The sequence below is a fragment of the Pseudomonas sp. NY15181 genome, from assembly GCF_048068055.1.
Taxonomy (GTDB): Bacteria; Pseudomonadota; Gammaproteobacteria; order Pseudomonadales; family Pseudomonadaceae; genus Pseudomonas.
The window spans coordinates 57,672-114,962 of sequence record NZ_JBLUPT010000008.1 but is presented as its reverse complement, the minus strand read 5'-3'; the positions used below and the strand labels follow the sequence as shown (position 1 = coordinate 114,962).

Below are 57,291 nucleotides of genomic sequence, written 5' to 3'. Positions count from 1 at the left end.
CAGGGTCATACCGACATAACTCAGCGACAAGGGCTGCGCGCCTTGCGGCAGCAGCGTCAGTTGGCTGTCCATCAGTGACAGGCGACGCGGCGCCAGCAACAGGTCGATCAGCTTGCGCGGGTCGGTGTCGCCGTGGCTGGGCAACCCCTCGGCATGCCACTGGCCCTGCTCGTCTTCCCGCAGGGTGAGCTGCAAGCCCTCCAGCTCCAGGCTTTCGACGCGCGGCTGGCGCGCCATCAGGCTGCCGAAGAGGTCCGGCGTCAGGTGCACGCGCTCCAGGCGCAGCGCATCGTTGCCAGCGCCCAACTGGATATCGCGGACCACGATGACCGGACCGAAGTCCTGCCAGTGGCCTTCGAGCCCACCGATGGTTACCGGCAGGCCGAGCTGTGCACTGGCCTTCTGCGCCAGATCGTCACGGTACTCGGCCACCAGCGGCACCAGTTGCCGCCCCAGGCTGACGTAAAGCGCGAGCAGAACCAGCCCCAGGGCCAGCAGACCCAGGAACACGCGCAGTGACGCAGTGAACAGGCGCCCCATCCGGTCAGGCGCTCTTGGCAGAAGGTAAAACGGTCATCGTGCTGGCTCCCAGCCATGCAGTAGCGAACCCCGTCTGACAGTGTGCGTCAACGAAAGCTCCGCAACCGCCCGTTCCAGAGCGGCATTCTGAAACGTTGGGACCTGCCTCTCAAAGCAGGACAACGTCGTACTGTTCCTGAGAGTACATGGCCTCTACCTGGAACTTGATGGTGCGGCCGATGAAGACTTCCAGATCGGCGACGTTGCCCGACTCCTCGTCGAGCAGGCGATCGACCACCTTCTGGTTGGCCAGCACCAGGTAGGAATCGGCCTGGTACGCGCGGGCCTCGCGAAGGATTTCGCGGAAGATCTCGTAGCAGATGGTTTCGGCGGTCTTCAGCATGCCGCGCCCCTGGCAGCTCGGGCAGGGCTCGCAGAGCACCTGCACCAGGCTTTCACGGGTACGCTTGCGGGTCATCTGCACCAGGCCCAGCTCGGTGATGCCGATGATGTTGGTCTTGGCATGGTCGCGTTCGAGCTGCTTCTCCAGGGTCCGCAGGACCTGGCGGCGGTGCTCCTCGTCTTCCATGTCGATGAAGTCGATGATGATGATCCCGCCCAGGTTGCGCAGGCGCAGCTGGCGGGCGATGGCGGTGGCCGCCTCGAGATTGGTCTTGAAGATGGTTTCTTCGAGGTTGCGATGGCCGACGAAGGCACCGGTGTTCACATCGATGGTGGTCATCGCCTCGGTCGGGTCGATGATCAGGTAGCCGCCGGACTTGAGCAGCACCTTGCGCTCCAGCGCCTTCTGCACCTCGTCCTCGACCCCGTAGAGGTCGAAGATCGGCCGCTCGCCGGGGTAGTGCTCCAGGCGGTCAGCGATTTCCGGCATCAGTTCTTCGACGAACTGCGTGATTTTCTGAAAGTTCTCCCGGGAATCGACGCGGATCTTCTCGATTCGCGGATTGACCAGGTCGCGCAGGGTGCGCAGGGCCAGGGACAGGTCCTCGTAGATCAGGGTCGGCGCACCGACGGTCTGGATCTGTGCGGCGATCTGGTCCCACAAGCGGCGCAGGTAGCGGATATCGGCAAGGATTTCGTCCTCCCCCGCGCCCTCGGCGGCGGTGCGCAGGATGAAACCGCCCTGTTCGACGATGCCTTCGGCCGCGACGCACTTGGCCACCACCTGCTTGAGGCGTTCGCGCTCAACTTCGTCCTCGATCTTCAGGGAAATGCCGACATGGCTGGTACGCGGCATGTAGACCAGGTAACGCGACGGGATCGACAGGTGTGTGGTCAGGCGTGCGCCCTTGGTACCGATGGGGTCCTTGGTGACCTGCACCACCAGGCTCTGGCCCTCGTGAACCAGCGCGCTGATGCTCTCCACGGCGCTGCCTTCGCGGGTGGAGATCTCCGCCGCGTGAATGAAGGCCGCGCGCTCGAGGCCGATGTCGACGAAGGCCGCCTGCATGCCCGGCAGCACGCGCACGACCTTGCCCTTGTAGATGTTGCCGACGATCCCGCGGCGCAGCGTGCGCTCGACATGGACCTCCTGCAGGACGCCGTTCTCCACCACCGCCACGCGCGATTCCATCGGCGTGATATTGATCAGGATCTCTTCGCTCATGCGCCCTTCCTTATCGCGCCCGGAGTCGTGCAGCGCTACTTCGTGATCAAGACTGCCAGCAAGGGATGGAGAAGTCAGCCAGCAATGCCGCAGTTTCGCACAGGGGCAGGCCGACCACGGCGCTGTAGCTGCCCTCCACGCGGCTGACGAAGACCGCCGCGAGCCCCTGGATAGCATAGCCACCGGCCTTGTCATGCGGCTCGCCAGTGTCCCAGTAGCGCTCGGCCTCTTCCATCGTAACGCTACGGAAAGTCACGCGGCTGCCCACCACCTTCGCCTCGCAGCGGTCCCGGTTGGCCACGGCCACCGCGGTCAGCACCTCGTGCTCGCGGCCGGACAGCGCCTGCAGCATGGCCAGCGCCTCGGCGCGATCGGCCGGCTTGCCGAGGATGCGCCCGTCGAGCACGACGGCAGTGTCAGCCCCCAGCACGCAGACGTCGGCCCGCTGAGCCAGGAAATGCAGCCCCGCCAACGCCTTCTCCCGCGCCAGGCGCTCGACATAGGCAAGGGCGGACTCGCCGGCTTGCGGCGTCTCGTCGATGGAAGCGGGCACGATATGGAACGGCAGGCCGATCTGGGTCAGCAGCTCACGGCGGCGCGGCGAGCTGGAAGCGAGGTACAACTGGGACATCAGAGACTCCCGAAGCCGGGCCGGCGCGACTGGCGCCAGCCCCGACGAAACGCCCCGCAGCGGGGCCTCAGTTGATGTTCAGGCGCAGGCGCAGGGCCCGGAGCAGCGTATAGACCCACGGCCAGAGCAGGCCACTGACCAGCGCCGGCAGCAGGAACACCAGGGTCGGCGGACGATTGCCGGTCAGTGCGCTGATCCATAGCTGGACCAGTTGCGCCAGGCCGAACACCACCAGCAGCACCAGGCATTGCTGCCAGATGGGGAACATCCGCAGACGCTGGTGCAGCGACAGCACCAGGAAAATGATCAGGCTGAGGATCAGCGCGTTCTGTCCCAGCAGCGTGCCGTACAGCACGTCTTCGGCGAGCCCCAGCACCCAGGCGCTGAACATGCCGACCTTGTGCGGCAGGTAGAGCACCCAGTAGGTCAGGAACATCGCCAGCCAGAGCGGGCGGCCGATTTCCATGAAGCTGGGCATGGGCGCGACCGAGAGCAGCAGCGCCAGGAGCAGGCTGAGCCAGATCGCCCAGCCGTTTCGCGAGCCTTGGGTGGCCATCAGCGGCGATTCCTTGCTTCGGGGTGAGCCGCAACCGGGGCTGCCGGCGCAGTGCCATTAGTACCCGCCGGATGTACCGGCTGGGCGGCTGTGGCCGCCGGAGCGACAGGATGAGCAGCATCCTGCGCCGGAGCGGCGGCTCCCGGCTGGGCAAGTGCTGCGGACTCGGCGGCCTTGCGGTCGGCCTCGGCCTGGGCTTCGGCGGCATCGGTGGCGCGCTGTTCGGGCGTACGGCTGTCGGTGAACACCAGCAGCACGTAACGGCTGCGGTTCATCTTGGCGGTAGGTACGGCACGGATGGTGGCAAAGGGCCCGCCAGTGTCGTGGAGCACTTCCTTGACGGTGGCCACCGGGTAGCCAGCCGGGAAGCGCTGGCCAAGACCGGAACTGACCAGCAGGTCGCCTTCCTTGATGTCAGCCGTATCGGCGACGTAGCGCAGCTCCAGGCGCTCCGGGTTGCCAGTGCCCACGGCGATGGCGCGCAGGCCATTGCGGTTCACCTGCACCGGAATGCTGTGGGTGGTATCGGTCAGCAGCAGCACGCGCGCGGTGTAAGGCATCACCTCGACCACCTGGCCCATCAGACCGCTGGCGTCGAGCACCGGCTGGCCCTGGAACACGCCGTCCTTCTCGCCCTTGTCGATCAGGATGCGCTGGGTGAAGGGGTTCGGGTCGACGCCGATCAGCTCGCCCACCAGCACCTTGTCGTCGACCAGGGCGGAAGAGTTGAGCAGCTCGCGCAGGCGCACGTTCTGTTCGGTGAGGGTGGCTAGCTTCTGCAGGCGGCGCTGCATCAGCAGCTGCTCGGCCTTCAGGCGCTCGTTCTCGGCCAGCAATTCGCTGCGGCTGGTGAACTGGTCGCGCACGCCTTCCCAGGCACGAACAGGGAAGTCGGCGATGCCATAGAAGGGACTCAGCACGAGGCCCATCTGGCTGCGTACCGGTTTCAGATAATCGAAGCGGGCATCGACCACCATCAAGGCGACCGACAGGACGACGAGCACCAGTAGGCGCGCGCCCAGCGAGGGCCCTTTGGAGAATATCGGTTTGATGACCGGCTCCTAGCTGTGCAAGGTCGGTTGAAGTTTCACCCGCTTGGGCGAAACGTCAACCGACCGCTACAGGACTCCCCACCTTATTCGGTGGAAAGCAGGTCCATCGAATGACGGTCCATCATTTCCAGCGCCTTGCCGCCGCCACGGGCGACGCAGGTCAGCGGGTCTTCGGCGACGATAACCGGCAGGCCGGTTTCCTGGGCCAGCAGCTTGTCCAGGTCGCGCAGCAGCGCGCCACCACCGGTCAGCACCAGGCCGCGCTCGGCGATGTCGGAAGCCAGTTCCGGCGGGGACTGCTCCAGCGCGCTCTTGACCGCCTGGACGATGGTCGCCAGGGATTCCTGCAGCGCTTCGAGCACTTCGTTGGAGTTCAGGGTGAAGCTGCGCGGTACGCCTTCGGCCAGGTTGCGGCCACGGACGTCCACTTCGCGGACTTCGCCGCCCGGGAAGGCGGTGCCGATTTCCTGCTTGATGCGCTCGGCGGTGGATTCGCCGATCAGGCTGCCGTAGTTGCGGCGCACGTAGGTGACGATGGCTTCGTCGAAGCGGTCGCCGCCGACACGGACGGATTCGGCATAGACCACGCCGTTGAGGGAGATCAGGGCGATCTCGGTGGTGCCGCCGCCGATGTCGACGACCATGGAACCACGGGCCTCTTCCACCGGCAGGCCGGCGCCGATGGCCGCGGCCATCGGTTCTTCGATCAGGTACACCTCGCGTGCACCGGCGCCCAAGGCCGATTCACGGATGGCGCGGCGCTCCACCTGGGTGGACTTGCACGGCACGCAGATCAGCACGCGCGGGCTGGGCTGCAGGAAGCTGTTCTCGTGAACCTTGTTGATGAAGTACTGCAGCATCTTCTCGCAGACGCTGAAGTCGGCGATCACGCCGTCCTTCATCGGACGAATGGCGGCAATGTTGCCCGGGGTACGGCCGAGCATGCGCTTGGCTTCGGTACCGACCGCTACCACGCTCTTCTGGCTGCCGTGGCTACGAATGGCGACCACGGACGGTTCGTTCAGGACGATGCCGCGCTCGCGCACATAAATAAGGGTATTGGCAGTGCCCAGGTCGATCGACAGATCACTGGAAAACATGCCACGCAGTTTTTTGAACATTGGAAAGAAACCCGTAGGTGGAGCGTGGGTGAAAAATGCGCGGGTAAAAAAGTGCGGCAAACTCTAACAATGACGGGGTTTTTGGGCAAGGCGGCAATTTATGCTAGATTCCTCGTTTTTCGGACCTGCAGGCCCGTCCCAGCGGCCTTCGACCGTCTGCCGCGGGTTCTGTTCCCTGCCCCTCAAATTCCTTCCGGCCAGGTCCAGTTCGAACCGGGCCGCTCTAGCTGGAGACCCCGATGGCGCTTGAACGCTCCGACGTGGAAAAGATCGCCCACCTCGCCCGCCTGGGCCTGGAGGAAGCCGACATTTCGCGTACCACCGACACCCTGAACAACATCCTCGGCCTGATCGACGCCATGCAGGCGGTAGACACCGACGGCGTGGAGCCCCTGGCCCACCCGCTGGAAGCCACGCAGCGCCTGCGCGCCGACGCAGTCACCGAGGAGAACCGCCGCGACGCCTACCAGGCCATCGCGCCGGCCGTGGAAGACGGCCTTTACCTCGTCCCGAAAGTCATCGAGTAAGCGCTAAGGACACGGACATATGCTGCATCAATTGACCCTCGCCGAAGTCGCTCGCGGACTCGCCGACAAGCAATTCTCCGCCCAGGAACTGGCCACTGCCCTGCTCGCGCGCATCCAGCAGCTCGACCCGCAGCTGAACAGCTTCATCACCGTCACCCCCGAAAGCGCCCTGGCCCAGGCCAAGGCGGCCGACGAGCGGCGCGCCAAAGGCGAGGCCGGTGCCCTGCTCGGCGCGCCGATCGCCCACAAGGACCTGTTCTGCACCCAGGGCGTGCGCACCAGCTGCGGCTCGAAGATCCTCGACGCCTTCGTCTCGCCCTACGACGCCACCGTCGTCGAGCGCCTGGCCAATGCCGGCACCGTGAGCCTAGGCAAGCTGAACATGGACGAGTTCGCCATGGGCTCGGCCAACGAATCCAGCCACTACGGCCCGGTGAAGAACCCCTGGGACACCTCCCGCGTACCGGGCGGTTCCTCCGGTGGCTCCGCCGCCGCCGTGGCCGCGCGCCTGATCCCGGCCGCCACCGGCACCGACACCGGCGGCTCGATCCGCCAGCCGGCCGCGCTGACCAACCTCACCGGCATCAAGCCGACCTACGGTCGTGTATCGCGCTGGGGCATGATCGCCTACGCCTCCAGCCTCGACCAGGGCGGCCCGCTGGCCCGCACCGCCGAGGACTGCGCGCTGATGCTCGGCGCCATGGCCGGCTTCGATCCGAAGGACTCCACCAGCGTCGACCAGCCGGTGGACGACTACCTGGCTGCCCTGGCCAAGCCGCTGACCGGCCTGCGCATCGGCCTGCCGAAGGAGTACTTCGGCGCCGGCCTGGACAGCCGCATCGCCGACGCGGTGATGAAGGTGGTCGAGCAGCTCAAGCAGCTCGGCGCGGTGGTCAAGGAGATCTCCCTGCCGAACATGCAGCACGCGATCCCTGCCTATTATGTGATCGCGCCCGCAGAAGCCAGCTCCAACCTGTCGCGCTTCGACGGCGTTCGCTACGGCTACCGCTGCGAGGACCCGAAGGACCTGCAGGACCTGTACAAGCGCTCCCGCGCCGAAGGTTTCGGCGCTGAAGTGAAGCGCCGCATCATGGTCGGCACCTACGCGCTTTCCGCAGGCTACTACGACGCTTACTACCTGAAGGCTCAGAAAATTCGTCGCCTGATCAAGAACGATTTCGTCAGCGCCTTCGCCGAAGTCGACGTGATCCTCGGCCCGACCACGCCGAACCCGGCCTGGAAACTGGGCGAGAAGAACAACGACCCGGTCGCCCAGTACCTGGAAGACATCTACACCATCACCGCCAACCTCGCCGGCATTCCGGGCCTGTCCATGCCCGCCGGCTTCGTCGACGGCCTGCCGGTGGGTGTCCAGCTGCTCGCGCCGTACTTCCAGGAAGGCCGCCTGCTCAACGTCGCGCACCAGTACCAACTGGTCAGCGACTGGCACAAACAAGCACCGGCCGGGTTCTGAGGAAGGATTACGATATGCAATGGGAAACAGTAATCGGGCTGGAAATCCACGCACAGCTCTCCACCCAATCGAAGATCTTCTCCGGTAGCGCCACCACCTTCGGCGCCGAGCCGAACACCCAGGCCAGCCTGATCGACCTGGCCATGCCCGGGACTCTGCCGGTGCTGAACCAGGAAGCCGTGCGTATGGCCTGCCAGTTCGGCCTGGCGATCAACGCCGAAATCGCCGAGCGCAACGTCTTTGCCCGGAAGAACTACTTCTACCCGGACCTGCCCAAGGGCTACCAGACCAGCCAGATGGACCATCCCATCGTCGGCAAGGGGTTCTTGGACATCACCCTGGAAGACGGCACCGTCAAGCGCGTCGGCATCACCCGTGCGCACCTGGAAGAGGACGCCGGCAAGAGCCTGCACGAAGACTTCCACGGCATGAGCGGCATCGACCTGAACCGCGCGGGCACGCCACTGCTGGAGATCGTCTCCGAGCCGGACATCCGCAGCGCCAAGGAAGCCGTGGCCTACGTCAAGGCCATCCACGCGCTGGTGCGCTACCTGGGCATCTGCGACGGCAACATGGCCGAAGGCTCGCTGCGTTGCGACTGCAACGTCTCGGTGCGCCCGAAGGGCCAGGCCGAGTTCGGCACCCGTGCCGAGATCAAGAACGTGAACTCCTTCCGCTTCATCGAGAAGGCGATCAACCACGAAGTGCAGCGCCAGATCGACCTGATCGAGGACGGCGGCAAGGTCGTCCAGGAAACCCGCCTGTACGACCCGAACAAGGACGAAACGCGCTCCATGCGCAGCAAGGAAGAAGCCAACGACTACCGCTACTTCCCCTGCCCGGACCTGCTGCCGGTGGTGATCGAGCGCAGCTTCCTCGATGAACTGCGCACCCAGCTGCCGGAACTGCCGGACCAGAAGCGCGAGCGCTTCGAGAGCCAGTACGGCCTGTCCGCCTACGACGCCAGCGTGCTGTCCGCCAGCCGCGAGATGGCCGACTACTTCGAAAAGGTCCAGACCACCTGTGGCGACGCCAAGCTCGCCGCCAACTGGGTCATGGGCGAACTGTCCAGTCTGCTGAACAAGGACGGCCTGGAAATCGAGCAGTCGCCGGTTTCCGCCCAGCACCTGGGCGAGATGATCCTGCGCCTGAAGGACGGCACCATCAACGGCAAGGCCGCGAAGACCGTGTTCGCCGCCATGGCTGAAGGTGAAGGCTCGCCCGACGAGATCATCAAGGCCAAGGACCTGGTGCAGAACACCGACTCCGGCGCCGTCGAGAAGCTGCTGGACGACATGCTGGCAGCCAACGCCGAGCAGGTCGAACAGTACCGCGCCAGCGACGAAGCCAAGCGCGGCAAGATGTTCGGCTTCTTCGTCGGCCAGGCCATGAAGGCCGCCAAGGGTAAGGCCAACCCGGCACAAGTGAACGAACTGCTGAAGAAGAAGCTCGAAGGGTAACCGCCCCTTCTTTCCAGAAGAGTGCCAACGTCCGCGTTGGCCCGGCGAACGACCGGCCAAGGATGGCCGGATTGGAAAACTCGGTGCTGCGACAGGCATGTCAGCTTGGAACCCCATCAGCACCGGGTAAATCGTCCCCTGGAAGCTCCTTTATGTGGCGTTCACTCCCTACTCTCTTCCTTCTTGCCGGCCTGGCCCTGATGGCCGGCTGTAGCACTACGTCGTACGACCGCGACTCGGGCGTCTCCGGCCGCGGCTACCGCGCCGAGGGCACCGCCTCCTATTACGGCAAGGCGCACCACGGCAAGCGCACCGCCAGCGGCGAACGCTTCAACCTGAACGCCCTGACCGCTGCACATCGCACCCTGCCCTTCGGCACCCGGGTGAAAGTCACCAACCTGAACAACGGCCGTAGCGTCGTGGTGCGGATCAACGACCGTGGGCCTTTCGGCCGCGGGCGCATCATCGACCTGTCGCGCGCCGCTGCCGAACAACTCAACATGTTGCGCACCGGCACAGCGCCCGTGCGCCTGGAAAGCCTCGACTAGGAGTAGGGATGAGCACCGACAACCGCAAGGCCGGCGAGCAGGTTCGCCGCGAAGTGATGGGCGACTCCTTCGTCGACCGCGCCCTGGGCAATGCCACCGAATTCACCCAGCCGCTGCAGGACTTCGTCAACGAACACGCCTGGGGCGGCGTATGGAACCGCGACGGCCTGCCGCGCAAGACCCGCAGCCTGATCACTCTGGCCGCCCTGACCGCGCTCAAGTGCCCGCAGGAGCTCAAAGGCCACGTACGCGGTGCGCTGAACAACGGCTGCACGGTGGAAGAGATTCGCGAAGCGCTGCTGCACTGCGCCGTCTATGCCGGGGTCCCGGCGGCCATCGATGCCTTCCGCGCCGCGCAGGAAGTGATCGACGCGTGGCAGGCCGATCAGAAGGCCTGACTCGAACGTAGGGCGTATAACGTTCGACGTTATACGCCGCTTAACCGAGGCATTCGGGCGCTCCGAACCTGCCCCGGAGCCGCCGGTAGACATGGCGAAACGGCGTACAACCGCGAACGGTTGTACGCCCTACGAAAATCTCCGGCCCTTACGGATAACTGAATCGCTTCACCAACGTCAGCTCGCCCGGCTGGCGCATGGGAATCAGGAAGGACTCCTGCTTCTCGTTCACCGTCCCCTCCTCCGTGACGATGGTCACCTGCGCCGTGGTCAGCGGCTTGGCCGCGTTCACGTCGCCGGAGCTGTCGTCCTCGCTCCAGCCGCCGCCGTAGTAGTTCACATAGACCAGGTACTGGCCCTTGAGCGGGGTCGGGCTGGCGATGATTTCCGGGCCGTAGCCGGTGGTCACGTCGACGTCCTGAGCCGCGCCGTTGGACAGCGAGCGGTTGCCGTACCAGACGTGCCCGCCATCCGGGGTCACCAGGTGCAGGTCGAGGTCGGTGTTGTCCGAATCCCAGGACAGCAGCACCCGCAGCTTGGCCGGCACCTCGCCACCGCCACCGCCGTGGTAGAACTGCACGTGCTTGCGCTGCTGGCCGTCCGGAGAAATCACCTCCACGCTGTTGGTGCCCGCCGGGAAGGCAAAGGGCCGGTCGAAACCGCCGTTGTCATCGACCTTCAGCGGCATGGCCACGCCGTTCACGACCAGCCGCGCCGGGTCCTTGTTGTCCTTGGGCAGCGAACGGATTTCGCCACGGATGCGCGCCGTCTCGGCCTGGTCCGCGCGGGTACTCACCGACGAAGCCGGGTAGTTCACCGTCTGCCGGAAGTCGGCCTTGTCGCCGTCGCCCGCACGCCAGCCGCCCACCGGCGTATCGAAATGGATCGAGGATTCGGCAGCCTGCGCACCCCATGGAATCAGGCTGGCGAGCAGGGACAGGCGGAGCGCGTGGGCGAGTTTCATGACGATCATTCCAGTATCAGGCGACGGGCCAGGCTTTCCACGTAGCCCTCGTCTTGTCCATTGGGGTGCGCCTGGAAAGCCAGGTGCAGGTATTCATGAGCCAGGTCGAGCCGGTCCTGCTGGGAGTACAGGCCGCGCACGAAGATGCGCTGGCGTTCGCGATCGACGTAGGGTCGGCCGCTGCTCAGGCGGCACACGGCGAAGGACTGCAACTCTTCGTAACCCGGCTCGCCTTCCAGGCGCGGGCGCCAGCTGCGGCGCTGCGCCTGAAGCCAGCGCTCGGCATCCGGCAGGGGTTGGCAAGCGGCGGTCGGGTTGCTCCAGCGGCTGAGGCTGGTGCGCGGGAAGGCGCGGGCGAGGATGGCGTCGTAGCGCAGGCCCTTGGCGGCCTGCTCCCGGGCATCGCGCCAGGACAGCTTGGACTGCCCCGCCTCGTCAGAGTGATAGGTGACGGTGCCACCCGCCAGCACCAGGTCCGCCGTCCACGCGGCGACTTCCCGTGCGGCTTCGCTGGCCGGGCGCGGCGCGACGCGCTGGCGCTGGCTGCTGTCATCGATGCTCAGGCAGTCGCCGCGTGGCGCGCCGTTCTGCAGCAGGTAGGTACGGATGGTCACCGCCAGCGCCTTGGCCGCCTCCGCTGGAGTGGCGGAAGCCTCGCGGTCGAGCACGCGGGCGACGTATTCCTCGCGGGACAGGCGTGCGGTCAGGCGCGGGCCCTGGGCGCCGCGCTCGAGGAACAGGTCGCCATGGCTGTTCACGTCGAGCCGAACACCGTTAGCGAAAAGGACCTTCTGTGGTCCTGCCAGCAGACCTTCGGCGGCAGGCTGGTTACGTGCGTCGTAGAGCTCTTTCAGCGGATAACGGGTGAACAGGCTGACCTCCACGCAACGCCCCGGATCGCGGGGCCAAGGCGCCGGCAGTGCAGCGCCAATGGCAGTGCCGTACTTCGCCAGCACCGTCTTGCTGGTGCCCGGCCCACGCGCCCACAGCGGCGTGCCGTCCACCAGCCAACCGGCAAAGCCGCCTTCACGCTCGCCGCCCTCGTCCCAGCTCCAGGTCTTCACCCGCAGGCGGCCACCCAGCGCGGCCGGGGCGCGGCCGTCGTCGGCGGCAAGGCTGACATCCAGCAGCACTTTCTGCGCCTGCTCCTGGGCCGGCAGGTGCTGGAGTTGATCGAGCAGTTCGGCGACCGGGACTTCGGTCTGCGGCGCCAGATGATCGAGTCGTGCAACCCAGGCCGGCGCATGGCGTGCCTGCCAGTACTGCTGCCAGACCGCGCCGTCGATGCCCAGGCGCTGCGGCTGGAAGTACAGGCCGCAGGACTTCACCAGCGCTGCATCGCGTTCGATACTCTGCCCGGCCGTGCAGCAATAGACCTCTTCCTTGCTCTCGCCACGGCACTGGTAGGCCGGCTCCTGCTGGCCGGTATCGTTCAGCCAGGCGTAGACGAACAACTTCCACAGGCTACCCAGCGGTGCACGCAGGTCAGCCGGCAGTGGCTGGCGATCGAGCACCTGTTGCGGCCCGAGGCGCAGCAGTTCGTCGCCCTGCGCGGTGCGCCAGGCCAGCTGCGCCGGCTGCTCTTGTGCAAGAGCAGGCGCCCCCAAGGCGCAGAGCGGCAACAGCAGGATCAGCCCGGCGAAACGCGCACGCATTTACTGGACCTTGATCTTCGCCAGGGCCGGCTGCTGCTCCAGTGCCTGTTCCTGCGGCGCGTAGAGCCGCTGGTAGCGCGCCGGCGGCAGCACGAAATTGCCCTTCTGCGAGAAGCGGACCAGGTGACGGAAGCGCAGCTCGCCGCCCAGGGTGTCCACCGGTACGCCGTAGAACAGGTCGCCCGGCTCGTTGCGCGCGCGCTCCAGGCTGGTCGCCTCGACGCCGCCCAGGCCGCTGATCTGCAGGCCCCAGGTGGTGCGCTCGACGTCCGCGCCCGGCGGCAACGGCACTTCCAGCATGCCGTAGCGCAGGGCTTGCGCCTGCTCGGTGGTCAGGGTCACCTCGTCCAGGTACAGCTCGTCGCTGGACAGCGGCTTGTCGCCCAGTTCCTCGGCGCTGAAGGCAAAGGCGTCTTCGCCCGGCACCAGGCGCAGCAGGCGGCGCTTGATGGTCACCGGCAACTGGCTGGCCGGCGCCTCGGCGCTGCGGAAGGTGACGGAGGCATTGAGCGGGCGCGACGGCGCGGCAGTCAGGTCGAGCTGCGCCGGAACGCCACTGCCCTGCCACTTCCAGAAGGCCTCGCCGGTCTTGCTCTGGTTTTCCTTCCAGTCGGCCACTGGTTTGGGCAGCTCAGCGGCCGGAGCGGCGGCCACGGCCCGCTGCATCCAGGCCAGGGCCAGGGCGCGTTCGACGGTGGACTGCTGCGGCGCCAGGCTCAGCAGCAGCTCGCGGGCGCGGTTGGCGTCCACGCTGCCGCTGTACAGCTGTACGGCGCGGGCAAAGGGCTGTTCGCTGGTGTTGACCTTCAGGCGCGCGGCGTCCAGCTGCTTGGCGAAACCTTTCGGCAGCGCGACCTTGCTCTGTTCGGCCAGGCTGGCCGTCAGCACGCGGGCAACGGCCAGCCCCAGCTCGGAATCCGGCAGGCCCATGACCAGGCTGTCGTCGATGTCGAAGTCGTTTACGGACTTCGCCGCCTCGCCGTTACCGGCGTTCGCAAGGTCACTGAGCAGGCCGCTGACCAGGGTCTGCACCGGCAGTTGCATGTCGCGGGCGAAGGCCAGGATCAGCGCGCGCTGCAGCAGCGGCGTGGCGCTGGCGCGCGCCGAATACAGCTCCAGTACGCGCTGCCAGTGATCCGGCGGCAGCTGGATTTCCAGCGCACGGCTGGCGTACCAGTCGGCGTAGTAGGCGTACGCGGTGAGGAAGGCATCGTTGTCTTCGCCGCCCCACCAGGTGAAGTAGGCATCCGGGCCGGCCATCTGTACCAGGCGCAGGCGGCTGGTCTGCATGATCAGGCGCAGACGGTCGCGCACGCGCGGCTCGCCACCCGCCAGCATCGGATAGGCGATGCTCAGCGGCAGCAGCTGGCTGGCGGTCTGCTCGACGCCGCCCCAGGGGTAGTCGAGCAGCGAATCGAGATTGCCGCGCAGCAGGGCCTGGGCGCTGTCGTCCAGGCGCAGGCTTACGTCACGGGCATCCGCCGGCAGCTGCAGCGGAGTGTTCTGCGCATTCACCTGCAATGGCTTGGACTGCAGCACCTGCCAGCTGTCGGCCACCAGGCTGAAGTGCACGCCGAGGCTGTCGCGGACCTGGCCGTCCTGGCGCAGCTCCACGCTCCAGTCGCCATCGCTGAGCGGCTGTTGCGGCAGGGCGATGTAGTTGACGCCGCGCTTGAGCTCCAGCGCCTGGGTTTTCTCCCCGCCGTTGGCGCGGATCAGCAGTTCGGCCTTGGTGTCCTGTTCGCCCTGGTTGAAGACGAACAGGCCCAGGTCCGGCGCATCGCCGGTGCGGAAGCGTTTGGGCCCGCTCCACTTCAGGTACAGCGGCTTCTCGGAACGGATGAACTGTTTCTTCTGGCCCACCTGACCTTCGTCATCCATGGCGCGGGCGGTAATGCGCCAGCGGGTCAGGGAGTCCGGCATGCGGAACTTGAACTGGGCCTTGCCGTTGGCATCGGTGACCAGCTCCGGTTCCCAGGCAGCGGTGTCCACTTCCTCGCGGCGCGGACGCTCCAGCACCTTCACCCCACGCTCGCTGCGGTTGGCGCGGCCGGGGGCGCTGGGCGTGCCCGGCAGCGCGACGTCGTAGCTGATGAACGACAGGCTGGCACTGGTGCGCACGTTGTTGCGGCGCGGGTGGTAGAAGAACTGGTCGATGCCCGGGGCGATCTCCGGTTGCAGCGCGTAGATCATCTCGTCCACCACGCTCACGGTGAGGTGGCTGGAGACGGGTTTGCCGGCGTACGCGGTGTCGAGGTTGACGGTAACCGTCTCGCCCGGCTCGTAGCGCTCCTTGTCGGTGCTGACGGCGATCTCCACCTGCGGCACGGCGACCTTGATCCCGGCGTTCTGGAAGCTGTAGTCACCGCTGCGGGTGTAGAGCACGGAGAAGGTCAGGTTCGGCGAAAACTCGGCCTTCACCGGAATGTGCGCACGGTACTGGGTTGGGTTGAGCTTCTCCAGCTTCAGCCAGTCGCCGCCTTTGGACAGCAGCGCGGTGGCCTCGACCTTGTCACGCTCCAGCGACAGCAGCGCGTCGTCCACCGGCTCGGGGAAGGTGATCAGCGCGAGGGCTTCCTCGCCGGCCTTGTACTCGGCCTTGTCGAGGACGATTTCCACGGTGCCCGGCACGGCCTTCACACCGTCGCCGCTGACCGAGTGGCCGGTGCCGCCGAGCAACTGGCCGGCCTTGTCGCGCAGCTCGATGCTGTAGGTGCCGGGCTTGTCGAAGGTGATGGCGAACTTGCCGTCGGCCACCGCGCCGTCGCCAGTGCTGCGGTCTTCCAGGCGCAGCCAGCGGTAGGCGGTCGGCTGGATCTGCGTCTGCTGCTCGGCGGCGTAGCTGAATTCGACCTTGTCACCGGCGGCGCTGAAGCGCTGCGGCGCGCTCACGCGGTAACGCGCGGCGCCGCGCTCGATGAGGATTTCCTTGCTGGTCTTCACCCGGTACGCGGCGCCATCGCTGGCGAACACGGTGAGCATGTAGCGGCTGGGCTTCTCCGCCGCCGGCAGCTCCAGCGCGGCGCGGCCCTGGTCATCGGTGGTGATCTGCGCGCTGGACAGCTCCACGGGGAACTGGCCGAGGTACTGCAGCTCGTTGTCCACCATGGACAGCTGCTGGGCGCGCAGGCTCAGCTCCAGGCGGGCGTTGGCCACCGGTTTGCCGTCCGGGTAGAGCAGGATCAGGTTGCCCTTCACCGGCTCGCCGGTCTTGAAGTCCGGCTTGGCGAGGTCGAGGGAAATCTCGAAGTGCGGCTTGATGTATTCGGCAACGCGGAAGGCGCTGCTGTAGGTCTGATCGCGGTAGTCGAAGCGCAGCTCGTAGCCGCCGGCAACGGCGTTGGCCGGCAGCTGGAAGCGGCCGTTGGTGCCGCTCTTGGCGTCGTACTTGAGGTCGAGGGTCTGCAGCGTGGTGCCGGCGGCGTCGATCACCGACAGGCGCAACGGCGCGCTCTGCGGCGACTGCGATTCGCGGGAGTTCTTGAACTCGCGGCCGACGATCTTCAGCGATACCCAGTCGCCCGGACGGTACAGCGGGCGATCAGTAAAGGCGTAGAGCTTGGTGTCGTAGATTTCGCTGTCGTAATAGAAGTTCTCGGAGACGAAGACGCCGCCCTCCTCGTCCTCGCCGATCACGAAGGAACGCTCGGGGCTGACGTGCTGCAGGCGCAGCAGGCCATCGGCATCGCTGCTACCGCTGCTCATCACGCCCAGACCGTCGGTCCACAGCACCTTGGCGCCGCCCACCGGCGTGCCTTCATGCTTGCGGGCGGTCCAGACCAGCAGCTCATTGCCGGCGATCTTGCTCACGGCGACGCTGTTGGAGACGAACACCACGGTGGTCGCACGGTATTTGCCGACCAGCGCCTCGACCAGATAGAGGCCGGGTTTCAGCTTGCCCAGCGGCACGTAGACGTTGCCCGGGGCGACGTTGATGAACTCGCTGGAGGAGCCCATCAGGGTCACGTCCTTCGGCGGCTGGATAGGCTTGGCGTCCCACAGCGGGTAGCGGAACTGGCTGACCATCGGCAGACCCGGGATCGGCGCGTACTGCGGCTGCGCGTCATACGGCGTCGGCGCGGCGATGGCGTTGCCCATCTTCAGCTCGGGCACCACGGCGGTGACCTGCTGGCGCGACTCGTAGGAGAAGGTCCGCTGCATCACCCGACGCGACTTGCGGTACCAGTTGTCCCACAGGTAGGCCAGGGTGTTGGACAGGCCTTCGCCCTTGAACTGCCCTTCGGACAGCACCCGGTGCAGGTTCTTCTGGCGCTTGAGGAAGTCCAGCGGCTGGTCGATGCGGTAGACGCGGATGTCCGCGCCGCCGTAGGGCTCCATGCGATAACGGCGGTAGTCGCGGCCCGGCGCTTCCAGGCGCACCTTGGCCACTTCGTCGGAGGCGAAGCTCGAGTCGGCGAGCAGGAAGAACGACTCGCCGGCCATGGGCGTGTAGCCGCTCGCCGGGACCTCGTCGTCCGCCTGCACGAGTACGGGTGCGGCGGCGAACAGACCGACGCAGGCCAGGGCAGCGGCAACGCCGCGCAGCGCGTTCATCGGGTCAGGAAGGACAAGCGATAGACGCCGATAAAGTTGGGATTGGATTCGTCGGGTATCCATCGGGTGTCCTTCCATGTCATGAGTTGTTGCAGGCTGACCGAACGCATGCCGTTGTCGGTCGCCGTACGAGTGCCGGTGTGATAAGCGATGTCGCGGCCCATCCAGATCATCAGATGCTGGTCATCGCCCTGGTCGAAGAACATCAGGTCGCCCGGGCGCGCCTGGTTGAGGTCGCGGCCGACGAACTGGCTGTTGTACTGAATGAGTTTGATCGCGTTGACGTAGGGGCCGGTCTTGCCGCCGCCCTGCTGCCAGGTCTGCGCCAGGCTGCGCTGCTCGTCGCTGAGCTGCAGCTCCGGCGGCAGGTAGCGGTTGGACATGCCGTTGGCGCGCAGCCACTTGGCGTCGTGCACCTTCAGCGCTTCGTTGGCGGCGAAGCGCACCAGCCCCGCGCAGTCCTGCTGGTACCAGCGCGGGTTCGGGCCGCGGCGCAGCTGCTCCTCGGCAATGCGCACGAACCAGGCGCGGAACACCTGGGTCTGCTGCGCATCCAGCGCCGGCTCCGTTGCGTGCGCCAGCGTGGCGAAAAGCAGACCGGCCAGCAGCATGTGGGGTTTGCGGATCACAGCGCCTTCCAGTCCAGCGGCAGCCACTGCCATTCGCCGCTGGGCTCGCTGCCGGCCGGCAGCGTCAGGGCGTAGGAGCCGTTGCCGGCGAGAGTCTTCAGCCGCGGCAGGAGCAGTGTGTCGGCGGCGTTGCGGAACACCGGCTCGATGTCCTGCGGCAGGCTGTCGAGGGTTTCGCGCTGGAGCAGTTCGGACAGCGTCTTGGGTGCGAGGTACGCGGGCACCACGGCGTCCTTGGGCAGCACATCGGCCAGCGGCGGGAAGCGCTTGGCCAGGGTGTTGCGGGCCTTGTCCAGCAGCTTGTCGTCGATGGAGAACAGCAGGGTGTTGCCATCACGCAGCAGGCTGACGCGGAAGAAGCCGTTGCCACTGACCTGGTCGGGATTCTCCGCCTCGCTGGCCGGGTACTGACCGAAGCGCGAGCTGACCTGGCGCTGCCACAGACGGCCTTCGCCCTCGGCGCGACTCTCCACCTCGAAGGCGCCGCCCTCCACATTGGCTTCGTAGGCACCGATCATGCTGCCGAACAGCTTGCCCAGCTGCTCGTCCAGCTCGGGGCCGGCGGGTGCGTCGAGCTTCACCGCGAGCAGCGGCGAGTGCAGGCGCGAGTCCGGGTACCAGCACAGGCCGGCGGCACCAGAGAGGTGCTCGGAGAAGGACGCCGCCATCTTCTGCTCGGCGCCCAGCTTCACCAGCATGCTGTCGTACAGGCCCGGCGTCACCGGCAGCGCCACGCAGGCGCTGGCGCCCATGGGCATGGCCTGCCACACGGGGCTGAAGTCCAGGTCAGGCTGGCGCGCCACTTCATTCAACGCCAGGTAGCTGTGCCAGCCATCCTTGCCCTGCTCGAAACGTACGCCGGCGAAAGTCGGGATGAAGCGCTGGTAGCCCATGGCGAGCACGCTGGCACCCAGGGTGATGCGCTGCTTCAGCTCACCGCGCGGCTCCAGGGCGAAGTCCTTGGCGAACAGCGGCTCGCCTTCGAGCAGGGTGCCCAGGTCCTTGGCGGTGGCGGCGTCCGGCTCGCCCAATCCGCCCTCATTGGCGGCGGGGAAAAGCATCTTCGGATTCGACAGCACCAGCATTTGGTCGCCGCGGGAAACGAACAGCACGCCCTTCTCGGCACCGTAGCGCAGGCTGTAGACCGGCGTGGCAGCCCCCTTCACCTGGATTTCCGACACCTTCCTGAGCTGGGTATCGTCAGCGGCGACCTTCGCCAGCGGCTCCAGGATCTTGGCCAGGCCACCACGGCGCAGGACCACCATGAAGTCGCGCAGGCGGCCGTCGGCGCCACGCCAGAGGGCGACCTGGGCCGGCTGGTCGAGCAGTTCCTCGATTACGCTGTCCTTCAGGGTCAGGTCGTGTTCGTAGACGATGCGCCGCAGCGTCCCGGTCAGGCCCAGGCGGTCGGCGTTGTTCTCGTAGTAGAAGACGAAGTCCTCGGTGAGCACGTCGCGCAGCAGCGGCACTTCCAGCACCGCCTTGGGCAACTGACTGAGCGAGGCGCTCTCGATCAGCGCGTCGGGGCGCGTGACGTCGCGGACCACTTCCGGGCTTTCCGGTGCTTCCAGGGTGCCGACCGGCGCGGAGTGGAAAGCCGGAATCAGGCCGAAGGCCAGGGCCAGGCCGCCGGCGACCAGCACGGCAGCGACCACGCCGATGGCGATCAGCGGCCCACGGCGCGGGGCCTGTTCTGCCGGTGGCGTAGGAGTGCTGTCTTGGCTGCTGGAGGGCGTATTGTCGCTCATGGATCGCTTGTCCCGTGTCATCCCTGCGAGGGGCGAATTCAGTAGTTGAAGGTCTTCACCAGCACCAGATCACCGATGGTGCGCATGGGCACCACGAAGGTCTCGCGCTTCTCGTTGACGGTATTTTCGTTGAACACCAGGTTGATCTCGGCGGTGATCACGTCCTGCTCGTGGTTGCCTTCCTGGAAGTTGTAACCCTGGCTGGCGCTGTAGTTGCCCCAGTAGTTCACGTAGACCAGGTAGGTGCCGTGCAGCGGCGCGGCCATGGTGAACATTTCCGGACCGGGGCCGTCGACGCCGTCCGGGTCGAGGCCACCGCCGTTGCTCAGGCGCGGGTGGGCCCAGAAGGCATGTTGGCCGTCGGGCGTGACGATATGCAGGTCGAGTTCGGCCTTGGGATCGTTCCAGCCCAGCGCCAGGCGGATGCGCGGCGGAATGCGGCTGTTGTTGGCCTCGTAGAACTGGAGGCGCTTGAGGGATTTGCCCTGGTCGCTGCTGACCGCGACGCTGTTGCTGCCCGCGCCGAAGTTGTAGGGGCGGACGAACTTGCCTTCGGCATCGGTATAGAGGGGTAACGGGTTGCCGTTGACCACCAGGCGCTGGGCGCGGTCCACACCGGCGACTTCGCGCAGGTGGCCTTCGATCAGGCTGCGACCGCGCGCACCGCCACGGTCGATGGGCGGGGTCGGATAGGCAACGCGGGGCACGCTGGGATCATCGGTCAGGCCGGAGTAGCGCCAGCCGGCGGTCGGGCTGTTCAGCTCGGCGCTCGGCTCGGCAGCGACCACCGCCGCCAGCAGACAGGCTGGAAGACAGGAAGCGGCACACAGGGTCCGGCGCGTGAGATGCATGAACAATCCTTGATCGTGCAAATGGATGCCAAATGTAACTGTTCTTGTACAGCGAAGAAATGAACTTCAGAGCGTCTTGTGGAGCAACCGAGTCTTTCAGCAATGTCTTACAAAAATCTACGCGTATATCGTACTTCGCCAGCCTGCGAATACGCCTCGTCGCGCCTACATCCAGCCGCCCCATTGCAGCAGGAAGATGCCGATATTGGTGGTTACCGCTGCCGCCAGGGTAGTGATCACGATGATCGAGGCGGCCAGCTCATGGTTGCCGTTCGCCGCGCGTGCCATCACGAAGCTGGCGGCCGCCGTCGGGCTGGCGAAGTAGAGGAAGAGCACGCCCAGCTCCGCACCGCGAAACCCGAAGCACCAGGCGCCGAAGGTGCAGATCAGCGGCAGCCAGACCATCTTCATCAGGCTGGCGCTCAAGGCAATGCCACCACTTTCCCGCAGTGACGCCAGCGACAGGGTCCCGCCGATGCAGATCAGCGCCAGCGGCAGGGTCATCTGCGCAAAGTAGCCGGCCGAGGTCAGCAACCAGGCCGGCAGCGCGATCTGCAGCCAGGAGAACGGCAGAGCTGCCAGTACGCCGAGGATCAGCGGATTGCGCAGCACGCTCTTGAAGATGCTCCAGGGGTCGGACTTCATGCTCGGGCTGTAGATCGCCAGCACCACCGACGAGAGCGTGTTGTAGCAGAGGATCACCAGGGCGGCGAGGACGGAGCCCAGCGCCAGGCCGTGTTCGCCATAGAGGCTGGTGGCCAGCGCCAGGCCGATGATGCCGTTGTTACCGCGAAACGAACCCTGGGTATAGATGCCGCGGTCCGCGAAAGGCACTCGCCAGATCGACCAACCCCAGGCGAGCAGGAAGCCCGCCAGCGTTGCCGCGCAGAAGTACAGCAACAGCGCCGGACGCGCCGCGCTGTGCAGGTCGGAGTGGTAGATGCCGAGAAACAGCATCGCCGGCATGGTGGCGTTGAACACCAGCGCCGAAGCGGTCTGGATGAACTCCGGATTGATCGCCCCCATGCGGCGCAGCAGCACTCCGAGGAACAGCATGGCGAAGACCGGAGCGGTGATGCCGAAGGTCTGGAGCAGGAGTGCGAGCATGCGGCGGAACGTTCAGGACGGTGGGAAGGGTAATCATAGCAAGCTAAGTACCGATCCCGCCGCGGCAAATCAGGCCTCGGCTGCCTCTTCACGCGCCGGCGCCGGCAACTCCAGCGGTCTGGGAGCCTCGCCATCGGCCAGGCGGGTCAGCTTGCCGTCCACGGTGGCGCCATTTTCCATGCTCAGCTGGCGGTACTGGATGTTGCCCATCACTCGCGCATTGGAGTGCAGTTCCAGCAGATGCTCGACATAGAGGTCACCGATGATGGTGCCGTCGATCAGTGCATCGTAACTGCTCACGTTGCCCTCGATCCGCCCTTCCGCGCTCAGCGCCAGCAGGCTCGCCGCGCCCGGCTTGTGGCTCACATTGCCCTTCACGGTACCGAGGATCTTCAGGCCGTCTTCGAACTGCAGGTCCCCTACCAGCGAGACGTTACCCGACAGCAGGCTGGAGAACCTGTCCACCGACACCTGCGGCGCCTTCTTCTTGTTGCTGAACATCTGTCCTCCTACGACGGACTACTTGCCAGGTTTCTGCTGGCGGAAGAAGGCCAGCTCAGTCTTGAGTTTCTTGATTTCGGCGGACATCGCGTCAATCCGGCGCATCAGCTGCTCGCGATTGGCCTGGTCCTCCTCGCCTTGCAGGCGCCGCTCTTCCAGAGCCGAGGTCAGATTGGCGTTCTCGGCTTCCAGTGCCTCGATGCGCTGGCGCATCTGCCCGTCATCGTGCGAGCGCAGCAGGTAGTTCCCCGCCAGCACCGCAGACAGGGCAACGCACAGCAGCAGGACGACCCAACCCACTCGGGCCTTGCTGCGAGGAACATGGGGCTGGTGCTCGGCACGCAACAGGTCGCGGGTGCTGGGCGCCCTAGTCCGAGGCCATGCCATCGCTGTCGATCTCCATGCCGCCCAGCGAGAGGAAGTTCTGCGGGTCGACGAATTCGCCGTGGTAGAGCACCTCGAAATGCAGGTGCGGCCCGGTGGAGCGGCCGGTGGATCCCACCTTGGCGATCTCCTGCCCCGGCAGTACCACGTCACCCACCTTCACCAGCAGCTTCGAGGCATGGGCATAGCGGGTCACCAGGCCATTGCCATGGTCGATTTCGACACGGTTGCCGTAGGAGGGATTGCGGTCGGCGACTATCACGCGCCCACCGGCGGCGGCGTGAATCGGGCTGCCCGTGGGTGCCGAGAAGTCCTGACCGGAATGGAAGGCCAGGCGGCGATTGAAGGGGTCGACACGGTTGCCGAAGGGCGAACCCAGGCGCGCCTCCTCCATCGGCCGGCGGGCGGGGATGGCCATGAAATCGGCACTGCGCCGGGCAACCTGGTCCATCAGTTGATCGAAGACGCGGCGCAGGCAGCGGGCGGAGCGCTCGTTCTGCTCGATGTCGGCCGACGGCAGCGGTTCGGCGCAGGGACGCGGCGGCAGCAGGATGCCACCTTCCCCCTTGACCGGCTGCCGGGCCGCAGGCGCCTTGGCCTGCGGGGCCAAAGCGGGGTCGAGCTTCGACAGTTTGCGAGCGATCTCTTCATGGCTGTCGACGGCCTGCAGCAGGTAGGCGGCGTCCTTTTCCAGCACCTGCAGGCGGCCGGACAATTGGCCGATGCGCTCGGTAGCGAAGCGCTCCTCCGGCTCCCCGGCACTATTCCCGGCCTGGGCGATTGGCAATGACGGTGCGACTGGCTCGACATGGGCGCGCCCCACCCAGATACCGCCGGCAAAAGCCGCAACAGCCACCACCAGCGACACGCAGACGGCGCCCAGCAGGAGCCGGCGCGGGTCGACCAGGCGCAGGTCCGAGCGGGTCAGGGCCTGCCGTGACGGGGAAAGGGACTTCATGACGGTACCGTTGAGCTGCCGTGAAGCCGGGCAGTGCCCGGCCGGGGCGCACAGGGTACCTGTTCCTGAAAATTTCGCAGCGACTAAACACTGGGAAATGTAAGAAATTAAGAAGAATTCATCCCGTTTGAGATGACTTTCAGATGTTTCCTACTAACCACCTCACACTATTCCAGGGAATCAATCTGCCATCAGGCCGGCAATACCGCCTCCATTTCCCGCAACCGGCGATCCTCCAGACGCAACTGCCGGGGGTGGAATCGCTTGAGGCTGCCACGGTGGCCGATGCTGATCAGGGTGACGCCCGGCAACTGCTCCAGCAGCACCTGGTAGAGCGCCGCTTCGTCGGCTTCGTCCAGGGCCGAGGTGGCCTCGTCGAGGAACAGCCAGCGCGGGGCGTAGAGCAAGGCGCGGGCGATGGCCAGGCGTTGCTGCTCGCCGGGCGACAGCACGCGCTGCCAGTGATCGGCTTCGTCCAGGCGTGGCGACAGCGCGTCCAGGCGGCACAGGTGCAATACCTCTTTCATCCGCTCGGCGTCGTGGCTTTTGCCCGGCTCCGGATAGCACAGCGCCTCGGCCAGGGTGCCGATCGGCAGGTAGGGTTTCTGCGGGACGAACAGGCAGCGCGCCTCGGGCATCTGCACCACGCCACTGCCGTAGCGCCACAGGCCGCTCATCGCACGCAGCAGGGTGCTCTTGCCGCCACCGGAGGGGCCGCCGATCAGCACATGCTCGCCGGGGGTCAGGGTCAGGCTGGCGGGCTCGAGCAACTCGCGGCCGCTGCCAAGGCTCAGGCTGAGGCTCTGCAGCTGCAGCGTGTCACCGGTCTTGCGCACGTCGATATTGGCCGACTCATGGGCCGTCTCGACCATGGCGCCACGGAAGCTCAGCAGACGGTCGCAGGTGGCGCGCCAGGTGGCGAGGCTGGCATAGGCATCGATGAACCAGCTCAGGCCGTCCTGCACATTGCCGAAGGCCGAGTTGATCTGCATGAGCTCGCCGAGCTGGATCTGCCCGGAGAAATAGCGCGGCGCGGCGACGATGAAGGGGAAGACGGTGGCGATCTGCGCGTAGCCTGAGCTGAAGAAAGTCAGGCGCTTCTGCACTTTCATCAGCTCCCAGAAGTTGCCCCAGACGTTGCGGAAGCGCGTCATCAGCCGCTCGTTCTCGTTGGCCTCGCCGTTGTACAGGGCGATGCTCTCGGCGTTCTCGCGCACCCGCACCAGGCCGAAACGCAGGTCCGCCTCGAAGCGCTGCTGGCGGTTGTTCAGGCCGATCAGGCGACGGGCGATCAGGTGGGTCAGCCAGCTGCCGACCGCCGCGTAGAGCAGCGCGGCCCAGAACATGTAGCCGGGGATGGTGATGCCGAACAGTTCGACGCTGCCGGACACACCCCAGAGGATCACCGAGAAGGACACCAGGCTGACCAGGTTGCGGATCAGGCCCAGGCCGAGGGTCAGGGTGGTGTCGGTGAAGCTGTTGAGGTCTTCGGAAAGGCGCTGGTCAGGGTTGTCGGTGTGGCCACGCTGTTCCAGGCGGTAGTAGTTCTTGTCACCCAGCCAGGCGGCGAAGTGTTTTTCCGTCAGCCAGCGGCGCCAGCGGATGGTGAGCATCTGGGTCAGGTACAGGCGATAGACCGCCGTGAGGATGAACACCGCCGCGATGCCGGAGAACATCAGCATCAGGTGGATGAAGCTGTTCAGGTCCTTGTTCTGCAGGGCGTTGTAGAAGTCGCGGTACCAGCTGTTGAGCCAGACGCTGAGGGCCACGCCGACCAGCGACAGGGCGATCACCACGATCAGCAGCAGCCAGGCCGTTCCCTTCTCTTCGCTGCGCCAGTAGGGCGCGGTGAGTTGCCAGACTCGGTGGAAGAAGTGGCTGCGAACGGCGTCGTTCGCCGCGCGGTATTCGGCGCTGTCGGTCATGGAATCAAGCTCGCACGGCTGAAAATAAAAGGAGCGCTCAGTTGGCGCTCCTCGTGTTATCGATTACTTAACGCCTCACCGGGCGCTTCTGCAGCTTACGCTGCAAGGTTCGCCGGTGCATACCCAGGGCACGGGCGGTCGCGGAGATGTTGCCATCGTGTTCGGCAAGCACGCGCTGGATATGTTCCCACTGCAGGCGATCCACCGACATGGGGTTTTCCGGCACCAGGGTATCCAGGTTGGCGTGTTCGGACAGCAGACCGGTCAGCACGTCGTCGGCGTCGGCCGGCTTGCACAGGTAGTTGGTGGCGCCGCGCTTGATGGCCTCCACCGCGGTGGCGATGCTGGAGTAGCCGGTGAGGATCACCACCCGCATCTCGGGGTCCAGCTCCAGCAGCTTGGGCAGCAGCACCAGGCCGGAATCACCGTCCATCTTCAGGTCGAGCACGGCGTAGTCGGGCAGGTCCTCCTTGGCCAGGGCCAGGCCTTCTTCGGCGGAGCTGGCGACCGATACCCGCAGCCCGCGGCGGGTCATGGCGCGGGCCATGACGCGGGTAAAGGTGGCGTCGTCGTCCACCAGCAACAGGTGGGGCTGCTCTTCGCCTTCGAACTGGATCTCTTCGCTCATGGGACTTCCTCGCAGACGTGGCCCTCAAGCCACGCCATAGCTTCTTGGCAGACGCAACTCAGTCAGAGTGCCGCCATCTTCATGGTTGTACAACTTCACCGTACCGCCCGCCCGCGTCACGCTGGCCTGGCTGAGGAACAGGCCCAGGCCGAAACCCTTGCCCTTGGTGGTGAAGAAAGGCTTGCCGAGCTGTTCGGCAATGGCCAACGGAACGCCCGGCCCCTGGTCGCGGATGCTCAGACAGATTTCCCCGGCATCCCAGTCCAGACGGACGTCCAGGTCATCGGGGCAGGCGTCGGTGGCGTTGTTCAGCAGGTTGAGCAGCGCCTGGCTCAGGTCGGTGGGCGGGACCATGCGCGGCGCCTTGCCCTTGCCGAGGGTCTGGTAGCGATAGCTGGCTTCCGGTCGCATCAGGTGCCAGCGGTGCAGCACCGAATCCACCCATTCGTCGGCGCCCTGCTCGATCACCGCCTGCCGGCGATCGGCCTCGGCGGCGCGCACCAGGTGCTGCAGGGTGTCCTTGCAGAGCTTCACCTGCTCCTGCAGCAGGGCGAGATCTTCCTGCAACATCGGCTGGTCGGCATTGGTCTGGCGCAATTCCTTGAGCAATACGCTCATGGTCGCCAGCGGCGTGCCCAGTTCATGGGCGGCGCCGGCGGCCTGGGTGGCCACGGCGAGCAGTTGCTGGTCGCGCATGCCTTCCTCGCGGCGCTGGGCCTGCAATTGCTCCTGCCGGCGCAGCGATTCGGACATGCGCGCAACGAAGAAGGTGATCAGCGCGGCGGCCAGGGCGAAGCTCAGCCACATGCCATAGACCAGCAGGTTGTCACGTTGCCCGGCGGCCATTTCCAGCGGGTGGAACCACACCAGCAGCACGGTGTAGCTGGCCAGCGCCAGGCCGGCGAGAACGATGGTGTAGAGCCAGGGCAGGGTCGCCGCGGCGATGGTCAGCGGCACCAGGTAATAAGAGACGAAGGGGTTGCTGGAGCCGCCGGAGAAGTACAGCAGCACGCTATGGATGATCAGGTCGCAGGCCAGCTGGACGGCGTATTCCAGCTCGGTCACCGGCCAGGGGCCGCGCAGGCGCAGCGCGGTGCCCAGGCAGAGCACCAGGGAGATGCCGAGGGTCACGCTCAGTGCCAGCCATGGCAGCTGGATCAACTGGGCCTTGTAGGCGAGTCCGACGGAACCTGCCTGGGCGGCAAGCACGAGAATACGGATAAGCGTCAGATGCAGGAGGTTCTGACGACTGGCGGAAAGCTGGAAAACCGGTGTGCGCATGGTGAATTCCGGAATTTGCGCGAGTATAGCCAAGAGCCCCCTCCAACTTATGCGGCATAGCGCCACAGCATACTCCAGCGCGGCCTGCCTCGATCGCCCGATCGAAACAATTGGTGACATCCGTCATTAACCCGAACAGGAACGAATCCTCGTCAAAGGGTCTGACAGTCCTCGCCACAGCTTCTACTAGGCTGTGGCCGGGACATTTTCTGGAGCAAGGAGTCATCCATGTCTGTACTGAAGAAACCCTTCACCGCCATCGCCGCCGCCATCGCCCTGTGTGCCACCAGCCTGGGTGCGCTGGCAGACGAACCTCGCTACAACCAGGTTTCGCTGCGCGCCGAAGTCAGCCAGGAAGTCGCCCACGACCTGATGCACGTGACCCTGTTCACCGAAGGGCAAGCCAACGATCCCGCCAAGCTGGCCGGCGAGACCACCACCGCGCTGAACGCTGCCCTGGAGCAAGCACGCAAGGTCAAGGGCGTGACCGTCAGCCTGGGTAGCCGCAACAGCTACCCGGTGTATGACGACAAGGGCCAGAAGATCACCGCCTGGCGCGAGCGCGCGGAAGTCCGCCTGGAGAGCGCCGACTTCGCCGCCCTCTCGCAGCTCACCGCCGATCTGCTGGGCAAGCTGAAGATGGGCAGCATGAACTTCAGCATCGCCGACGCTACCCGGGTGAAGAATGAAGATGCGCTGATGAAGGACGCCGTGGGCGCCTTCAAGGCCCGCGCCCAGGTGCTCACCGACGCGCTCGGCGGCAAGGGCTACAAGCTGGTCAGCCTGAACCTGAACACCTCCGGCACGCCGCGCCCGATGCCGGTGATGCGCATGGCGGCGATGAAAGCCGACAGCTACGGCGGCGCTCCGGCGCAGGAAATCGAAGCCGGTACCAGCCAGGTCGTGGTCAGCGCCGACGGCACGATCGAAGTGCAGATGCCCTGACCTGAACCGTTACCGCGGCGCCACTTCGGAGGCCCTGCGGTAACGGCACTCCCCCTCTTCTCGCGCGGCGCCTCCGGGAACCGGTGCGCCGCGACCTGACCACACGGTTCCCATTGTCGAAATTGCGACATTCCCTTGCACTCGCGTCACAACTTCTACACTCATCCCCGTCAGTAGCTTGCGCACGGCATGTGCCGTGCATAGTTTCACGCAACGCAGCCCACAAGGCTGTGCCTCGATGACAACCAGAATAACCAGAGGTCCGTATGCGTAAGAACGCCGTCATCCGCTCCATGATTGCCGCTGGGTTGATCGCCAGCGCTCCGCTGTTCGCTCAGGCCGCCAACAACCTGGTCTACTGCTCCGAAGGCAGTCCGGCGGGCTTCGACCCGGGCCAGTACACCACCGGCACCGACTTCGACGCCTCGGCGGAAACCATGTTCAACCGGCTGACCCAGTTCGAGCGCGGCGGCACCCAGGTCATCCCCGGCCTGGCGGAGAAGTGGGACATCTCCGAAGACGGCAAGACTTACACCTTCCACCTGCGCTCGGGCGTGAAGTTCCACACCACCGACTACTTCAAGCCGACCCGTGAGTTCAACGCTGACGACGTGCTGTTCACCTTCAACCGCATGCTCGACAAGAACCACCCGTACCGGAAGGCCTACCCGACCGAATTCCCCTACTTCACCGACATGGGCATGGACGCGAACATCGCCAAGGTGGAGAAGGTCGACGACAAGACGGTCAAGTTCACCCTCAACGAGGTCGACGCCGCGTTCATCCAGGACCTGGCGATGAGCTTCGCCTCCATCCAGTCCGCCGAGTACGCCGACCAGTTGCTCAAGCAGGGCAAGGCCAGCGACATCAACCAGAAGCCGGTCGGTACCGGACCCTTCGTGTTCAGTCGCTACCAGAAGGACGCGATGATCCGCTTCAAGGCCAACCCGGACTACTGGAACAAGGGCGAGGTGAAGATCGACAACCTGATCTTCGCCATCAACACCGACGCCTCGGTGCGCATGCAGAAGCTCAAGGCCAACGAGTGCCAGATCACCCTCTTCCCGCGCCCGGCCGACCTGGAAGCGCTGAAGAAGGACCCGAACCTGAACATGCCGTCGCAGCCGGGCTTCAACCTCGGCTACATCGCCTACAACGTGCTGCACAAGCCGCTGGACAAGCTGGAAGTGCGTGAAGCGCTGGACATGGCGGTGAACAAGAAGGCGATCATCGACGCCGTCTACCAGGGCGCCGGCCAGCTCGCTGTGAACGGCATGCCGCCAACCCAGTGGTCCTACGACGACAGCATCAAGGACGCCGGCTACAACCCGGAAAAAGCCAAGGAACTGCTGAAGAAGGCCGGCGTGCCCGAAGGCACCGAGATCACCCTGTGGGCCATGCCGGTGCAGCGCCCCTACAACCCCAACGCCAAGCTGATGGCCGAGATGCTGCAATCCGACTGGGCCAAGGTCGGTATCAAGGCGAAGATCGTCACCTACGAGTGGGGCGAGTACATCAAGCGCGCCAAGGGTGGCGAGCATGACGCCATGCTGATCGGCTGGAGCGGTGACAACGGTGACCCGGACAACTGGCTGGGCACTCTCTACGGCTGCGACGCCGTGGATGGCAACAACTTCTCCAAATGGTGCGACAAGCCCTACGACCAGCTGATCAAGGAAGCCAAGCGCACTCCGGATCAGGCCAAGCGCACCGAGCTGTACAAGCAGGCCCAGCACATCCTCAAGGAGCAGGTGCCGATCACCCCGATCGCCCACTCCACCGTGTACCAGCCGATGCGCAAGACAGTGCAGGACTTCAAGATCAGTCCGTTCGCGCTGAACTCGTTCTACGGCGTCAGCGTCGGGAAGTAAGGCCAGCGGCCGCCGGGTCCTCCGGCGGCCTCTTCTCCGGCAACCCGCCGTGCGCACCGCGCTCGCCCGCCTGACCCTCGTCAGCCTGCTCAGTTGCGCGCCGGCCTTCGGCCAGTCCCTGGTGGTCTGTACCGAGGCCAGCCCGGAAGGCTTCGACATCACCCAGTACACCGCCGCCACCACTGCCGACGCATCCGCGGAGACGGTGTTCGAACGCCTGGTGCAATTCGCCCCCGGCAGCACCCGAGTGGTGCCCGCGCTGGCGGAAAGCTGGGCAATCAGCGATGACGGACTGCAATACACCTTCACCCTGCGCCAGGGCGTGAAATTCCACAGCACCGACTACTTCACGCCGACCCGCGAGTTCAACGCCGACGACGTGCTCTGGAGCCTCAAGCGCCAGCTCGACCCGCAACACCCGTGGCACAAACTGGCTCCGCGCGGCTTCCCCTACGCCGAGGCGATGGGCCTGCCCGGGCTGATCGGCGCAGTGGAAAAGCTCGACGACTACCACGTGCGCTTCACCCTGAAGCACCCGGAGGCGCCCTTCCTCGCCGACTTGGCGATGGGCTTCGCCTCGATCTGTTCCGCCGAATACGGCGATCTGCTGCTCGCGGCGCAGAAGGCCGAGCAGTTGAACAACCTGCCTGTCGGCACCGGGCCGTTCGTCTTCCAGCGCTACCAGAAGGACGCCCAGGTCCGCTTCAACGCCAACCCGGACTACTGGGCCGGCAAGCCGAAGATCGACCGCCTGCTGCTGGCGATCACTCCCGATCCGAACGTGCGCATCCAGAAGGTCAAGGCCGGCGACTGCCAGATCGCCGTCTACCCCAAGCCCACGGACATTCCCGCGCTGCGCCAGGAGCCGAACCTGAAAGTGGAGGAGCTGGACTCCCTGCTGGTGGCCTACGTGGCGCTCAATACCCGGCACAAGCCGCTGGACGACGTGCGCGTTCGCCAGGCGATCAACCTCGCCTTCGACCGCAACGCCTACCTCAAGGCCCAGTTCGGCGAAGGCGCCGCGACCCCGGCGGTCGCGCCCTATCCACCAACGCTCTGGGGCTCCGACCCACAACTCAAGGGCTGGCCGCACGACCCGGCGCGGGCGAAACAGCTGCTGGAGGAGGCCGGCATCCGGCCTGGCCTGAAGCTGTCGATCTGGACCCGCCCCGGCGGCGGGCCGACCAACCCCAACCCCGGTATTGGCGCGCAGATGCTGCAGGATGACCTGGAGAAGATCGGCATCCGCGCCGACATCCGCGTGTTCGAATGGGGCGAACTGATCAAGCGCGCCAAGCAGGGCGAGCACGACCTGATCTTCATGGGCTGGGTCGGCGACAACGGTGACCCGGACAACTTCCTCACGCCGAACCTGTCCTGCGATGCCGCCAGGAGCGGCGAGAACCAGGCCGGCTGGTGCAACGCCGAATTCGACGAGCTGCTGCGCCAGGCCCGCGCCAGTACCGACCAGGACGTCCGCGCCGGCCTGTACCGCCAGGCGCTGGCGATCTTCCAGCGCGAGGCGCCGTGGATCGCCCTGGCCTATCCCAAGCAGTTCGCCGTCGTACGCCTCGGCGTCAAGGGCTTCACCCTCAGCCCCTTGGGCTCGAACAACTTCTCGCGGGTCGAGCTGAGCCCCTGAGTGTTATCTGTAGGAACAACTGTCTTCTGGGCTCCCGCGTCCGCGGGAGTGACGGAGTTATGCGCTGCCCTACACACTCATCATCCCCGCGAACGCGGGGACCCAGAAACAACGTAGGAGCGCTCAGCCTTCCAAACCGAACGGATCGTCCACCGAATGGCTCGGCCGGGTGAACCAGCGCGGACCTTCCGCCGTCATGTAGAAATGATCCTCCAGACGAATACCGAACTCGCCCGGCACGCAGATCATCGGCTCGTTGCTGAAGCACATGCCGACGTCCAGCGGCGTGCTGTCGCCACGGACCAGATACGGACCTTCGTGGATATCCAGACCGATTCCGTGACCGGTGCGGTGCGGTAGTCCTGGCAGCGCGTAGTCCGGTCCGAGACCTCCGACCTCCAGGCAACGCCGCGCAGCGGCATCCACCTGCTCGCAAGGCGAGCCGAGCACGGCAGCATCGAACGCCGCCTGTTGCGCGGCCTTCTCCAGGTTCCACAGCTCGCGCTGACGCGCACTGGGCGTGCCGAACACGTAGCTGCGGGTGATATCCGAGTTGTAGCCGTAGAGCTGGCAGCCGGTGTCGATCAGCACCATGTCACCGTCGCGCAACGGGCGCGGCTGGCGTACGCCATGAGGGAAAGCGCTGTCCTCGCCGAACAGCACGATGCAGAAGGTCGAACCCGGCGCGCCCACCTTCCTGTGCGCGGCCTCGATGAAGCGCGTCACTTCGGTGGTGGTGATGCCTTCACGCAGGATGCTGGCGGCGGCCTTGTGCACCTCCAGGGTCATGTCCTTGGCCCGCTGCATCAGCGCCAGCTCGGCCGGCGACTTGCAGCGTCGGCACTGTTCGATCAGCGCCCCCGCGTCGACCAGCTGCACCGCTCCCACGGCCTGGCGCAGCCGCTCATACATGCCGAATGGCAGGCTGTGGCAAAGACCCACCCGCGCCCCCGCATGAATCTCGCTCTCCGCCAGCATCGCCATCAGCAACGTGAAGGGGCTTTCGTGTTCCGCCCAGACGCTGATGCTGCCGGGCAGCACCTGCAGATCGCGCACAGTACCTTCTTCGAAAGCGGGAGCGATGTAATGCACGTCACCCCGCGCCGGCACCAAAGCGCCAACCAGCCGCTCGCTCGGACTCCACTTCAGCCCGGTGAAATAGAACAGCGAGCTGCCCGCATCGACGAACACCGCCGCCATTCCCTGGGCCTGCATGAGTTGCTGCAGGCGTTCGATGCGCTGGCGATATTCCTCCAGCGCGATCGGCTCGGCGCCAGCGGTCATCACCTGCAACTTGCCCAGTGCCTGATCGGGGCTGACGCCCCCTACACCCAGTGTCATGCGACTCTCCCTGCGGGAACGGAAATGACGGAAATTTAAGCAGCACTGAAATTTCGGGTCAAAGACTTTTCAGCCGCGAAGGCTTTCAACCCGATTTTCCTCCCCTTCATGGCGCAATGCTTTCAGAGGGCGATGACGCTGGTATGCTGCCGGCGTCCCACAAGAGCCTTACCAATGTCCGCAGATCGTATCGGAGAACGCCTGCGCCGTTATCGGCGCGCGGCGAAGAAGACCCTGAACCAGGTGGCCGCCGAATCGGGCCTCACCGCCAGCTTCCTGTCCCAGGCCGAGCGCAATCTTACCGGCGTCTCGCTGTCATCCCTGGCGAGCATCGCCAAGGCCCTCGACGTGCCGCTCAACGCGCTGTTCGACTCGCCGCAGCAGATACCGCCGGACTCGCACCAGGGCGAGCGCGTGCGCTACACCATCGAAGGCCAGCCGCTGAGCTACGAGCGGCTGTCCAGCAGCTTCCCCGGCAACCAGCTGAACGCGGTGAAAGTGACGGTCCCGGTGGGCTACGAATCGGAACTGATCACCCACGACGGCTCGGAATTCGCCTACGTCCTCAGCGGGCGCATCACCTACGTGATCGACGGCCACACCTACCCGCTCGGCCCGGGCGACTCCGTGCATTTCGACTCTGGCAAACGCCACTGCCTGCGCAACGCCGGCGACAGCATCGCCGAAATGCTCTCGGTCACCACCCTGCCGCTGTTCGGCGAACATCCCGCGACCTGATTCACAGACCGAGAAAATTTTCAGCACCACTGAATTTTAAGTTGAACTTAATTTCAGCCTGACTTAACTTCGGCGGCGGTCTGGGCAGCCACGGTCCAGCCATTTACGGACGGCCCTACCCGGCCCCGTCCGCCCGAGCCGGTCCCGGACCCTATCGGTTCGCCGGCCCCTCAGAAGAACAAGAATGAGGTCAGGCAATGCGCAAGATGCAACGTAATCCCCTGCACGCAATCGCCCTGGGTGGGCTGTTGCTCGCCGGCTCCGCGGCCCATGCCGCTTCCAGCCTGGTGTACTGCTCCGAAGGCAGCCCGGCGGGTTTTGACCCCGGCCAATACACCACCGGCACCGATTACGACGCCACCTCGGAAACCCTGTTCAACCGCCTCGTGCAGTTCCAGCGCGGCGGCACCGAAGCCCAGCCGGCCCTGGCGCAAAGCTGGGAAACCTCCGCCGACGGCAAGACCTGGACCTTCCACCTGCGCCCGGGGGTGAAATTCCACACCACCGAGTACTTCAAGCCGAGCCGCGAATTCAACGCCGACGACGTGCTGTTCACCTTCAACCGCATGCTCGACAAGGACCTGCCGTTCCGCAAGGCGTACCCCACCGAGTTCCCCTACTTCACCGACATGGGCCTGGACCGCAACATCGCCAAGGTCAGCAAGGTCGACGAACACACCGTGACCTTCAGCCTCAACGAAGTCGATGCGGCGTTCATCCAGAACCTGGCGATGAACTTCGCCGTCATCCAGTCCGCCGAATACGCCGACCAGTTGCTCAAGCAGGGCAAGCCCGCGGAGATCAACCAGAAGCCGATCGGCACCGGTCCCTTCATGTTCAGCCGCTACCAGAAGGACGCGCTGATCCGCTTCAAGGGCAACAAGGATTACTGGAAACCGGAAGACGTGAAGGTCGACAACCTGGTCTTCGCCATCAACACCGACGCCTCGGTGCGCATACAGAAGCTCAAGGCCGGCGAATGCCAGATCACCCTGAACCCGCGCCCGGCCGACCTGGAAGCGCTGAAGCAGGACCCGAACCTGAACATGCCCTCGCAGCCGGGCTTCAACCTCGGCTACCTGGCCTACAACGTCACCCATGCCCCGCTGGACAAGACCGACGTGCGCCGCGCGCTGGACATGGCGCTGAACAAACAGGCGATCATCGACGCCATCTACCAGGGCGCCGGCCAGCTGGCGGTGAACGCCATGCCGCCGACCCAGTGGTCCTACGATACGTCCATAAAGGGCCAGGCCTACGATCCGGAACAGGCCAAGGCGCTACTGAAGAAAGCCGGCGTCGCCGAAGGCACCGAGATCACCCTGTGGGCCATGCCGGTGCAGCGCCCCTACAACCCCAACGCCAAGCTGATGGCCGAGATGATCCAGGCCGACTGGGCCAAGGTCGGCATCAAGGCGAAGATCGTCACCTACGAATGGGGCGAGTACATCAAGCGCGCCCACGCGGGTGAACACGACGCCATGCTGTTCGGCTGGACCGGCGACAACGGCGACCCGGACAACTGGCTGGGCACGCTCTACGGCTGCGATTCGGTGAGCGGCAACAACGTCTCCAAGTGGTGCGACACGGACTACGACAAGCTGGTGCGCCAGGCCAAGGCCACCACCGACCACGACCAGCGCGTCGCCCTTTACCAGAAGGCCCAGCAGCTCCTGGCGCAGCAGATGCCCATCAGCCCCATCGCCCACTCCACCGTGTACCAGCCCATGCGCAAGTCGGTGCAGGGCTTCCTGATCAGCCCCTTCGGGCGCAACTCCTTCTACGGCGTGGCCAACCAACCCTGACCACCGCCTGAAAGCCAGCCCGGCGCAGACCGGGCGGCGTGTCCCGCCTTCTCCTCCGCCTGCCGGCTCCCCCATCGTCGCGATGGGTGGAGGAGATGCATTCGTTGCTAGGAAAACTTAACTACAACAAGGAGCAACTCATGCAGCACTACGCACTCACGCAGTCCCTCCTGGCCCTGGCCATTGGCTGTGTCGTACAGAACCCGGCGTGGGCCGCCAAGGCTGGCGAAGACCTGCCTCCCGAGGAAGACAACCGCGCGCAGGAAGTGGTGGTGAAGGGCCAGGCCAGCACCCGTGGCTTCATCGAAGGCCAGCAACTGACCTTCAGCACCCGCAACTTCGCCGCCCGCGAGCAGATGAAGGACAGCTTCCACTTCAACATCAAGAAGGACGGCTATACCGAACCGACCCACAGCCGTTACACCTGGACGCAAGGCAGCCAGCTCAAGTACAGCTCCGGCTACACCCAGGGCACCATTGGGGTTGGCCTGGAAGCCGCCGCATTCAACGAAATTGCCCTGGAGCGCGGGCACGGGGCAATCGCCGGGGGCGGCACCCGGACCCTGACCGACAGCGACGGCGACGCCGTAGGGCAATGGTCGAAGATGGGGCTGGCGAACTTGAAACTGCGCGCCTCCAACACCGAACTGCGCGCCGGCCGCCAGCAAGTGGAAACCCCAGTCTTCAATATCAACGACAACCGCGCCCTGCCTTCGTCCTTCGATGGCGTCAGCCTGCTCAGCGAAGAGCTCGAAGGACTGCAACTGCAGGGCGGCAGCTTCACCCGCGCCAGCCCTCGTACCGGATCAGGCAACGAACGCCTCACCAGCGAATACGGTGCACAGGGTTTCCATGGCGACCGTTTCAGCTATGCGGGCGGCAGCTACCAGGCACTCAGGAACCTGAAGCTGACAGCCTACGCCGGCAATTTCGAGGACGTCTGGAACCAGTACTACTTCGGCGCTTCCCACGACCTGGGCGACCCGGAAACCCTGGCGCTGAACACCAGCCTGAACTACTACAGCACCCACGACAGCGGCGACCGCAAGGCCGGCTACATCGACAACGACGCCTACAGCCTGGGCTTCACCCTGACCCACGGCGCCCACGCCGTGCTGCTGGGCTGGCAACAGATCCGCGGCGACGAATACTTCGACTACGTGCACGAAACCGCCGCCATCTACCTGGCCAACTCGCTGCTGTCGGACTACAACGGCCCCAATGAAAAGTCCCTGCAACTGCGCTACAGCACCGATTGGGCCGGCTTCGGCGTTCCCGGCCTGACCAGCATGATCTGGTATGCGAAGGGCTGGGGCATCGATGGCACCCACTACGACGGCGACCGCAACGGCGCTTATGGCAACTATGACGAAGTGCGCAATCAGGACGGTGAGAAGCACCACGAACTGGGTCTATCGGGTGGCTATACGCTTCAGGGCGGCCCGCTCAAGCAGAGCAGCTTCCGCCTGACCTACATGAAGCATCTCGCCAGCCAGAACCAGGTCGACGGCAGCGTCAACGAGATCCGCCTGGTCAGCAACTTCCCCTTCAACCTGCTGTAAGGAGAGCCGGCATGTTCAACGCACGCCTACTTCCCCTGCTGCTCGCCCTGGGCAGCGGCACCGCCCTGGCGCAGAACCTGGCGGTCTGCACCGAAGCGAGCCCTGAAGGCTTCGACATCGTCCAGTACACCGGGGCGGTGAGCTTCGACGCCGCCGCCGAGACCGTCTTCAACCGCCTGGTGGACTTCCGCCCCGGCACCACCGAACTGGAGCCGGCCCTGGCCGAACGCTGGGAGGTCAGCCCCGACGGGCTGACCTACACCTTCCACCTGCGCCCCGGCGTGAAGTTCCACAGCACCGAGTACTTCAAACCGACCCGCACGCTCAATGCCGACGACGTGCTCTGGACCTTCCAGCGCGCCCTCGATCCCCAGCATCCCTGGCACGCCTCCGCGGTGCGCGGCTACGCCTACTTCGACGCCATGGGCATGCGCGACCTGATCAAGTCGGTGGACAAGCTCGACGACCTCACCGTGCGCTTCACCCTGAACCACGCCGAAGCACCCTTCCTGGCCGACATGGCCATGGGCTTCGCCTCGATCTACTCCGCCGAATACGGCGACCAGCTGCTCGCCGCCGGCCAGCAGGGCCAGTTGAACAACCTGCCCATCGGCACCGGCCCCTTCGTCTTCAGCCGCTACGCCAAGGACGCCCAGGTGCGCTACCGCGCCAACCCGGACTACTTCCGCGGCAAGCCGGCGGTCGACAACCTGGTCTTCGCCATCACCCTCGACCCCAACGTGCGGATGCAGAAGGTACGCCGCAACGAATGCCAGATCGCCCTGTACCCCAAGCCCTCCGACGTGCCGGCCCTGCAGCAGGACAAGAACCTGGCGGTGGACAGCATCGACGCGCTGATGACCACCTACGTCGCCATCAACACGAAGCACAAGCCATTGGACGACGTCCGCGTGCGTCAGGCGATCAATCTCGCCATCGACAAGAAGGCCCTGATCGACGCGGTGTTCGGCGCCAATGCCGCGAGCCCGGCGATCAATCCCTATCCGTCGACGCTGCTGGGCTACAACAAGGACCTCCAGGACTGGCCGCACGACCCGGAACGGGCCAGGGCCCTGCTCAAGGAAGCCGGTGCGGAAAACCTCAAGCTGACCCTTTTCATCCGCAATGGCAGCTCGCCGACCATCCCCAATCCAGCGCTGGCGGCACAGATGATGCAGGCGGATCTGGCCAAGGCCGGCGTCGACCTGCAGATCCGCTCCCTGGAGTGGGGCGAGCTACTCAAGCGCTCCAAGGCTGGCGAGCATGACCTGTCGCTGCTGGGCTGGGCCGGAGACAACGGAGACCCGGACAATTTCGTCAGCCCGAACCTCTCCTGCGCCGCTGCGAAATCCGGCGAAAACCAGGCATTCTGGTGCGATCAAGCCTTCGAAACGCTGATCCAGGAAGCCCGTCAGACGAATGACACGGCTAAACGGGCAGAACTTTACAGAAAGGCGACATCCATCTTCCATGAACAATCACCATGGATTCCCCTCGCGCATCCTAAGCTGTTCAATGTGCGACGCAGCAATATCGAGGGCTACACCATCAGCCCGCTGACCACCAACAACTTCGCCAACATCCAGGTGAAGCAATAAGAAACCGGCGCCATCAGCACCCCCGATGAGTAGCCGCTCGATGAGGAGTCCTCAACCACCATGCTGAGTTTCATCGCACGCCGATTCGGTCTGCTGATCCCGACCTTCTTCGGCGTCACCCTTCTTACCTTTGCACTGATTCGCCTGATTCCGGGCGACCCCGTGGAAGTGATGATGGGTGAACGCCGCGTCGACCCGCAGATGCACGCCGAGGCCATGCACCGCCTGGGTCTCGACAAGCCTCTCTACCAGCAGTACCTCGACTACGTCGGCAACCTTGCCCACGGCAACCTGGGCGAATCGCTGACCACCCGCGACAGCGTGTGGAACGAATTCCTCACCCTCTTCCCCGCCACCCTCGAACTGTCGCTGGCAGCCCTGCTGTTCGCCGGTACCTTCGGCCTGCTGGCCGGGGTGATCGCAGCACTCAAGCGAGGCTCACTGTTCGACCACGGGGTGATGACGATCTCCCTGGCCGGCTACTCGATGCCGATCTTCTGGTGGGGCCTGATCCTGATCATGCTGTTCTCCGTGAGCCTGGGCTGGACCCCGGTGTCCGGGCGCCTCGACCTGCTCTACGACATCGAGCCCAGGACCGGCTTCATGCTGATCGACACCCTGCTTTCCGGCGAGGAAGGCGCGTTCGTGGACGCCCTACGCCACCTGATCCTGCCGGCCATCGTGCTGGGCACCATCCCGCTGGCGGTGATTGCCCGCATGACCCGCTCGGCAATGCTCGAAGTGCTGCGCGAGGACTACGTGCGCACCGCCCGCGCCAAGGGCCTGTCGCCGGCCCGCGTGGTGTTCATCCACGCCCTGCGCAACGCCATGATCCCGGTGCTCACCGTATTCGGCCTGCAGGTCGGCACGCTGCTCGCCGGCGCCGTGCTCACCGAGACCATCTTCTCCTGGCCGGGCATCGGCAAATGGCTGATCGACGCGATCAGCCGCCGCGACTACCCGGTGGTGCAGAACGGCATCCTCCTGGTGGCAACCCTGGTGATCGTGGTCAACTTCACCGTGGATATCCTCTACGGCCTGGCCAACCCACGCATCCGCCACCAACGCTGAGGAGCCCACGCCATGAATACCGCAAGCAAAGCTCCCGCCAGCGACCCGAGCCTGGTCTACCCCTCCCCGCTGAAAGAATTCTGGCAAGCCTTCTCGCGCAACAAGGGCGCGGTCGGAGGCCTGCTGTTCATGCTGGTCATCGTGTTCTGCGCGCTGTTCGCACCCTGGGTGGCGCCGCATGACCCGAGCTGGCAGTTCCGCGAGTACCTGCTCACACCGCCGGCCTGGCTGGAAGGCGGCCAGAAGCGCTTCCTGCTGGGCACCGACGAACTGGGCCGCGACCTGCTGTCGCGTCTGATGCACGGCGCGCGGCTGTCGTTGAAGATCAGCCTCGCCTCGGTGGTGATCTCGATGATCCCCGGCATCTTCCTCGGCCTGCTCGCCGGCTTCTCGCCGAACCGCCTGGGCCCGGTGATCATGCGCCTGATGGACATCATGCTGGCCCTGCCTTCGCTGCTGCTGGCGGTGGCCATCGTCGCCATCCTCGGCCCAGGCCTGATCAACACCGTGATCGCCATCGCCATCGTCTCGCTGCCGGCCTACGTGCGCCTGACCCGCGCCGCCGTGATGGGCGAGCTGAACCGCGACTACGTCACCGCCTCGCGTCTGGCCGGCGCCGGCACCCTGCGCCTAATGTTCGTCACCGTGCTGCCCAACTGCATGGCGCCGCTGATCGTGCAGGCCACCCTGAGCTTCTCCTCGGCCATCCTCGACGCCGCCGCCCTGGGCTTCCTCGGCCTGGGCGTGCAACCGCCGACCCCCGAGTGGGGCACCATGCTGGCCTCCGCGCGCGACTACATCGAACGCGCCTGGTGGGTCGTCTCGCTGCCCGGCCTGACCATCCTGCTCAGCGTGCTGGCGATCAACCTGATGGGCGACGGCCTGCGCGACGCGCTGGACCCGAAACTGAAGAACGCGGCGTGAGGAGCATGCAGATGAAAACCCTCGTGCTCTTCGCAGGAGTGAGCTCGCTCGCGAACCTGCAACCTTCCCCGCTCTGCGTTCGCGAGCAAGCTCGCTCCTACCAGAAGAACAAGAACCTGATGGAGACCGTCGTATGAGCCTCCTCGACCTGCGCAATCTCTCGGTACGCTTCGGCGACCGCAACGCCGTCCCGGTGGTGGACGGCCTCGACCTCTCGGTGGACAAGGGCGAAGTCCTGGCCATCGTCGGCGAATCCGGCTCCGGCAAATCCGTGACCATGATGGCCCTGATGGGCCTGATCGACGCCCCCGGCATCATCACCGCCGACGCCATGCAGTTCGACGGCACCGACATGCTGCGCCTCAAGGGCCGCGACCGTCGGCGCATCGTCGGCAAGGACATCGCCATGGTCTTCCAGGACCCGATGACCGCGCTCAACCCCAGCTTCACCGTCGGCTACCAGATCGAGGAAGTGCTCAAGCTGCACCTCGGACTGCGCGGCAAGGCGCTACGCCAGCGCGCCCTGGAACTGCTCGAGCGGGTGGAAATCCCCGGCGCCGCCCAGCGCCTGGACGCCTACCCGCACCAGCTCTCCGGCGGCATGAGCCAGCGCGTCGCGATCGCCATGGCGATCGCCGGCGAGCCCAAGCTGCTGATCGCCGACGAACCCACCACCGCGCTGGACGTCACCATCCAGGCGCAGATCATGGAACTGCTGCTGAACCTGCAGCGCGACCAGGGCATGGCGCTGATCCTGATCACCCACGATCTGGCCGTGGTCGCCGAGACCGCCCAGCGCGTCTGCGTGATGTACGCAGGCCAAGCGGTAGAGATCGGCCAGGTGCCGGCGCTGTTCGACGCCCCGACCCATCCGTACACCGAAGCACTGCTCAAGGCGATTCCCGAGCACAGCGCCGGCGAGGAACGCCTGGCCACCCTGCCCGGCATCGTCCCCGGCAAGTACGACCGGCCGCAGGGCTGCCTGCTGTCGCCGCGCTGCCCCTACGTGCAGGACAACTGCCGCGCCGTGCGCCCGGCCCTGGAACCCCATGAGCGCGGCGCGGTGCGCTGCTTCTACCCGCTCAACCTGAACACCGAGGTGGCCCGATGAACGCCGTCCTGACCGCCCGCGAACTCACCCGTCACTACGAAATATCCCAGGGCGTGTTCAAGCCGCACGCCCTGGTCCGCGCCCTCAATGGCGTGTCCTTCGACCTGCAGGCCGGCAAGACCCTCGCCGTGGTCGGCGAATCCGGCTGCGGCAAGTCCACCCTGGCGCGCGCCCTGACCCTGATCGAGGAACCCACCTCCGGCTCCCTGCAGATCGCCGGCCACGAGGTGAAAGGCGCCAACCACGAAACGCGCAAGCAACTGCGCCGCGACGTGCAGATGGTGTTCCAGAACCCCTATGCCTCGCTCAACCCACGGCAGAAGATCGGCGACCAGTTGGCCGAACCGCTGCTGATCAACACCAACCTCTCCCGCGCCGAACGCCGCGAGCGCGTGCAGGCGATGATGAAGCAGGTCGGCCTGCGCCCCGAGCACTACCAGCGCTACCCGCACATGTTCTCCGGCGGCCAGCGCCAGCGCATCGCCCTGGCCCGCGCCATGATGCTGCGGCCCAAGGTGCTGGTGGCGGACGAGCCGACCTCGGCGCTGGACGTGTCGATCCAGGCCCAGGTGCTCAACCTGTTCATGGACCTGCAGCAGGAGTACGGCACCGCCTACGTGTTCATCTCCCACAACCTCGCCGTGGTGCGCCACGTGGCCGACGACGTGCTGGTGATGTACCTCGGCCGCCCGGCGGAGATGGGCCCGGCGGACAAGCTCTACGAACGCCCGCTGCACCCCTACACCCAGGCGCTGCTGTCGGCGACCCCGGCCATCCACCCCGATCCGGACAAGCCGAAGATCAAGATCCAGGGCGAACTCCCCAACCCGCTCAACCCGCCCAGCGGCTGCGCCTTCCACAAGCGCTGCCCCTATGCGACCGAGCGCTGCAAGACCGAGGTGCCGGAGCTGCGCCTGCTCGATGAGCGCCAGGTGGCTTGCCACCATGCGGAGCAGTTCCTGAACTGAAACGCGGTGGGCCGGTCTTAGGCCGGCCCACCCTTCCAGACTCAGCTGCGTCCTACCACGCTTCAGGAGCAGGCCTACCGCCTGATCCAGCCTGTCCCGCTAGGGTGGCGTCCCGCCACTGTCCTGCACCGCAGTGGCCGTTATCCACAGGGCCACGCCAGTCATGCTGCTGTTCTTCCTCCTGCTCATCCTCGTTGCCGCGATCGTCGCCAACGTCCAGATCCACAAGTGGAAACGCCGTCGGCGACTCGACGTGCGCGCAGCCGTGAGCTCACGGAAGAAGGTGGCGCCGAGGAAGAAGGTCAAAGAAGACGTCGACCTCGACCAGATCGACTGGGAGAGTCTCGACCAGGAAGAGCTGGACTTCGCCGCGCTTGAGCCGTCATCGCCGCCCAAGCCCGCCCCTGCGAAGGCGCCCGTCATGCATCCGGAGGCGAAATCGCAAGCGGAGCCAAAGGACGAGTTCCACCCGCTGGAGCGCGCCTTGCCGCAGGGGCAACTGTCCTCGACGCAGCGCAACGAGGCCATGGCGCAACTGCTCAAGGCCAACCTGCACCTGCCCGCCCCGGAGCCCGGCGAGAAGCATGTCGTGCTCGACATGGATGACGGCGGCTACGTGCCCGTCGCCACCCACCCGGCAGCCGCCGCTATTGCTCTCGGACACCTCGCCGAGGACCTGCAGCAGCGCAATGGCGCGCAGCTATTACGCGAACTGCGCGGTACAGAGTTGGGCCTGCTGGTAGTGGCACGCAACCCCCAGAAACCGTCCGTGGCCCGCCTGTGGAAAATCCGGCCGGAAGACCTCTGACGCCCCCTATCAAGATCAAGAGCCCCCTCACCCTAACCCTGGCTGCGCGCCCCGCTCCTCAAGCGGGAGAGGGGACCGTTCGGTGCAGGATGAAGCCTTGGTGTCAGCCGGCACGGACGGCTCCCTCTCCCTCTGGGAGAGGGCTGGGGGTGAGGGGGAGGCATGGGCCCGGATTAAACCGAAGGAAGACAGCTGCTCCTACAAGTCGCGGATCAGCGCCAGCCGCACGCCGAAACCCAGCAGGATGCCGCCGAAGCCCCACTGCTGTACCCGCTGCATCGTCTTGTGCCGCGCCAGCCAGCGGCCCATGCGCTCGCCGCTGAGCGCATAGAAGCTGTCGAAACCCAGTCCCACCACCACCAGCACGCCGCCCAGCAGCGCGAACTGCATGGCCAGCGGACCGTTCTGTGGCTGGATGAACTGCGGCAGCAGCACGGAGCAGAACAACAGCGCCTTGGGGTTCAGCAGATTGGTCAGCACCCCACGGCGGAAAGCCCGCCGATAGCTCAGCGGGGTTTTCGCGCAGCCGGCGCTCTCTACGGCGAGGCCGACTGGCGCGCGCAGCAATTGCACGCCGATCCACGCCAGGTACGCACCGCCGACGATACGCACCGCATCGAAGGTCCAGGGCGCCGTGCGGAACAGCAGCGCCAGGCCGGTCGCCGCCAGCGCCACATGACAAGCGCGAGCCAGCGCCAGCCCGACGGCGGTGGCCAGCGCGGCACGACAGCCTTCGCGGGCGCCGGTGTGCAACAGGAGAATCATGTCCGGCCCCGGCAGCAGGTAGACCATCGCCAGGGCCAGCAGGAACACGCCGATATCCATGAAAGCAGCTCCGCAAAGGTGATCGCGGATAAGGATTCTATGCCCGAAGGCCGAGGCAGGTGCTTGCGTATTCGACCATGATCGGCAGACTGATTGGCATATCCTGCCAATCCATACACACAAAACCCTTCAGTTATGCCAAACATCAAGCTGGACGCCTACGACCACCGTATCCTCGCCGCCCTGCAACGCGACGGCCGCCTGACCAACGTGCAACTGGCCGAGGAAATCGGCCTCTCGCCCTCCCCCTGCCTGCGCCGGGTGCGCCTGCTGGAAGAGGCCGGGATGATCCGCGGCTACCACGCCGAACTGGGCCGCGACGAAGTCGGCCTGGGCCTGACGGTATTCGTCGGGGTGAAGGTCGAACGCCACAGCGACACCAGCGCCGCGGCCTTCCGCCAGGCGGTGATCGACCTGCCGGAAGTCATCTCGGTGCACCTGGTCAGCGGCGAGTCGGACTTCCTCCTGCAGGTGGTGCTGCCGGACCTGCGCGCCTACGAGCAATTTCTCACCGGCACCCTGCTCAAGCTGCCGGGCGTCAGCGACATCCGCAGCAACTTCGCTATCCAGACCGTGAAGGAATCGGCGCCGCTGCCGCTGCGGCACCTGCCTAAGTAGCGAAGAACCTCAGGAACGCGCGCAGGTCCGCCTGCGCCTGCTCCACGCTCGCCTCGGCGAAACGCACTTCGCTATGCGCCGGGCATTGCGCCAGGCGGCCGATATCCAGCGGATGCAGAACGCCCAGCAACGGATAGCCGCCCATGGTCTGCCGGTCGGCCAGCAGGATGATCGGCTGGCCGTCGGGCGGCACCTGGATTGCCCCTTCCACTACACCCAGTGACCACTGCCGGCGTGGTGCGCTCAGCGCCTCACCGTGCAGGCGCACGCCCATGCGGTCGGACTGCGGACTGATCCGCCAGGGCTGGTCGAAGAAGGCCTTACGTTGTTCGTCGTTGAAGGTATCCGGACCGGGAAGCACGCGCAGCGTGGGAGCTTCGCGGTAATCCGGCTGATACGGCCAGGGCACGCTGGCGCCCCGAGTGAAACGCTCACCCTCGGCGGCGCACGCCAGCACATCGCCCACCGCCAGTGGCTGGCCGTTACCGGCAAGGCCGCCCAGACGTTCGCGGGTCTGGGTCGAAACGCTGCCCAGCACGGGTTCCGCGTGAAAGCCGCCCGCAGCGGCAAGATAGGCGCGCTGGCCGGCGCGGGCGAAGCCCAGTTTCAGGCGTTGCCCCGCCCGCAGCCGAAAGCGCGACCAGGCCGGCAGCGGTTCGCCATCCAGGGTCGCCGGCAGCCCGGCGCCGGTCAGCGCCAGCCAGGTGTCCAGCCGCGCTTCCAGCTCCACGCCGCCCAGCGCGATCTCCAGCAGCGATACGCCCGGGGCATTGCCCAGCAGGCAATTGGCCCAGGCCGCCGCGTGTTTATCCACAGGGCCGCCGGGCGATACGCCCAATCCCTGCCAACCGTGGCGTCCGCCGTCCTGCAGCAGGCACAGCGGGCCACAGGCGAGCACCTTCAGGCTCATGGCTCACCACCAGCGGCGCGATAGGTCGCCTCATCGATGGGGACGAAACGCACGCGGTCGCCCACCACCAACGGGCAGGGTGGCTCCCGCCGCGGATCGAACAGGCGCTGCGCGGTGCACCCCAGCAGGTGCCAACCGCCGGGCGAGGCTTGTGGATAAACCGCCGTCTGCCGCTCGGCGATGGCCAGGCTGCCGGCCGGCACCCGGGTGCGCGGAGTAGCGCGGCGCGGCAGGGCGAGGCGTTCGTCCAGCTCGCCCAGGTAGGCGAAACCGGGCGCGAAGCCGATGGCGCCGACGCGGTAATCGCGGCCGGCGTGCAGCTCGATCACCTGCGCAGGCTTGAGTCCGCACAGGCGCGCAACGTCGTCGAAGTCTTCGCCGGCGTACCACACGGCGATTTCGTGCAGGCGCCCCGCCGCTTCCGTGGTGGAGTCGCCCGGCCAGTCCGCCAGCGCGACCTGCACGCAGCGCTGTAGTTGCGGCAGGTCCATGCGCAGCAGGTCGTAGTGCAACAGGAGAGTGGTCCAGCCCGGCACGCAGTCGGTCAGCAGCGGCCCCAGCTCCGCACGAAGGCGTTCGGCAAGGCGTGCGATGCGCAGCGGCAGGACCTCGTCCGGCTGCTCGGCCAGGGTGATCAACAGCGCCTGGGCGCCGAAGGGTTCGAGGCGGATCATGCCTGGTCCAGCAGGCCACGCAGGCGCCGCAGCACCGCCAGGGATTCGGGATTGTCGCCATGCACGCAGAGGCTGTCGGCGCGCAGGCGCAGCGGGTTACCGTCGATGTCCGGGAAGGGCTCGCCGCGAGCGATGGCCAATGCCTGGTCGAGGATGCGTTGCGGCTCGTGGTGCACGGCATTGGGCAGGCGGCGCGGGGCGAGCTGGCCGTCGGGCAGGTAGGCGCGGTCGGCGAAGGCTTCGAACATCAACGGCACGTCGGCGGCATCGGCCAGTTGCAGCTCGCGGCTGTTGTCGGCCAGCGCCAGGACCATCAGCGGCAGGCCCTTGCGGTAGGCGGCGCAGGCATCGAGCACGGCCGAGAGCAACGCGTCGTCGCGCACCAGGTCGTTGTACAGCGCGCCGTGGGGCTTCACGTAGTCGACGCGGGTGCCGGCGGCGCGGCAGAAGGCGTCCAGCGCGCCGAGCTGGTAGAGCACCAGCGCCAGCACTTCCTCGGGCGAGCAGCTCAGGTGACGGCGGCCGAAGCCGGCGAGGTCCGGGTAGGCGGGATGGGCGCCGATGCTCACGCCGTGCTCCACCGCCAGGCGCACGGTGCGCTGCATGGTCAGCGGGTCACCGGCGTGGTAACCGCAGGCGAGGTTCGCCTGGTCGATCAGCGGCATGGCATGGGCATCGTCCCCCATGCGCCAGGCACCGAAGCTTTCGCCCATGTCGCAGTTGAGCAGGATCCGCGAAGTGCGTTCGGTCATCGGGGTCACCATCTTTCGAAAGTTCCTACAGGTTAAAGCAGACGCTGGCCTTTGGCCTTCGGAGAATACTCAGTCACGATCCACAGGAGTACCATTCGCTGTCCAGACCCGTGGAAATCGCGTTCCGAATGATCAAAGCCGTTATCCTGGCCGTCTTCGGCCTGAGCATCGTCTATGTCCACCTGCGTGGGCGGGTGCGCCACAAGTTCTCACGCCAGTTGACCGACCACTCCAGCTTCCTCGCACCGATCAACTGCATCATGTACCTGTTCTCCCGGGTACCGAGCCGCCCGTACCTGGCGCCCGACGAATTCCCCGAAATGCGCCTGCTGACCGAGAACTGGGAAAGCGTCCGCAGCGAAGCCCTGCACCTGCGCGATGCCGGCAGCATCAAGCGCTCCGATCAGCTCAACGACGTGGGCTTCAACTCCTTCTTCAAGACCGGCTGGAAGCGCTTCTACCTGAAGTGGTACGACGATAGCCACCCCTCCGCCGACGCGCTGTGCCCGAAAACCACCGAGCTGCTGCGGCGGATTCCCTCGGTCAAGGCGGCGATGTTCGCCGAGCTGCCGCCGGGCTCGCGCCTGGTGCGCCACCGCGACCCCTATGCCGGTTCGCTGCGCTACCACCTGGGGCTGATGACGCCGAACGATCCGGGATGCTTCATCGAGGTGGACGGCGAGCGCTACCACTGGCGCGACGGCGAGGCGGTGGTGTTCGACGAGACGTACATCCACTACGCCGAGAACACCACGGACCATGACCGGGTGATCCTGTTCTGCGACATCGAGCGTCCGCTGAAGTACCGCTGGGCCACGGCGTTCAATCGCTGGTTCAGCCGCAGCGTGATGGCCGCCGCAGCCTCTCCGAACGATGCGAGCGACAAGACCGGCGGCATCAACCGCGCCTTCGCCTCGCTGTACAGGATCCGCCTGCACGGCAAGGCGCTGAAGAAGCGCAACCGCAAGCTGTACTACCTGGAGAAGTGGGGGGTCCTGGCTGCGCTGCTAGCGGTGATCGTCTGGATCTGAGTACAGCAACCGTCATCGAGGCCTCCGCATTCGCGGGGGCCTTTTTGTTTGGGCGCAGGTCGAGAAGCATCGCGGACGGAGTCCGCTCCTACAAGATCAAAGGCCCCTCACCCTAACCCTCTCCCGCAAGCGGGAGAGGGGACCGTTCGGTGCAGAATGAAACCCAAGTGCCAGCCGGCACGGACGGCTCCCTCTCCCTGAGGGAGAGGGCTGGGGTGAGGGGATGCATCGGCACGGACTCCCCAGAATAAGACAGTTGCTCCTATGGGGGGAGCACGGTGTGTCCTTATCCCTGTAGGAGCGGACTTCGTCCGCGATAGGCGGCGAAAGCCGCCGCGTCAGTACACGTCGCGCCGATACCGCCCGCTCTCCAGCAGCGCCTCGACCCCGGCATCGCCGAGCAGCTCGCGCAGCGCACGATCGACACCTTCGGCCATGCCCTGCAGGCTGCCGCAGACATGGATCACCGCGCCGTCATCGAGCCATTGCAGCAGCACCTCGGCATTGGCGCGCAGGCGATCCTGCACGTAGACCTTCTCGGCCTGGTCACGGGAGAAAGCGACGTCCAGGCGTTGCAACTCGCCCCGCGCCAACGCGCCTTCCAGCTCCTCGCGGCAGTAGAAGTCATGGGCGATGTTGCGCTCGCCGAACAGCAGCCAGTTGCGCCGGCGGCCCTCGGTGATGCTGGCGCGCAGCAGGCTGCGCAGGCCGGCGAGACCGGTGCCGTTGCCGATCAGGATCAGCGGGCGATCGTCGTCGCTGAGATGGAAGCTGCGGTTGCGGCGCAGGCGCAGCAGCAGGCTGCCGCCCTCCGGCAGGTATTCGGTCAGCCAGCCGGAGCAGATGCCCAGCGAGCCGTCGGCGTGCTGCTCCTGGCGCACGATCAGCTCCAGCGCGCCGTCGCTGCGCAGCGAGGCAATGGAGTACTGGCGCACCGACAATTTGATCAGCGCGTCGTACACCGCCTGGCCGTGCAGGCCGACCAGATGTTCGAGGTTACCCGGCAGCAGACAGCCGGCCAGGGCGTCCTTCAGCGAGCTGGCCAACCCATCGGCCTGGATGCGGGATTCGCCGTCCAGGCCAAGGCGGCCCAACCAGGCGCTGACCAGGAACTCCGGCTGACGCGGCACGATTTCCACCAGATCGCCGGCATTCCAGTCGATCTGCGAATCGCTCGGCGCGGCCAGGCGCAGCAGCCAGGTGGACTCGCCCTGGCTGCCCGGATTCAGGTGCTCACGTCCGGCCAGCGTCCAGACCTCGAAGGCCGGCGCGCTGAACGCTGCCTGCGGCGCGGCGCCGGAGAGTTCGGCCAGGCGCTGTTGCCAGTGGTGCAGCGCGGCGGCGTCACCGTTGTCCACCTCGACGCCATCGAACAGCGTGCGCGCCCCCTGCCCTTGCAGCCAGCCCTGCAGGCGGCGGGCGAAGCCGCAGAACTGGTCGTACTGGCGATCGCCCAGGGCGAGCACGGCAAAGCGCAGGTCGGCCAGCCCGAGGCGCTGGCCCAACAGTTGGCGCTCGAAGCCTCGGGCGCTGTCCGGGGCCTCACCGTCGCCAAAGGTGCTGACCACGAACAGGGCGTTGCGGGTCTGCTCCAATTGCGCATGGTCCAGCTTCGCCAGCGGCTCGACCCGTACCGGCAGGCCGGCGGCCTGCAATTGCCCGGCGCTCTGCCAGGCCAGTTGCTCGGCGAAGCCGCTCTGGCTGGCATAGCCCACCAGCCAGGAATCGCCCCCCGTGTCGTTGCTCAACGCCCCACGCGCCACCTGGGCTGCGCGCTTCTTGCGGCGACGGTCGAGGTAGAGCAGCCAGCCGGTGATGAAGAACAGCGGCATCGACAGGCTCGCCAGCATCATCAGGATGCGCCCCGGCAGGCCGAAATAGCTGCCCACGTGCAGGGCGTAGACGCTGGTCAGCAGTTGCTTGCCGAACGAGCTGTCGTTGTAGCGCTTGTGGGCCAGCAGCTTGCCGCTGGCCGGGTCGATGGTCATTTCGTTGAAGGCTCGCTCGTGGGCGGCGTCATCGAGGAGGTAGAACACGGTGGCGGGCTGGCCCTGCACCGGCGGCAGGCGCAGGTTGTAGGTGGCCATCGCGGGGCCGCCGGTCTGCTGGATGGTGGCCCAGACGGCGCTGGCATCGACCACCGGCGGCGGGCCTTCGGGTGCCGGTCCGCGTTTGCCGCCGCCGCGCTGACCGCCCTTGGCCTGGCCGGCGGGCGCGTCGTCGAGCAGCTTGAACAGGCCGCCGCGGTACCAGTCGTAGGACCAGTACAGGCCGGTCAGCGTCGCCAGGAGGTAGAACGCCAGGCACCAGGTGCCGGCCACGGCGTGCAGGTCCCAGTTGAACGCCCGGCCCTTCTTGGCCCAGTCGAAGGTCAGCCAGGCGCGCCAGTTCAGGGCCTTGCGCGGCCAGCGCAGGTACAGGCCGGAAAGGCACAGGTAGAGCAGGATCAGGGTGCAGGCGGCGGTGACCTGTTTGCCCGCCTCGCCCGCGGCGAGGAAGCGGTGCAGTTGCATGACGAAGTTGAAGAAGCCTTCGCCCTTGGGCGCCGGCAGGAACTGCGCAGTGTAGGGATCGACGTAGCGCGACTCGCCACGGCGCTGGCCCGGCTTGGGCGTGTAGAAGAGGCGGCCGGCCTGGTCACCGTCGATGCTCACCCAGACGAAGGCGACCTTCTTGCCGGGCTCGGCGCTCTCCACCCGGCGGATCAGTTCGTCCATCGGCAGCGTGCCCTCGGCGCGCTTTTCCACGGTGAGGCTGGCGGGATTCACAGCGCGCAGGATTTCGTCCTGGAACGACAGCATCGCCCCGGTCAGGCCCATCAGCGCCAACACCAGGCCGGCGCTGATACCGAACAGCCAATGCAACTGGAACCAGACTTTCTTCAACACCGTGGCCTCACGTCATGCCGCACTCTGCGCGGAACGGAATTTTATTGAGAACGGCTCGCAAATGCAGCCGTCTTTTACAACCTTTACCCAGGGCTTACACAAACAAAAACCCCGGCCGAGGAACGTCGGCCGGGGTGGTTCGCCCGCAGGCGAGCCTTAGAAATGGAAGTTCGTAGACAGCAGCACGGTGCGGCCCGCCGCCTGGGTCGCGTAGTGCGAGGCATAGGCCTTGTCGAAGTACTTCTTGTCGAAGACGTTCTGCACGTTGAGCTGGAAGTCGACGTTCTTGCTCAGCTTGTAGGCGGCCATCGCGTCGTAGCGCCAGTAGTCCGGGACGTACATGGTGTTGGCCACGTCGCCATACACCTTGTCGACGTAGAAGGTGCCGCCGCCGAGGGTGGCGTTGGGCAGGACGTCGTAGGTGGTCCACAGGCTGAAGCTGTTCTTCGGCGTGTTGGGCATTTCGTTGCCATCGTTGGACGGCACGTTGGCGGTGATGTTGCCGTTGCGGCCAGTCTTGCCGGCTTTCACCAGTTCGCTGTCGAGGTAGCTGTAGCCTGCGAAGACCTTCCACTTGTCGGTCAGCTTGCCGCTGGCGGTCAGCTCCAGGCCGTCGACGCGGGACTGGCCGGCGTTGTCGTAGGTCTGCGGCGCCACCAGGATCTTGGCGTTGTCCTTGTCGGTGCGGAAGATCGCGCCGGTCAGCTCCAGGCGCTCATCCAGGAAGTTCCACTTGGTGCCGATCTCGTAGTTGGTGGTTTCTTCCGGCTCCAGGTTGTTCTTCACCGAGAAGGCGTCCACCGCGTTGGAGGTGTTGCCGTTGTCCAGCATGGCGCCCGGCGGCGTCGCCGAGGTGGCGTAGGACGCGTAGATGCTGCCGTTGGGCGCCGGCTTGTAGACCACGCCAGCCTGCCAGTTCCAGAAATTGGAGTTGTCTTCGAACTTGGTGGTGGGCGATACGCCGTGGTTCTTCGCGGTGGTCTGGAAGCTGTCGAAGCGCGCGCCGAAGTTGATCTGCCACTGCTCGTTCAGGTCGAGGGTGTCGAAGCCGTAGATGGCCTGAGTGGTGCCCACGGTGTTCATCGGCTTGTAGTTGCGGGTGATGCTGCCATTCCACGGATCGTGCGGATTGGGGTTTTCCAGGCTGGTGCAGTTGTAACCGCTGGGCGCGCCGACGATTCCCGGACGGCACTTGTTGGTGTTCAGGCCGGTGTTGGTGTCGACCGTGTAGCCATCGCGCTTGCTGTCTTCGCGGGAGAACTCGAGACCGGTGGTGAAGCTGTTCTTGAAGCCGGCCAGGTAGAACTCGCCGAACAGGTCGGTCTGGTTGGTCGCCGTGGTGGTGGTGCTGATGCGGTTGTTGTTGCGCCGCCACACGGTGCCGTTGTTGACGTTGCCCTGGCTGTCGTCGGGCTGCGTCATGATGTAGTCCTGGTGGCTGGTGCCGTACCGGGTGGTGTTGCGCAGGCTCAGGTTGTCGTTGAAGTCGTGCTCGAAGGTGATGGTGCTGGTGTCCACGCGGCTCTTGGAGAAGTCGCGGTCTTCCAGGCCGTAGTAGTTGTCGCGGTCGACGTTCACTGGCTTGTCGGGGTTGTGCTTGCTGCGGTCGGCGCTCTTGGCGTACGGGATGCCCGAATCAGGGGTGTCGTCGCTTTCCAGGTGGTAGTGGCTGACGGTGAGGCGGGTCGGGCCGTTTAGGCCGAAGCTCAGCGAGGGCGCGATACCCCAGCGGCTGGCGTCCACCGCCTGGCGACCGGCGACGTTCTGGTCGTGGGTCATCAGGTTCAGGCGGAAGGCGGCGTTGCCGTCGAGGAACTCCTGGTTGGTGTCCAGGGTGTAGCGGCGGGTCTGGTCGGAACCGTAGGTGAAGCTGCCGTCGGTGAAGTTGCCGGCCTTGGCCTGCTTGCTGATCAGGTTCAGGCTGCCACCGGCCGAGCCACGGCCGCCGAAGGCCGAGTTCGGGCCCTTGCTGACTTCGATCTGTTCCAGGTTGAACACTTCACGGGATTGCGCGCCGGTGTCGCGTACGCCGTCGACATAGGTGTCGCTCTGCGCGTCGAAGCCACGAATGAACGGACGGTCGCCGGTCGGGTTGCCGCCCTCGCCCGCGCCGAAGGTGATGCCCGGCACCGTACGCAGGGCATCCTGCAGGGTAAGCGCGCCGGTGTCCTTGATCACCTGCTGCGGCACCACGGTCACCGAGCGCGGCGTATCCAGCAGCGGGGCGGTGTATTTCTTCGACGCGGACTTCTCGACGTTGTAGGTCGTCGGGTCCTGCTGGGTGCCGACGACGGTATCGGCGTCCAGGGACAATACGTCCTGGCTCGGTTTCTTTTCCGAGGATTCGGCGGCATGGGCCAGGTGGCTGCCGGACATGGCGGTGATGGCGACACCGACGGCGGATGCCAAGAGGCGCGGCGTGTTGCCGGCGAGATCGGACGATTGGCGCGACATTGCGAATCCCTCCCCAGGGGCTCATGAAGGCCGCGCAATCTAGTGCAATTAAGAATTTATATCAATTACTAGGAATTATCATACGCAACTGATTTACAAGATTTACACTTTGTGACTGGCCGACGACAAAGAGTGATGGTTGTCGCTCAGTGTTGCAAATCATTATCATTGACAGCTTCTCAGGCACCGACGGAACAGTCCCATGCTGTTGCACATTCCCGGCATCTTCACCCGCGAGGAAGTGGCGCGTATCCGCGCCGCCCTGGAACAGGCCGAGTGGGGCGACGGCAAAGCCACCGCCGGGTACCAGTCGGCCCGCGCCAAGCACAACCTGCAACTGCCGCAGGACCACCCGCTGGCCCGCGAGATCGGCGAAGCCCTGCTGCAACGCCTGTGGAGCAACCCGCTGTTCCAGTCCGCCGCGCTGCCGCACAAGGTCTTCCCGCCGCTGTTCAACTGCTATACCGGCGGCGGCTCCTTCGATTTCCACATCGACAACGCCGTGCGCGACGTCCATGGCGGCCGCGAGCGCGTGCGTACCGACGTCTCCTCGACCCTGTTCTTCAGCGACCCCGAGGATTACGACGGCGGCGAACTGGTGATCCAGGACACCTACGGCACCCAGCAGGTCAAGCTACCGGCCGGCGATCTGGTGCTCTACCCCGCCACCAGCCTGCACAAGGTCAACCCGGTGACCCGTGGCGCGCGCATCGCTTCCTTCTTCTGGACCCAGAGCCTGGTGCGCGAGGACAGCCAGCGCGCCCTGCTGTTCCAGATGGACCAGTCGATCCAGGCGCTGACCCGCGACGTGCCCGAGCACCCCGCGCTGGTCGAGCTGACCGGTACCTACCACAACCTGCTGCGCCGCTGGGTGGATGTCTGACCACCCATGAGCTTCGTCCTGCGTCGCACCGAAGAAATCGCCGTTGACGAGCTCGACGGCCAGAACCCGCGCCAGGCCGCCCGGCTGATCCTCGCCGCCGCCCGCGACGGCGAACTGGAAGCCCAGGCGCTGCTCGGCCAGATCCTCCTCGACGGCCATGGCATCGAGAGCGACCCGACGCTGGCCAGGACCTGGTTCGGCATAGCCGCCGAACGCGGCCATGCCATGGCGCGTAACATGCTCGGCCGCTGCCTGGAGCACGGCTGGGGCGGCGCCGCCGATCCCGCCTCAGCCGCCAGCCACTACGCCATTGCCGCCAAGGCGGACCTGGACTGGGCGCTGTACAACCTGGCCAACCTGCTGGCCACCGGGCGCGGTGTCGAACGCGACGAGGCCCATGCCCTGGCGCTGTACCGCCGGGCGGCGGAGATGGGGCACGCCAAGTCGATGAACCTGGTCGGCCGCTTCTACGAGGAAGGCCTGGTGGTTCCTCGCGATACCGGGGCCGCCCATCGCTGGTACCGGCGCTCCGCCGAGGCCGGTGACTTCCGTGGCCAGTTCAGCCATGCCACGGTGCTGGCCGAGGCCGGCGACCTGGACGGTGCCCTGCCCTGGCTGGAGCGTGCGTTGCAGGGTGGCAACCTGAACTTCCTCCGGATCGCCCGCGAGCAACTGGCCCGCTCCCCCCAGGAGGCCCTGCGCCAGCTGGCTTACGCCTATTGCCAGCGCGCCGCCGAACTGGGCGATGAATCTGACAGAAGGCGTATGAAATCGCTGCGTCTAGCATAGGATCGTTGCAACTTGACGCATTCTTCACGTCACTCCTGTTAACCTCTCCGGCTTTTTCGGCTGCGGGATTGCAGCTTTCTATCCCGAATCGACGAGGCGTGTGTGTCTACCCCTATTTCCCCTTCTGCCCGTAAAGGCGTCGACTGGGCCGGCCTGGGCTGGCTGCTCCTGTTCTTCTGGTACTTCTCCGGCGTCACCCAACTGCTGATCCTGCTCAGCGGCACCACCGGCTTCGCCGGCTTCCGTGACGCCTTCTTCCTCAGCAGCCTGTGGCTCGCCCCGGTGCTACTGCTGCCGCGCTTCACCCGTGGGATTTCCGCGGTCATCGGCCTGGTGCTGTGGGGCGCCTCGCTGGTGGGCCTGAGCTACTTCGGCATCTACCGCCAGGAGTTCTCGCAGAGCGTCATCTTCGTCATGTTCGAATCGAACACCGCCGAAGCCGGCGAATACTTCAGCCAGTACTTCAGCCTCTGGCTGTGCCTGGCGCTGCTGGTCTACAGCGTGGTCGCGGTGCTGCTGTGGCGGCGCATCCGCCCGGTCACCCTGCCGCTCTACACCCGCATTCCGGTGGCCGTGCTGCTGGTGGTGATGAACCTGCTCTACCCCTTCTACAAGCAGATGGTCACCCAGGAGCGCAGCTTCGCCGAGGCGCTGGAAAAGGTGCAGCAGCGCATGGAACCGGCCGTGCCCTGGCAACTGGTCGTGGGCTATGCCCAGTACCGCCAGCAACTGGACAACATGCAGAAGCTGCTGGAGCAGAACGCCTCCCTGCCACCCCTGCAGAACCTCAAGGACAGCAGCGGCGAAGCGCCGCGCACCCTGGTGCTGGTGCTGGGCGAGTCCACCACCCGCGAGCACATGCACCTGTACGGTTACCCGCGCGAAACCACCCCGAACCTCGACGCACTGGCGGCGGCCGAGGGCCACAACCTGACGGTGTTCCAGAACGTGGTCTCGCCGCGTCCCTACACCATCGAGGTGATGCAGCAGATCCTCACCTTCGGTGACGAGCAGAACCCCGACAAGTTCCTCACCGATCCGTCGCTGATCAATCTGATGAAACAGGCAGGCTACAAGACCTTCTGGATCACCAACCAGCAGACGATGACCAAGCGCAACACCATGCTCACCACCTTCTCGCAGCAGACGGATGCGCAGTTCTACCTGAACAACCAGCGCAACCAGAACGCCAGCCAGTACGACGGCGTGGTGCTCGAACCCTTCGAGAAGGCCCTGCAGGACCCGGCGCAGAAGAAGTTCATCGTCATCCACCTGCTCGGCACGCACATGGACTACCGCTACCGCTATCCGGAGCAGTACGCCCAGTTCAAGGACCGCCAGGGCGTGCCCTCGGCGCTGTCCGACGACCAGGTGGAAACCTACAACTTCTATGACAACGCGGTGCTGTACAACGACTTCGTGATCTCCAGCCTGATCAAGCGCTACGCCGCGACCGATCCGAACGGCTTCCTGCTGTACCTCTCCGACCACGGCGAGGATGTCTACAGCTCGGGCAACCATGACCGTCTGGGCCGCAACGAAGGCGCCCCGACCCGGCCGATGTACACCATCCCGTTCATGGTCTGGACCTCGCCCAGCTGGCAGGCCGCGCACCCGCGCGACCTGCAGGCGGCCGCCAGCCGTCCGTACAGCAGCTCGCACCTGATCCATACCCTGTCGGATCTTGCCGGCCTGAGCTACGACCGCTTCGAGCCGGTCAAGAGCCTGGTCAGCGAGCAGTTCGCCGTGGCCCCGCGCTGGATCGGCGACCCCTACAAGAAGGACGGCCTGCACGAGTTCGACAAGCTGCCGCCGACCCAGGCCGCGCCGCAGCAGGAGATCGTCAAGGACTCCAAGTCGCCGGACACCGCGCAGACTCCGGCTGAGCAGCCCAACAAGGGTTGAGTCGGTCCTGACCATGAAAACGCCCCGCATTGCGGGGCGTTTTCATTTCTCGGTGCGATGGTCTTTCGTAGGAGATACAT

49 protein-coding genes (1 of these 49 cut by a window edge) are annotated in these 57,291 nt (G+C 65.8%); 23 read left to right on the top strand and 26 right to left on the bottom strand.

Annotation, left to right across the window (positions count from 1 at the left end; translation table 11 throughout):
* The 6 genes from ACNFBT_RS18830 to mreB all read right to left on the bottom strand — a co-directional run.
* Positions 1–540 carry the 5' end (the start) of a YhdP family protein gene (locus ACNFBT_RS18830; RefSeq protein WP_416751894.1) on the bottom strand. It extends 3,267 nt beyond the left edge of the window, so 540 of the gene's 3,807 nt are visible here — the first part of the coding sequence; it begins with the start codon at positions 538–540; its stop codon lies off the left edge, out of view.
* A 148-nt stretch (positions 541–688) separates the two neighbouring features.
* Positions 689–2,146 (bottom strand): ribonuclease G, encoded by a 1,458-nt coding sequence (rng, locus tag ACNFBT_RS18825; RefSeq protein WP_275610342.1) that lies wholly within the window; start codon positions 2,144–2,146, stop codon positions 689–691.
* Positions 2,147–2,192: 46 nt separating this feature from the next.
* Positions 2,193–2,777, bottom strand: a complete 585-nt coding sequence (locus ACNFBT_RS18820) for a Maf family protein (RefSeq protein WP_416751892.1) — start codon at positions 2,775–2,777, stop codon at positions 2,193–2,195.
* Between the two features lie 67 nt (positions 2,778–2,844).
* Complete coding sequence (gene mreD / locus ACNFBT_RS18815) at positions 2,845–3,333, bottom strand: rod shape-determining protein MreD (protein WP_416751890.1); 489 nt, start codon at positions 3,331–3,333, stop codon at positions 2,845–2,847.
* The gene (gene mreC, locus ACNFBT_RS18810; RefSeq protein ID WP_416752195.1) at positions 3,333–4,376 is read right to left on the bottom strand and encodes a rod shape-determining protein MreC; all 1,044 of its coding nucleotides are present in this window, start codon (positions 4,374–4,376) and stop codon (positions 3,333–3,335) included. The genes mreD and mreC overlap by 1 nt, the downstream gene beginning before the upstream one ends.
* 92 nt (positions 4,377–4,468) lie before the next feature.
* Complete coding sequence (mreB, locus tag ACNFBT_RS18805; protein WP_017518164.1) at positions 4,469–5,506, bottom strand: rod shape-determining protein MreB; 1,038 nt, start codon at positions 5,504–5,506, stop codon at positions 4,469–4,471.
* A gap of 239 nt (positions 5,507–5,745) precedes the next feature.
* Here mreB and gatC point away from each other — a divergent pair, with 239 nt between their 5' ends.
* The 5 genes from gatC (at position 5,746) to ACNFBT_RS18780 (ending at position 9,913) form a co-directional block, all read left to right on the top strand.
* On the top strand, positions 5,746–6,033 hold the full coding sequence (gene gatC / locus ACNFBT_RS18800) for an Asp-tRNA(Asn)/Glu-tRNA(Gln) amidotransferase subunit GatC (protein ID WP_331318075.1): 288 nt from the start codon (positions 5,746–5,748) through the stop codon (positions 6,031–6,033).
* 19 nt (positions 6,034–6,052) lie between these two features.
* Entirely contained in the window at positions 6,053–7,507 is a 1,455-nt protein-coding gene (gene gatA / locus ACNFBT_RS18795; RefSeq protein WP_416751887.1) for an Asp-tRNA(Asn)/Glu-tRNA(Gln) amidotransferase subunit GatA, read from the top strand.
* A gap of 14 nt (positions 7,508–7,521) precedes the next feature.
* A complete protein-coding gene (gene gatB, locus ACNFBT_RS18790; RefSeq protein WP_416751885.1) occupies positions 7,522–8,967 on the top strand; it encodes an Asp-tRNA(Asn)/Glu-tRNA(Gln) amidotransferase subunit GatB in 1,446 nt (481 codons plus the stop codon).
* A gap of 152 nt (positions 8,968–9,119) precedes the next feature.
* Complete coding sequence (locus tag ACNFBT_RS18785) at positions 9,120–9,515, top strand: septal ring lytic transglycosylase RlpA family protein (RefSeq protein WP_416751883.1); 396 nt, start codon at positions 9,120–9,122, stop codon at positions 9,513–9,515.
* Between the two features lie 8 nt (positions 9,516–9,523).
* Positions 9,524–9,913 carry a carboxymuconolactone decarboxylase family protein gene (locus tag ACNFBT_RS18780; protein WP_416751881.1) on the top strand — a complete coding sequence of 130 codons (390 nt, stop codon included), beginning with the start codon at positions 9,524–9,526 and terminating at the stop codon, positions 9,911–9,913.
* A gap of 148 nt (positions 9,914–10,061) precedes the next feature.
* Here ACNFBT_RS18780 and ACNFBT_RS18775 read toward each other — a convergent pair whose 3' ends face one another.
* The 13 genes from ACNFBT_RS18775 to ACNFBT_RS18715 all read right to left on the bottom strand — a co-directional run bounded on the left by ACNFBT_RS18775 (position 10,062) and on the right by ACNFBT_RS18715 (position 27,098).
* Positions 10,062–10,877 carry a YfaP family protein gene (locus ACNFBT_RS18775; RefSeq protein ID WP_416751879.1) on the bottom strand — a complete coding sequence of 272 codons (816 nt, stop codon included), beginning with the start codon at positions 10,875–10,877 and terminating at the stop codon, positions 10,062–10,064.
* Positions 10,878–10,882: 5 nt separating this feature from the next.
* On the bottom strand, positions 10,883–12,532 hold the full coding sequence (locus tag ACNFBT_RS18770; RefSeq protein WP_416751878.1) for a DUF2300 domain-containing protein: 1,650 nt from the start codon (positions 12,530–12,532) through the stop codon (positions 10,883–10,885).
* Complete coding sequence (locus ACNFBT_RS18765) at positions 12,533–17,086, bottom strand: alpha-2-macroglobulin family protein (protein ID WP_416751876.1); 4,554 nt, start codon at positions 17,084–17,086, stop codon at positions 12,533–12,535.
* On the bottom strand, positions 17,083–17,697 hold the full coding sequence (locus ACNFBT_RS18760) for a DUF1175 domain-containing protein (protein ID WP_416752193.1): 615 nt from the start codon (positions 17,695–17,697) through the stop codon (positions 17,083–17,085). The genes ACNFBT_RS18765 and ACNFBT_RS18760 overlap by 4 nt, the downstream gene beginning before the upstream one ends.
* Before the next feature lie 14 nt (positions 17,698–17,711).
* Positions 17,712–19,463 carry a DUF2138 domain-containing protein gene (locus tag ACNFBT_RS18755; protein ID WP_416751874.1) on the bottom strand — a complete coding sequence of 584 codons (1,752 nt, stop codon included), beginning with the start codon at positions 19,461–19,463 and terminating at the stop codon, positions 17,712–17,714.
* Positions 19,464–19,501: 38 nt separating this feature from the next.
* Positions 19,502–20,314, bottom strand: a complete 813-nt coding sequence (locus tag ACNFBT_RS18750; protein WP_416751872.1) for a YfaP family protein — start codon at positions 20,312–20,314, stop codon at positions 19,502–19,504.
* Between the two features lie 165 nt (positions 20,315–20,479).
* Complete coding sequence (locus ACNFBT_RS18745; protein ID WP_416751870.1) at positions 20,480–21,421, bottom strand: AEC family transporter; 942 nt, start codon at positions 21,419–21,421, stop codon at positions 20,480–20,482.
* A 69-nt stretch (positions 21,422–21,490) separates the two neighbouring features.
* Entirely contained in the window at positions 21,491–21,922 is a 432-nt protein-coding gene (locus ACNFBT_RS18740) for a bactofilin family protein (protein ID WP_416751868.1), read from the bottom strand.
* Between the two features lie 18 nt (positions 21,923–21,940).
* Complete coding sequence (locus tag ACNFBT_RS18735; RefSeq protein ID WP_416751866.1) at positions 21,941–22,222, bottom strand: hypothetical protein; 282 nt, start codon at positions 22,220–22,222, stop codon at positions 21,941–21,943.
* A gap of 67 nt (positions 22,223–22,289) precedes the next feature.
* Positions 22,290–23,264 (bottom strand): M23 family metallopeptidase, encoded by a 975-nt coding sequence (locus ACNFBT_RS18730; protein ID WP_416751864.1) that lies wholly within the window; start codon positions 23,262–23,264, stop codon positions 22,290–22,292.
* Positions 23,265–23,455: 191 nt separating this feature from the next.
* Complete coding sequence (locus tag ACNFBT_RS18725; RefSeq protein WP_416751862.1) at positions 23,456–25,189, bottom strand: ABC transporter ATP-binding protein/permease; 1,734 nt, start codon at positions 25,187–25,189, stop codon at positions 23,456–23,458.
* Between the two features lie 67 nt (positions 25,190–25,256).
* A complete protein-coding gene (locus tag ACNFBT_RS18720; protein ID WP_152220615.1) occupies positions 25,257–25,817 on the bottom strand; it encodes a response regulator transcription factor in 561 nt (186 codons plus the stop codon).
* Positions 25,818–25,841: 24 nt separating this feature from the next.
* A complete protein-coding gene (locus tag ACNFBT_RS18715; protein ID WP_416751860.1) occupies positions 25,842–27,098 on the bottom strand; it encodes an ATP-binding protein in 1,257 nt (418 codons plus the stop codon).
* Positions 27,099–27,326: 228 nt separating this feature from the next.
* Between ACNFBT_RS18715 and ACNFBT_RS18710 the strand changes: the two genes are divergently transcribed.
* From ACNFBT_RS18710 to ACNFBT_RS18700, 3 genes are all read left to right on the top strand, one after another.
* A complete protein-coding gene (locus ACNFBT_RS18710) occupies positions 27,327–28,043 on the top strand; it encodes an SIMPL domain-containing protein (protein WP_416751858.1) in 717 nt (238 codons plus the stop codon).
* Between the two features lie 266 nt (positions 28,044–28,309).
* Positions 28,310–29,914: an ABC transporter substrate-binding protein gene (locus ACNFBT_RS18705; RefSeq protein ID WP_416751856.1), complete on the top strand. Its 1,605-nt coding sequence runs from the start codon at positions 28,310–28,312 to the stop codon at positions 29,912–29,914.
* Between the two features lie 49 nt (positions 29,915–29,963).
* Entirely contained in the window at positions 29,964–31,556 is a 1,593-nt protein-coding gene (locus ACNFBT_RS18700; RefSeq protein WP_416751854.1) for an ABC transporter substrate-binding protein, read from the top strand.
* Positions 31,557–31,679: 123 nt separating this feature from the next.
* On the opposite strand, the gene ACNFBT_RS18695 is transcribed toward ACNFBT_RS18700, so the two are convergent.
* On the bottom strand, positions 31,680–32,897 hold the full coding sequence (locus ACNFBT_RS18695) for a M24 family metallopeptidase (RefSeq protein ID WP_416751852.1): 1,218 nt from the start codon (positions 32,895–32,897) through the stop codon (positions 31,680–31,682).
* Between the two features lie 174 nt (positions 32,898–33,071).
* On the opposite strand from ACNFBT_RS18695, the gene ACNFBT_RS18690 reads away from it, so the two are divergent.
* The 10 genes from ACNFBT_RS18690 to ACNFBT_RS18645 all read left to right on the top strand — a co-directional run bounded on the left by ACNFBT_RS18690 (position 33,072) and on the right by ACNFBT_RS18645 (position 43,482).
* Entirely contained in the window at positions 33,072–33,635 is a 564-nt protein-coding gene (locus tag ACNFBT_RS18690) for a helix-turn-helix domain-containing protein (protein ID WP_416751850.1), read from the top strand.
* A gap of 197 nt (positions 33,636–33,832) precedes the next feature.
* Complete coding sequence (locus ACNFBT_RS18685; protein ID WP_416751848.1) at positions 33,833–35,440, top strand: ABC transporter substrate-binding protein; 1,608 nt, start codon at positions 33,833–33,835, stop codon at positions 35,438–35,440.
* Positions 35,441–35,580: 140 nt separating this feature from the next.
* Complete coding sequence (locus ACNFBT_RS18680; protein WP_416751846.1) at positions 35,581–37,002, top strand: OprD family outer membrane porin; 1,422 nt, start codon at positions 35,581–35,583, stop codon at positions 37,000–37,002.
* An 11-nt stretch (positions 37,003–37,013) separates the two neighbouring features.
* Positions 37,014–38,600, top strand: coding sequence for an ABC transporter substrate-binding protein (locus ACNFBT_RS18675; protein ID WP_416751844.1), 1,587 nt, complete (start codon positions 37,014–37,016; stop codon positions 38,598–38,600).
* A 60-nt stretch (positions 38,601–38,660) separates the two neighbouring features.
* Positions 38,661–39,671 (top strand): ABC transporter permease subunit, encoded by a 1,011-nt coding sequence (locus ACNFBT_RS18670; protein WP_416751842.1) that lies wholly within the window; start codon positions 38,661–38,663, stop codon positions 39,669–39,671.
* 12 nt (positions 39,672–39,683) lie between these two features.
* Entirely contained in the window at positions 39,684–40,595 is a 912-nt protein-coding gene (locus ACNFBT_RS18665; protein ID WP_416751840.1) for an ABC transporter permease subunit, read from the top strand.
* 11 nt (positions 40,596–40,606) lie between these two features.
* Positions 40,607–40,732: a hypothetical protein gene (locus tag ACNFBT_RS18660; RefSeq protein ID WP_416751839.1), complete on the top strand. Its 126-nt coding sequence runs from the start codon at positions 40,607–40,609 to the stop codon at positions 40,730–40,732.
* Entirely contained in the window at positions 40,729–41,706 is a 978-nt protein-coding gene (locus ACNFBT_RS18655) for an ABC transporter ATP-binding protein (RefSeq protein WP_416751837.1), read from the top strand. Before ACNFBT_RS18660 ends, ACNFBT_RS18655 begins: the two co-directional genes overlap by 4 nt.
* The gene (locus ACNFBT_RS18650; protein WP_416751835.1) at positions 41,703–42,674 is read left to right on the top strand and encodes a peptide ABC transporter ATP-binding protein; all 972 of its coding nucleotides are present in this window, start codon (positions 41,703–41,705) and stop codon (positions 42,672–42,674) included. The genes ACNFBT_RS18655 and ACNFBT_RS18650 overlap by 4 nt, the downstream gene beginning before the upstream one ends.
* A 163-nt stretch (positions 42,675–42,837) precedes the next feature.
* On the top strand, positions 42,838–43,482 hold the full coding sequence (locus ACNFBT_RS18645) for a hypothetical protein (RefSeq protein ID WP_416751833.1): 645 nt from the start codon (positions 42,838–42,840) through the stop codon (positions 43,480–43,482).
* A gap of 198 nt (positions 43,483–43,680) precedes the next feature.
* Here ACNFBT_RS18645 and ACNFBT_RS18640 read toward each other — a convergent pair whose 3' ends face one another.
* On the bottom strand, positions 43,681–44,307 hold the full coding sequence (locus ACNFBT_RS18640) for a LysE family translocator (RefSeq protein ID WP_416751831.1): 627 nt from the start codon (positions 44,305–44,307) through the stop codon (positions 43,681–43,683).
* Between the two features lie 144 nt (positions 44,308–44,451).
* Between ACNFBT_RS18640 and ACNFBT_RS18635 the strand changes: the two genes are divergently transcribed.
* Positions 44,452–44,925, top strand: coding sequence for an Lrp/AsnC family transcriptional regulator (locus ACNFBT_RS18635; RefSeq protein WP_331318511.1), 474 nt, complete (start codon positions 44,452–44,454; stop codon positions 44,923–44,925).
* Here ACNFBT_RS18635 and ACNFBT_RS18630 read toward each other — a convergent pair.
* The 3 genes from ACNFBT_RS18630 to ACNFBT_RS18620 are packed head-to-tail and all read right to left on the bottom strand — an operon-like array spanning position 44,918 to position 47,261.
* Positions 44,918–45,835 (bottom strand): biotin-dependent carboxyltransferase family protein, encoded by a 918-nt coding sequence (locus ACNFBT_RS18630; protein ID WP_416751829.1) that lies wholly within the window; start codon positions 45,833–45,835, stop codon positions 44,918–44,920. The genes ACNFBT_RS18635 and ACNFBT_RS18630 overlap by 8 nt on opposite strands.
* A complete protein-coding gene (gene pxpB / locus ACNFBT_RS18625) occupies positions 45,832–46,509 on the bottom strand; it encodes a 5-oxoprolinase subunit PxpB (RefSeq protein WP_416751827.1) in 678 nt (225 codons plus the stop codon). Before pxpB ends, ACNFBT_RS18630 begins: the two co-directional genes overlap by 4 nt.
* Positions 46,506–47,261 (bottom strand): 5-oxoprolinase subunit PxpA, encoded by a 756-nt coding sequence (locus ACNFBT_RS18620; protein ID WP_416751825.1) that lies wholly within the window; start codon positions 47,259–47,261, stop codon positions 46,506–46,508. The genes pxpB and ACNFBT_RS18620 overlap by 4 nt, the downstream gene beginning before the upstream one ends.
* A 131-nt stretch (positions 47,262–47,392) precedes the next feature.
* On the opposite strand from ACNFBT_RS18620, the gene lpxO reads away from it, so the two are divergent.
* Positions 47,393–48,292 carry a lipid A hydroxylase LpxO gene (lpxO, locus tag ACNFBT_RS18615; RefSeq protein WP_416752191.1) on the top strand — a complete coding sequence of 300 codons (900 nt, stop codon included), beginning with the start codon at positions 47,393–47,395 and terminating at the stop codon, positions 48,290–48,292.
* A 338-nt stretch (positions 48,293–48,630) separates the two neighbouring features.
* Here the strand turns inward: lpxO and ACNFBT_RS18610 are convergent, their stop codons facing one another.
* Entirely contained in the window at positions 48,631–51,177 is a 2,547-nt protein-coding gene (locus ACNFBT_RS18610) for a PepSY domain-containing protein (RefSeq protein WP_416752189.1), read from the bottom strand.
* A gap of 159 nt (positions 51,178–51,336) precedes the next feature.
* Positions 51,337–53,634, bottom strand: a complete 2,298-nt coding sequence (locus ACNFBT_RS18605; RefSeq protein WP_416751823.1) for a TonB-dependent receptor — start codon at positions 53,632–53,634, stop codon at positions 51,337–51,339.
* Between the two features lie 202 nt (positions 53,635–53,836).
* On the opposite strand from ACNFBT_RS18605, the gene ACNFBT_RS18600 reads away from it, so the two are divergent.
* The 3 genes from ACNFBT_RS18600 (at position 53,837) to ACNFBT_RS18590 (ending at position 57,211) form a co-directional block, all read left to right on the top strand.
* Positions 53,837–54,517 (top strand): Fe2+-dependent dioxygenase, encoded by a 681-nt coding sequence (locus ACNFBT_RS18600; RefSeq protein WP_416751821.1) that lies wholly within the window; start codon positions 53,837–53,839, stop codon positions 54,515–54,517.
* A gap of 6 nt (positions 54,518–54,523) precedes the next feature.
* Positions 54,524–55,306: a tetratricopeptide repeat protein gene (locus ACNFBT_RS18595; RefSeq protein ID WP_416751819.1), complete on the top strand. Its 783-nt coding sequence runs from the start codon at positions 54,524–54,526 to the stop codon at positions 55,304–55,306.
* A gap of 102 nt (positions 55,307–55,408) precedes the next feature.
* On the top strand, positions 55,409–57,211 hold the full coding sequence (locus ACNFBT_RS18590) for a phosphoethanolamine transferase CptA (protein WP_416751817.1): 1,803 nt from the start codon (positions 55,409–55,411) through the stop codon (positions 57,209–57,211).
* Positions 57,212–57,291: the final 80 nt, after the last annotated feature.

What these genes read in the sequence shown, in the direction of transcription:
- rng (WP_275610342.1), bottom strand. Translation starts at nt 2,146, where the DNA reads ATGAGCGAAGAGATCCTGATCAATATCACGCCGATGGAATCGCGCGTG.
- ACNFBT_RS18820 (WP_416751892.1), bottom strand. Translation starts at nt 2,777, where the DNA reads ATGTCCCAGTTGTACCTCGCTTCCAGCTCGCCGCGCCGCCGTGAGCTG.
- mreD (WP_416751890.1), bottom strand. Translation starts at nt 3,333, where the DNA reads ATGGCCACCCAAGGCTCGCGAAACGGCTGGGCGATCTGGCTCAGCCTG.
- mreB (WP_017518164.1), bottom strand. Translation starts at nt 5,506, where the DNA reads ATGTTCAAAAAACTGCGTGGCATGTTTTCCAGTGATCTGTCGATCGAC.
- gatC (WP_331318075.1), top strand. Translation starts at nt 5,746, where the DNA reads ATGGCGCTTGAACGCTCCGACGTGGAAAAGATCGCCCACCTCGCCCGC.
- gatA (WP_416751887.1), top strand. Translation starts at nt 6,053, where the DNA reads ATGCTGCATCAATTGACCCTCGCCGAAGTCGCTCGCGGACTCGCCGAC.
- gatB (WP_416751885.1), top strand. Translation starts at nt 7,522, where the DNA reads ATGCAATGGGAAACAGTAATCGGGCTGGAAATCCACGCACAGCTCTCC.
- ACNFBT_RS18785 (WP_416751883.1), top strand. Translation starts at nt 9,120, where the DNA reads ATGTGGCGTTCACTCCCTACTCTCTTCCTTCTTGCCGGCCTGGCCCTG.
- ACNFBT_RS18780 (WP_416751881.1), top strand. Translation starts at nt 9,524, where the DNA reads ATGAGCACCGACAACCGCAAGGCCGGCGAGCAGGTTCGCCGCGAAGTG.
- ACNFBT_RS18775 (WP_416751879.1), bottom strand. Translation starts at nt 10,877, where the DNA reads ATGAAACTCGCCCACGCGCTCCGCCTGTCCCTGCTCGCCAGCCTGATT.
- ACNFBT_RS18770 (WP_416751878.1), bottom strand. Translation starts at nt 12,532, where the DNA reads ATGCGTGCGCGTTTCGCCGGGCTGATCCTGCTGTTGCCGCTCTGCGCC.
- ACNFBT_RS18765 (WP_416751876.1), bottom strand. Translation starts at nt 17,086, where the DNA reads ATGAACGCGCTGCGCGGCGTTGCCGCTGCCCTGGCCTGCGTCGGTCTG.
- ACNFBT_RS18760 (WP_416752193.1), bottom strand. Translation starts at nt 17,697, where the DNA reads ATGCTGCTGGCCGGTCTGCTTTTCGCCACGCTGGCGCACGCAACGGAG.
- ACNFBT_RS18755 (WP_416751874.1), bottom strand. Translation starts at nt 19,463, where the DNA reads ATGAGCGACAATACGCCCTCCAGCAGCCAAGACAGCACTCCTACGCCA.
- ACNFBT_RS18750 (WP_416751872.1), bottom strand. Translation starts at nt 20,314, where the DNA reads ATGCATCTCACGCGCCGGACCCTGTGTGCCGCTTCCTGTCTTCCAGCC.
- ACNFBT_RS18745 (WP_416751870.1), bottom strand. Translation starts at nt 21,421, where the DNA reads ATGCTCGCACTCCTGCTCCAGACCTTCGGCATCACCGCTCCGGTCTTC.
- ACNFBT_RS18740 (WP_416751868.1), bottom strand. Translation starts at nt 21,922, where the DNA reads ATGTTCAGCAACAAGAAGAAGGCGCCGCAGGTGTCGGTGGACAGGTTC.
- ACNFBT_RS18730 (WP_416751864.1), bottom strand. Translation starts at nt 23,264, where the DNA reads ATGAAGTCCCTTTCCCCGTCACGGCAGGCCCTGACCCGCTCGGACCTG.
- ACNFBT_RS18725 (WP_416751862.1), bottom strand. Translation starts at nt 25,189, where the DNA reads ATGACCGACAGCGCCGAATACCGCGCGGCGAACGACGCCGTTCGCAGC.
- ACNFBT_RS18720 (WP_152220615.1), bottom strand. Translation starts at nt 25,817, where the DNA reads ATGAGCGAAGAGATCCAGTTCGAAGGCGAAGAGCAGCCCCACCTGTTG.
- ACNFBT_RS18715 (WP_416751860.1), bottom strand. Translation starts at nt 27,098, where the DNA reads ATGCGCACACCGGTTTTCCAGCTTTCCGCCAGTCGTCAGAACCTCCTG.
- ACNFBT_RS18710 (WP_416751858.1), top strand. Translation starts at nt 27,327, where the DNA reads ATGTCTGTACTGAAGAAACCCTTCACCGCCATCGCCGCCGCCATCGCC.
- ACNFBT_RS18705 (WP_416751856.1), top strand. Translation starts at nt 28,310, where the DNA reads ATGCGTAAGAACGCCGTCATCCGCTCCATGATTGCCGCTGGGTTGATC.
- ACNFBT_RS18695 (WP_416751852.1), bottom strand. Translation starts at nt 32,897, where the DNA reads ATGACACTGGGTGTAGGGGGCGTCAGCCCCGATCAGGCACTGGGCAAG.
- ACNFBT_RS18690 (WP_416751850.1), top strand. Translation starts at nt 33,072, where the DNA reads ATGTCCGCAGATCGTATCGGAGAACGCCTGCGCCGTTATCGGCGCGCG.
- ACNFBT_RS18685 (WP_416751848.1), top strand. Translation starts at nt 33,833, where the DNA reads ATGCGCAAGATGCAACGTAATCCCCTGCACGCAATCGCCCTGGGTGGG.
- ACNFBT_RS18680 (WP_416751846.1), top strand. Translation starts at nt 35,581, where the DNA reads ATGCAGCACTACGCACTCACGCAGTCCCTCCTGGCCCTGGCCATTGGC.
- ACNFBT_RS18675 (WP_416751844.1), top strand. Translation starts at nt 37,014, where the DNA reads ATGTTCAACGCACGCCTACTTCCCCTGCTGCTCGCCCTGGGCAGCGGC.
- ACNFBT_RS18670 (WP_416751842.1), top strand. Translation starts at nt 38,661, where the DNA reads ATGCTGAGTTTCATCGCACGCCGATTCGGTCTGCTGATCCCGACCTTC.
- ACNFBT_RS18665 (WP_416751840.1), top strand. Translation starts at nt 39,684, where the DNA reads ATGAATACCGCAAGCAAAGCTCCCGCCAGCGACCCGAGCCTGGTCTAC.
- ACNFBT_RS18660 (WP_416751839.1), top strand. Translation starts at nt 40,607, where the DNA reads ATGAAAACCCTCGTGCTCTTCGCAGGAGTGAGCTCGCTCGCGAACCTG.
- ACNFBT_RS18655 (WP_416751837.1), top strand. Translation starts at nt 40,729, where the DNA reads ATGAGCCTCCTCGACCTGCGCAATCTCTCGGTACGCTTCGGCGACCGC.
- ACNFBT_RS18650 (WP_416751835.1), top strand. Translation starts at nt 41,703, where the DNA reads ATGAACGCCGTCCTGACCGCCCGCGAACTCACCCGTCACTACGAAATA.
- ACNFBT_RS18645 (WP_416751833.1), top strand. Translation starts at nt 42,838, where the DNA reads ATGCTGCTGTTCTTCCTCCTGCTCATCCTCGTTGCCGCGATCGTCGCC.
- ACNFBT_RS18640 (WP_416751831.1), bottom strand. Translation starts at nt 44,307, where the DNA reads ATGGATATCGGCGTGTTCCTGCTGGCCCTGGCGATGGTCTACCTGCTG.
- ACNFBT_RS18630 (WP_416751829.1), bottom strand. Translation starts at nt 45,835, where the DNA reads ATGAGCCTGAAGGTGCTCGCCTGTGGCCCGCTGTGCCTGCTGCAGGAC.
- pxpB (WP_416751827.1), bottom strand. Translation starts at nt 46,509, where the DNA reads ATGATCCGCCTCGAACCCTTCGGCGCCCAGGCGCTGTTGATCACCCTG.
- ACNFBT_RS18620 (WP_416751825.1), bottom strand. Translation starts at nt 47,261, where the DNA reads ATGACCGAACGCACTTCGCGGATCCTGCTCAACTGCGACATGGGCGAA.
- ACNFBT_RS18605 (WP_416751823.1), bottom strand. Translation starts at nt 53,634, where the DNA reads ATGTCGCGCCAATCGTCCGATCTCGCCGGCAACACGCCGCGCCTCTTG.
- ACNFBT_RS18600 (WP_416751821.1), top strand. Translation starts at nt 53,837, where the DNA reads ATGCTGTTGCACATTCCCGGCATCTTCACCCGCGAGGAAGTGGCGCGT.
- ACNFBT_RS18595 (WP_416751819.1), top strand. Translation starts at nt 54,524, where the DNA reads ATGAGCTTCGTCCTGCGTCGCACCGAAGAAATCGCCGTTGACGAGCTC.